Here is a 57,671-nt window from a genome sequence, read left to right on the forward strand (position 1 = left end):
CATGCTCCATCAGCGGCTCACCGTTGTGGGTCCACGCGTTGATTCTGCCGGTCTGCCGGCAGAACGCCAGATGCGTTATTTCCCCGGAAATAATCCACTCGGCCGGGGTTTCTGTCACTGTCAGTGAAGAGCCGCTGCTGCTTTCGTCCGCCGCGTCTCCCGGAAGCACCGCCTCCTGCAGCACATGCTCACTCCAGGCCACTTCGTGTCCGGCCGGTGCCCACGGCGTGTCTTCTCTCAGCGAGCATTCCACCGAGAGAACCACTTCTTCGTTCGCTTCCGTCTCCACGGTTTCATACGGAATGCTGAGCGGCTGCGACGAACGTGCGGGCACCTCGATACCGCGAAGCTCGCCTGCCTGAACGGTGGTACCGTCAATTTTCACCTGCCAGTGGACCGCCAGATGCTCCGTGCCGAGAAAATCATACTCGTTCACGATCCGGTACTCCCCGTCATTATCCGCTTCCACCCAGATCGGCTGGATGATTTTTTTGTATTCCCGAAGCGCCGGGGACGGTGTCCGGTCCGGCATCAGCAGGCCGTCGATAACGAAGTTGCCGTCGTGTGGATATTCCCCGAAGTCGCCGCCGTACGCAAAGTACTTCCTGCCATCATCGGTGGTGCTTAAAATGCCCTGGTCGATCCATTCCCATACAAACCCGCCCTGCAGGCGGTCGTGGCGGCGGATCGTTTCCCAGTATTCCTTTAGTCCGCCCGGGCCGTTGCCCATCGCGTGCGCGTATTCGCACAGAATATGCGGTTTTTCGTACTCGGTGTGTGCCCCTAGCCGGTCCATCACCTCGACGCTTGTGTACATGGTCGTAAACATGTCGGAGGCAGTCGGATCATGGTCGGGCTGGTTCCGGACCTTCGCTTCGTTCATCAGCTGGCGTGTTTCGCCTTCGTAATGCACGAGCCGCCCCGGGTCGCGCTCCTTCGCCCAGTCGGCCATCGCCTGGTGGTTCGGGCCAAAGCCGGACTCGTTGCCGAGCGACCATATAATGATCGACGGGTGGTTTTTGTCGCGTTCGACCATCCTTATCATCCGGTCCAGATACGCCTCTTTCCACTCCGGATCCCGGCTCAGCTGGCTCCAGTCGTTCACCTTGTCAAAGCCGTGGCACTCAAGGTCGGCTTCATCGATCACATACAAGCCGTAGCGGTTGCACAGGTCGTAAAAGGCCGGCGCGTTCGGATAATGCGCGGTACGCACCGCGTTAATGTTGTTCTGCTTCATTAACAGCACGTCTTCTTCCATGCGCGCCCGGCTGACCGCCCGTCCGGTTTCCGGATCGTGGTCGTGGCGGTTCACGCCCTTCAGCGTAATCGGCACGCCGTTCACGAGAAAGACGCCACCCTTCAGTTCCACGGACCGGAAGCCCACGTCGTGGACAACCCGGTCCACCTCTTCCCCGCTGTCGTCCCGCACCACGAGCACAAGCTGATACAGATACGGTGATTCCGCCGACCACTTGTGGGGATTCGCTACACGCATATCCACGCTCGTTCCCGAGCTGTCCGCCGGTAGCTGCGTCGTGCCGATTTCTTCTGCTCCGTCATACAGATAGGCGTCCACCGCATAGGCTTCCTCCGACTGGTTCGTCTGTACGTCCACCCGGCAGACCGCGTCCCGGTACTCGTCATCGAGCTGTGTCTGCACGAAAAAGTCATTCACATAGACGGGCGGCTTCACCTGCACGGACACATCGCGAAAAATACCGCTCATCCACCACATGTCCTGGTCTTCAATGTAGCTGCCGTCTGACCACTGGTACACCCGCACGGCGATATGATTGGTGCCGGCATGCACCAGCTCCGTCACATCAAATTCACCTGGCACCCGGCTGCCCTGGCTGTAGCCGGCTAACTGGCCGTTCACCCAGACGTGAAAGGCGCTGTCGACGCCTTCAAAGGCGAGCAGCACCGTGTGATCCTCCGGTACGTCCGCCAGCTCAAAGGTCCGCCGGTAGCTTCCCGTCGGGTTTTCGGACGGAATGTTTGGCGGATCCACCGGAAACGGATAAATCACGTTCGTGTAATGCGGACGCCCGTAGCCGTTCAGCTGCCAGTGCGACGGCACGGCAAGCGTATCCCACGAGGCATCGGAAAAGTCCGGTTCATAAAAATCCTCCGGAGCCTCCTCCGGTGACGGCGCGTAATGAAATTTCCAGTCGCCGTTTAACAGCGTGACACCGCGTGCGCCTCCCGTTTCGCTCTGTGATACGAATGAGGCCCGGGCCGCCCGGCGGTTCCGCTGCAGCGTCGTTAAGTCTTCCCAATCTTTTTGCATAGCAATGCCTCCTACTTGGACTGTTTAATAATGGTGATACCGCGCGGCGGGAGCGTGAGCGTTTCATGAACTGCTTTCCCACTCACCAGGTTCGTTCCGCTCAGTTTCTTCGACGTCATGCTCTGCTCCCGCTCGCTGAAATTGGAGACGAACAGGTATTGATGGTTGTTGTTTTCGCGTTTTTGCACGGTCATCCCGCGCGGAAGCGGGGCATCTACCAATCGCTCTACCCCGCTTTCCCGCAGGACGGAGGCGTAAAAGTCATCGTAAAACGATTCGTCGGCGCGGGCCGCCAGATAATATGCCTGCCCGCTGCCGTAACGGTTGCGGGTAAGTGCCGGACGGCCGGCATAGAAATCATCCCGGTACTCAGCCAGCACCTCCGCCCCTTCTGTGTGAATCAGGTCGCACAGCTCGGTAAGCGTATATTCGCCCCCGAGCTCCGGCACGTCCGCCCGTTTGATCATGGTATTTTCTTCTCCGTCGCCGAGGCTGTCGATTTCTTCGGACCAGATACCGAGCACGTCGCGGAGCGGTCCCGGAAATCCGTCCAGAAAACACAGGTCATGTTCATCCACAATGCCCGACCAGTACGTGGTAATCAGCGTACCGCCGTTTTTCACAAATTCGGTAATTTTCTCACCGACGCCCTCGCGCACCATGTACAGCATCGGGGCGACAAGCACCTTGTACGGTGACAGGTCCTTGTCCATATCAATCACATCCACCGGCACGCCCTGCTTCCAGAACGCTTTGTAGTGGTCTTTCACAGTGGCTTCATAGTGAATGCCGCTGTTTCGCGGCCCCTGAGCATCCTTGACCGCCCAGCGGTTTTCGGTGTCAAAAATGACCGCCACTTCCGGCTGCACCGTCGTGCCTGCGAGCTCGCCAGCCGCTTCCAGCGTTTTGCCAAGTTCGGCTACTTCCTGGAAAACCCTCGTGTTTTCATGCCCGGCATGATCCACCACCGCGCCGTGAAACTTTTCGCTCGACCCGCGGCTTTTCCGCCACTGAAAATACTGCACCGAGTCCGAGCCGTGCGCCACCGCCTGAAGCGACGACAGCATATGCACCCCCGGCTTTTTCAGCTTGCTGAGCGGCTGCCAGTTGGTCGTACTCGGGGTGCTTTCCATCAGGAAGAACGGCTGGCCGTTTTTCATGGCCCGGAACCAGTCATGGTTCATGCCGACCCAGGCAGCCAGGTCTGTGTCATCAGCCGCGTAATGCCACGTCGGGTACGAATCCCAGGAAATAAAGTCGACGACCTTGGCGAACTTGGCATAATCCAGTTCATCAAAAGCTTCCATGAAATTGGCGGTCGCCGGCAGGTTCGGGTTGGCTTCGCGGAACGGCCGGAGCTCGTGCTCGTAAAAATCAATCGTCTGGTCGGTCACAAATCGTTTCCAGTCCAGGTTCAGCCCGTGCACCATCGTTTCGCCGTGCGGCGCCGGGGATTCAATCTGCTCCCAGGACGAATACGTGTGGCTCCAGAACGTCGTCCACCAGTCATGGTTCAGCTGCTTGAGCGTGCCGTATTTGTTTTTCAGCCACTGGCGGAATGCTGCCTGGCAGAGCGGGCAGTGGCATTCGCCGCCGTATTCGTTTGAAATATGTAGCCCGATCACTGCCGGGTGATGGGCGTAGCGTTCGGCGAGGCGGGTGTTCATCTGTTCCGTCTTCTCCCGGTAAACCGGCGACGTATAGCAGTGGTTGTGGCGCAGCCCCTGCAGGTTGCGCTGCCGGTGCTCGTTTACCCGCAGCACCTCCGGATACTTTTCCGACATCCACGCCGGCCGGGCACCGCTCGGTGACGCCAGAAAAGCGTAGATGCCGTTCGCCTCGAACTGATCGAGAATTTGGTCCAGCCAGCCGAATGTAAACGTTCCCTCCTCCGGCTCGAGGCTTGCCCAGGAAAAGATGCCGACCGACATAACGTTGCAGTTGGCTTTTTTCATAAGCCGGATATCGTCTTCAAGCTTGTCGGGGTAATCGAGCCACTGCTCGGGGTTGTAGTCCGCCCCGTGCAGAAGCGTCCCCGGCGTCGGGAACATGGATTGATAGTCGCGTTCCAAAGTGTATCATCCTTTCACCGCTAGCGTGTATTTTGTGTTTTCCCGGAAAAGCTATCCTTTCACTGAACCACCCAGAATCCCGGCAATAAACTGCTTCTGCAGGATTAGGAAGAATACCATAATCGGTACAACGGAAATGGCAGCCCCGAGCGTGATTTGTCCGTAGTCAATATCCGACAGCCCGATAAGGCTCGACAGCGCAACCGGCAGCGTGTACATTTCCCCGGAGTTTAAAACGACGAGCGGCCAGATGAAGTTGTTCCACTGGAACATAAACAGGAAGATGGCCACTGCCGCAAGCGCCGGACGCATGGTCGGAAGCACAATTTTGAAAAAGATCCGGAACTCCCCGGCGCCGTCCACCCTTGCTGCTTCGAGCAGCGTCGACGGAATCGCCTGCATGTTCTGGCGCATGAGGAAAATCGCGAATGGATACGCGAGCTGCGGCAGAATAACCGCCTGGTACGTGTTCAGCCAGTTGAGCTCTACAAAGATCCGGAATAATGGAATCAACGTTACGTGATACGGAATCATCATCGACAGCAGCAGCACGAAGAAGATAACGTCACGGCCTTTAAATGTAAACTTCGCAAACGCATAGCCCGCCGCGCTGCATATGAGCAGGCTGAGCACGGTAAACGACAGGGCAATAAACAGCGAGTTGAACACGACGCGCAAAATACCGATCGACTCATTTAAGTTGATAAAGTTTTCTACCAGGTACGTGCCGGGAATCAGCGAAGGGGGAATGCTGAAAATCTCCCCCGACGGATTCGTCGCCCCGATGATCATCCAGTAGAACGGAAAAATGGAGATAATGACGCCGACGGCAAGCAGGCTGTACAGCCCGATTTTTTTCGGCAGGTGTTTTTTCTGCGGATTAGCTGTTGAAGTACTCAATCCCGATCACTCCCAAGTCTCAGCTGTATCCAGGACAATACAGCGATAATAATTACAAGCACGTACGCAATCGCCGAGGCGTAGCCGAAGTCAAAGTAGCGGAAGCCCTGGTCGTACAGGTACATAATAACTGTAAGGGTGCTGTTGTTCGGTCCGCCGTTCGTCAAAATGTACGGCTCGTCAAACAGCTGAAGCGTGCCGATCGTGGAAAGCACGACCGTAAACAGAATGACCGGCTTCAGCTGCGGAAGCGTAATGTGGAAAAACTGGCGCAGTTTGCCGGCACCGTCGATGCTTGCGGACTCGTACAGCTCCTGGGAAACGTTCTGCAGGCCGGCAAGCAGAATGACCATGTTGTAGCCGGTCCAGCGCCAGGTAACCACAAGCATAATCGAGACTTTCGCCCAGAATGGGTCGTTCAGCCACGAAACCTTTTCAAGGCCGATGCTCGAAAGCACGTAGTTGACAATGCCATAGTTACTGTCCAACAGAATGATAAAAATGATGGAAGCCGTAACAAGGGCTGTAACGGATGGGAGAAAAAATGCTATCCGGAAAAAGCCGTTAAAGCGAACAAGCGCGGAATTGAGGGTGACCGCAAGCAGGATCGCAAGCGTGATCATTACCGGCACCTGGATGATCAAAAGTGTAAATGTATTAATAAGCGACTGGTAAAACAGGCCGTCATTAAAGAGCCGTATGTAGTTCTGGAAGCCGATAAAGCTCATTTCTCCCCCTTCACTGGCCTGAAAGCTTAATATAAAGGAAGAAATAACCGGATAAACCGTAAAGACGGCAAACAGAAACACGGCCGGAAAAACGAGAATGTACGGAAAGGTTTTCGGGGTGATCCATTTCTTTTTGGTTTTCGTCTTTTCTTCTGCATGCTCCGAATTGACGTTTTCCATGTTCGACATATTGTACCTCCTTATAAAAATGGGAGAGCAGGCGCTCTCCCCTTCATTCGTTATTGTGATGTTTCCCGGCCGGTTTCACTGGCCAGCCGTTCCACGGCGTTGTTCATGACGTTGTTTGGATCATTGCCCTCGAGAATGACCGAGGACTGCGCGTCCATGATCACGTCTTCTGCCCGCGGGATGTCACTGTTAAATATTGGAGATTCAATATTGTCGGTTGTATCGGCAAGCAGACCGTAGGCCGGCTCGTCGTTAAAGTATTCCACCGGCTCTTCGAAGATTGGATCTTCGTACGTGCTCGTCAGGGACGGGAACAATCCGTGCTCTTCGAAGGACTGGATCTGCACGTCTTCACTGGTCGTAAAGTATTCGGCGAATGCGTAAGCTGCGTCCTGATTCTCGGAGGATTCGAGCACTGCCAGGTCCGAACCACCCGAGTTGGCTGCCTGCGGCGTGCCTTCTTCAAACGTCGGCAGCTCCATGACGCCCCACTGCCCGCTCATGTCGGGAGCCTGATCCATAATGGTGCCGCTGTACCAGGCGCCTGTCGGCACCGAAGCTACATCGCCGTTGACGGTCGCCCCAACCATCGCGTCCCAGGTGTTGGCGTTATAGATTAATTCCTTCTCGCTCATTTCCGCCATCAGATCCATCGCCGCCTGTGCTTCTTCTGTGTCGAGCTGGATTTCGCCGTCCTCGTTAAAGTAGTTGACGCCCTGCTGGTTCAAAAACACGCGGTACGGAGAGTCATCGGAGGTCACCTGCACCGGCAGCATGAACGCATCCGTTTCTTCCACGACCTTTTCACCGGCGGCCACGTAATCATCCCACGTTTCAATATCGTCCGCATTCACGCCAGCCTCTTCAAACAGGTCCACCCGGTAGAAAACCCCGGCCGGGCCGATGTCCCACGGCATTGAAATAAAGTCGCCGTTTTCATCCTGCGCGGCATCCACTTTAAATTCGGTGAATTTGTCCGCATGCTCGTCAAAGCCGTTTTCCGACAGGTTCATGAATCCATCCGGAAATTGGGATTTGTAGTTTTCCAGCTGGGAGGACTCCAGGGATACAACGTCCGGCAGGCCGGAGCCGCCGGAGCCAAGGCCAACCGTCAGCCGCTCGTATACGTCATCGGTCGAGCTGTCCTGAACCGTGATCTCCACGTCCGGGTGCTCTTCCATAAACTGCTCGGCTGCCTGCTCCAGTGACGCTGCCGCCACATTCCACGACCATACTTCCACTTCGCCGCTCAGTTCACCGTCGCCACTTCCACCGCCGTCGCCTCCACTGTCACCGCTTCCGCCTCCGCTGTTGCCGCTGCATGCCGTTAACAGGCCTACCGACGCTGCTCCCGCTACTGCCAATTTCCAATATGATGTTTTCATGAACCCATCCCCCTCAAGTGTATTACCAGCTTTTGAAATTCGTGTATGTAGAATATATTAAAGCGTTTTCAAAAGTTAGTAAAATAAATTAATTAACTTAGTATTTATTAAACAGTATTTTGTAAGCGGTGTCAATTTATATTTTAGATTATTTTGATAATTAGTTTTTATTTAAGCAAGATTCAAACCTAAAGCTAACCGTAAACTACAAGGACAAGGTATCTTTATTCCTTGTCCCACACTACGTTTCCAGGTCTTCGATATAGCCCGCTATCGAACCACTGGTATATTTGTACTATGATATGATTGACCCTGAGATGACTCGATAGCGTTACACTCATTCTGGGCACCTAGCTATCTTGGCTATAGCTAACTCACTGTCCGTTCATCTAGACATGAAACGAGCTACCGGCATTTTCAAAAGCCAACAACACCGTCTCGTCCGCCGGAAGCAAGCTTCCAATTAGATTTTCGAACTGAATTTGCGAAGGGGCAACATAAATGGATAGAGCACGTTTTTTTAAGGCGAACGACTGCAGCTATGCAACTCCCAGTGCAATGAAGCGGCTAGATTGATCTAGGTGGTATCTAAATGCTGGCAACTCACATTTTTGAAACCCCTTACTAGCCGGTTTAATAAGTTTCACTCATTAAAAAATTATGCTCATTTCACTATTTTATCTACTCTCTGTAAAATGTTTAAAACTTTATTGTTAAGAATGTTAATTTTTTTAAAAGCTTAATAATCTATGCTCGCCCCAACAAGGTGAAGATTTTGACTCGTATCTACGATAGGATTACAGTCGCAAAAGATGAGGCACTTTCTAGCTTACGTTTTCTTCTGAGTTATTACATAAACGAGCAAAAAAATTTTTAACTACTACACTAACTACAAATGAATTAATGTTTTAAAACTCTAAAAGTCAACTCTGTTTCTTGAGGTAATATGGACTTAACCAATTAAAATTTTTTCTATGCCCGCTTAGTCAGTCTTGAACTAGTTTTAGAATTTTTTGATTTTATTGCACCATCATTCTCTTCTTTAGACATAAATGGGACAACGCCTAATATTGGCAAAGCTAATTCTTTTTCTACATCTTGTTCATTTTTTATTGATTTATCCATATATTCAAGTATAAAAGCTAAACCAATACCCGCCATTAAGCCTATGAAAATTGATATAATTAGGTTTAAGATTGGCTGAGGCGAAGTTGGGCTATCGCTATTTTCTATTTGAGCTTGTGATAAAATACTGACATTATCTACTTCCATAATACCAGGAATTTCTTCTTCAAAAGTTTCCGTAAGTGCATTAACTAAAGCTACAGCTTGTTCTGGATCTGAATCTTCTACAGTTATATTAGCCACTTGAGAATCTTGTTCAGCAGAAACATTAATTTTATTTCGAAGTTCCCCTACTGAAATAGGCTCTTCCATTTCTTCAATTACTAATTCCAAAATAGCAGGGCTCGTTATAATTACTCCATATGTATTAATAAATTCTCGGTTAGATTCTAATTCCTGAGAAGTTATAGCATCTTCATTGTTTTGCGCTTGATTTACTAGCACCTGTGTTGAAGCTTCATATTGAGGGGTTATTAAAAAAAAGGTTGCTAAAGCACTCAAACTAAGCGCTACTAAAATAGTTCCTATAATAATACCCAACCTTTTTTTTATTGTGCGAAAAATTTGATGAACATTAATTGTTTCTTCCATAATTATCCTCCAAGGTAAAATTGTTTTCATTTAGGCTATGTTCTTTTATTTTTGTTCAAATAAAATTTATTAGATTTAATTCACTGTAAGATTTATTTTCATAATTTATTGTTGTAGTATTTTACATTAAAATTCATCTTTTCTAGGCCATGAATAATTTGCGAATTTTCATCTAATCATTACTTAATTATACACTATAAATACTCATACTTGTCATTAGTTCTTACATTTATAAAATTCCCTAATACATTTCCAATTGAAACACATGCCAAGAACTATTAGCTATTTACTGACAAGCATACTGTTAGCATATTTATTTCTTAATTACCATACATAATGAATGTAAATTATGAAAGAATCAGGGTTTAATTTAAAGGACTTTTAATTTTTAATGGTTACTGACTTTACTAGCTCTATAAATTAGCAACATACGAACTAGTTCAGCTCCTAGAGTAGAAATGATCGCTCCATAAATTCCTATTACCGGAATTAATGCGAAGTTAATTCCAATATTCACAGCCGCTGCAATAGTACTACTAGTAGCAATAGATTTTGTTCTTTTACTATAAAACAATTTAGCTACTGGAATAAAATAAAGCCCTTTAACTATTTGACCTAATATTAATACGGGAATTAACCAAATCGCTGAATTATAAGCGTTTGAAGATAATAGTGCAGCTCCTACCATTGCAATTGGAATGGATAGTAGACCGCATGCAATAACTATCCAAAAGAAAATATTTAATAAACGGTCAGCTTCAATTATTTTTTCTTCTTTCCTTAGTTTAGTGTACCTTGGAGATAATGCGTTATTAATCCCTTGATAAAATAAAGAGAGCACCATAGAAACTTGTACAGCCAAAGCATAAATACCTATCTCTTCTAAGCTTACAAATTTTTCTAATATTACCCTGTCTGAAGATTTAATAATCCATCCACTAGCCACATGAGGTAGTAAGGGGATACTAAAAATTAAACTATATTTTATATAAGTAAAGTTAAACGAAAGTTTCAGAAATTGACTTTGTTTTATTAATAGAATTGCTACAACAATTGCCGATATAATGAATTGAGATAATAAAGCACTTTCAGGTCCAAGTCCACGAAAAACTATAAAATAAATGCTTAATAACATTATCAGACTAGCTTTTAATAGATTGACAATAACAAATGAACTTGCCTTTTCTTGAGCTCGTAAAAGTGACATTGGTAAAGCAAATAAAGCATTTAACCATGCAATTCCTATCATCATATAATAAAATGGAGTTATAGCTATAGCACTAAACAAAATAGTGCCTAATGGTTGTGCAAAAAATACAAGTAAAACAGCACTTACTGTTGAGAATAGAAAAACAAATATAAATATTGATCCTAAATATTCTTTTTGTTTGTTTAAATCATTCAAATAATCATAATAAAATCTTGTTACCGCCCCCTGGAGAGAAAGCACTAAAAAGACTTGAAACATTCCTATAAGCGTTTGTACTGTAGTTAACGTGCCGTATTCTGCAGGTGAAAGGTAATTAGTATACACTGGCAGCATAATAAACCCTATTAGCGGAGTCATCATAGAGCCTACAGTATACATAACAGAGTTCTTAAAAAATTTACTTTTCATAAGTTTTGAGAGCATAATTAGCTTGCTCCTTAATAGATTTCTAAAAGGTTCAAAAATGTTATTAAACCCTCATAAATATTATTCAGAAGATTTTTCAATTCTATTTCTTGATATCTCATTCACTAGATTTTTATAGAAAGCACTACCAACAAAGCAGTTCTTTTTGTTCACTTTTTCATAAACTTTCTTAACATCAAGTGGATCGTTTAAGGTTTGTGCTAATTTATCAATTAGTTTAGATTGGAAATTTTTTTCGTTAACCTTGACCACTCTATCAGTAATACCTAACTCCTCATATAAGTCATCAATTTTTTTGTAACTTGAGAGAGCTATAGTAGGTATATTTTGAGAAATTGCACAGACATTACTATGGAACCGCATGCCTAAAATAATTGTGCATTTTTGGTACAAACTAAATATATAATCTTCAGCGCCCTCACCAGTAAGTAATGGCGCAGTTTTAATTCTAAACCTTAAGTGCTTATCATCAATATAAGTCATTAAATCATATATTGCTTTTAAATCACTATATATATGTGGAAATAGTAAAATATTGTATTCCTTATTATTTGATAAGAAATCGTTCAGTACTTTTCCCAGCCCCGACATATATTCTTCGTAAGAAATCGTATTTTCTAGAGAAGTATTAAAACGCACTTCACTCATATCTGAAACTACATTAATTCCTATTAGTTTTTGGCCCCAAAGATTTTCTGTATTAATTTCTGTATTAAACTCCGCAAAGAAGGCCCCGTCTGGAACTATATTAATTTTCTCAGCATATTCTTTTCCATATAACTTATCGATAGTCTTATAGGACCCATCATTTCTCAAAGAAATGTAAATTCTTGAAGAACTAAGAGAATAGTCTAAAAAACGCTTGAATTTGTCTATAGCTTCCTGAGAAGCGCCTTTAGCAATATCGCATCCTAAACTATTAAATAAAATAGGAGTTTCAATTTTTTCAAGCGCACTATTGCTTATATTTATAGTAGTCCCTGTAACAGAGTAATCCCACTTAAGTTCAAAAAAGTTACCCCCACCAACAACTACTAAATCATATTCATTACAAGTATTGATAAATTCATCACTTTCAAAAGATCTTAGATTCCAGGAACGATAAAAATCTCTCATTTCTATTTCTTCAAACTGAACTTCACCAGGATAATAGTATTCAAACATTTTTCTGAAACCTTTGTGGTTGGCATTATCGCCGATATTACCATGGAAACTAGCTATATGTAATACATGGAATGGTTTCTCCAACATTATTCAGCCTTTCCTTCCCTAATTAGATTATTAAGTTTCAATGTAAAAATTTCCAAATCAACTGGTTCGTCTATATCTACATTATACTTTCTGTCCATTATGTAATAGTGCTCAATATCATTTAAACTTAAATTTCCTAAAACCTCTTCTGTATTTGCAATATAAATAGAGCCATTCACTAAAAAAGTATCCGGGAAGTCCTGCCTTCTTAATGTACTTGAAGTATTCAAAAACCTTTTTAAGTTCCCGTCTTTTCCTATTGTTCTCATTAAAATAGGATGCTCTTCCACAGGAGAAACACTTAAAATATTATTTAAACCCTCTATTAACATTTTTTCGATAGCTTCATCAATATGAAAAGCTTGTCTTAATGGCTGGGTCGGCTGTAACAAAACTATATAGTCAAAATGTTCATCTATCTCTTTCAATTTTTCAATAGTATAGATTACCGCATCAATAGTAGGGCTCGTATCTTCTGATAGAGAAGAAGGCCTTAAAAACGGAGAAATTGCTCCAGAAGTTATCGCATGTGATTGAATTTCTTCAGAATCAGTACTTACTATAACTTGATCTATATATTTGGAAGATTTTGCTGCATCGATAGAATACTGGATCAAACTTTTACCTTTCACTTCAACCAAATTTTTCCTTGGTATCCCTTTACTTCCACCTCGAGCAGGTATAATAGCTAAAAATCTTAAATCGTTTTGCATCCATTTTCACCTCATTACTTCAGCGCTCGTTACAGGGAAAAGTTAATATCTTGAAAACTTTTTTGAGAAGGCTTAGACCATATATTTTCTTTTTCTAGCACTTCAATAAATAGTTCTGCACTATTTCCCTCTCCATAAAATACATTTGTTTCTACTTGCATGTTTTCAACATATTTAATAGCTTCAAGAATATTTTTTGCTTCTGCCTCAACATTAATAATATGATTACTATTTAATTGTTGATATCTGCCCTTTTGCCTTGAACCGATATCAATGGCAGGGACTTGATAAACACCACTTTCTCTGACGCCAGCACTGGAATTCCCAATAATAAATTTAGCATTCTTTAAAAAAGTTAAAAAATACTCAAAACGAATTGAAGGGAACACTTTAAATTTCTCATTATTTTCCAGGTTTTTTATTTCATCAAGAATAACTGAGGTTCCTTCATCGTTATTGGGATAGACAATAATGTAATTTTTCTCAGACTCTAAAAGACTTTGTATCACACTTTTAATATCTTCCCGTAATTTCTCCAATTCAGTAGTAACCGGATGATACATGAATATAGCATATTCAGAAAAAGGAATATCATATCTATCCATAGCTTTGTTGATTGAAGGCAAAGTGCTTGAAAACATTACGTCTACATCTGGGGAACCAATAATATAAATAGAATCTTTTGGCTCTCCTAGTTGCAGCACTCGTTGTTCAGCTTCTTTATTAGAAACGAGATGAAGATGAGAAAGCTTAGTTACTGCATGCCTTATTGACTCATCAATAGTACCCGATACTTCGCCCCCTTCTATATGAAGTACTTTAATATTATTAAATGCCCCGACTATAGCACCGGCAAGAGCTTCTAAACGATCTCCATGAATAATTATTATATCCGGCTTAGTTTCAGAAACATAGTTGCTAAAACCCAAAATAGTATTACTTAAAGTAATATCCATGCCCGCACCCAATTGTTGATTTATATATTTATAGATATTCTCAAAGCCATCTCGCTCTACTTCATGGTATGTTGAGCCATAAGTTGATAGCATATGCATCCCTGTCACAAAAATATGAGCTTCAAAATCGTTATTATCCTCCACTTGTTGAACCAAAGTTTTCATTTTTCCATAATCCGCTCTCGTGCCTGTAAGAAATACAACTTTTTTCATTAGTTACACCTCAATTTTCTATATCTTCCCATGAAACATGCTGATCACTTTCTATATTCTTATTCGCACTTTTCCCAAGCAATTCATTGTAATATTCAGCTTTAATTTCGCCGGTGCCTGGCCGTTTCACCCATATATTTTCTTTTGTAAACGGTTGACCAACTTTTATATCTTTTATAGTCACAACTGTAGCGAAAGCAAAGTCACTAGTTACTTCTTCTTCCGGAGCAGCTTCTTTTTTTCCGCCTCTCATTAAATAAACTTCATTAGAACTAGTAATCAACTCATTTAAACTTTGAGGTGTCATGGAGCATTCAATATCCGGACCTTCACGTTCCATGCTGTCAGTAAAATGACGTTCTAAAATAGAAGCACCTAAGCTAACAGCTGCTATACAAGCGTTATTGTTTATAGTGTGATCAGATAGGCCGATTACTTTATCTGGAAAAGCATGTGCTAATTCTTCCATAGCTCCAAGGCGGACTAGGTGAGGCGGAGTCGGATATAAATTAGTAGTATGAAGCAAAGCGAAATCAACTTTATGTTTTTCGAGAATTTTTACAGCTTTCTTAACGCTCTCTATATCATTCATACCAGTAGAAACAATCATTGGTTTACCAAACGAAGCAATGTGCTCTAATAATGGATAATTATTCATTTCTCCTGAACCTATTTTATATGCAGTTACTCCCATTCTTTCTAATCGATCAGCCGCCGCTCGCGAAAAAGGAGTACTAATAAATATCATGTCTTTACTTTCTACATACTCTTTAAACTCGATTTCTTCTTCTTCAGATAAAGCACTACTTTCCATAACGTCATAAATTGACTTATCTGTGTTTCCTGGTATGACTTTTTTAGCTTCTTTACTCATTTCGTCTTCTACGACATGAGTTTGATGCTTAATAACTTCTGCTCCAGCTAAATATGCGGCGTCCACCATTTCAAATGCCGTTTCTAATGAACCACCATGATTAATTCCAACCTCTGCGATGACAAGAGGAGGATAGTTTAAACCAATTTTTCTATTATTAATATTAATTGTATTACTCATTGCCCTTCCACCTTTCTGTAAATGACTATCTCCTTTTCAAAAATCCACGATTATTTTTCAATTTTGACTTGAAATGATATCCTCAATTTCTGAAAAATTTTCCAATATTTTTATATTAAATAACTCAATCATTTGGTAACTTAAACTCTGGTTAGGGGATTTGGCAAAAAATTGTTTATATAAAGAAAAGCATTCGATGCCATACCATTTATTTATATAGTAACATGCAGAAGAATACCCAGTTAAAACAAAATCTACATTCACTTTTGCTGGAATTAATTCAGCTGGTATATGATATTCTTCTATTATAGTAACAGAAGGATTTTCAATATATCTTTTATATTTTTCCAATCTTTCACTTGGGTGAGGTTTTATTATTAATTTAATGCTTCCATAATTAAAAAGTTGATTAAAAAAATTTTCTAAAGCTAATTTTTCTTCTTGAAATGAAAGACTTTTAAACTCTGAAAATGGCTGCCCAATATAGAGTATGGTAGTACAGCTTTTAAAATTCTTTTTGCTCAAGTTTATGGTGTTAATATTAAAATAATCGTATAAGCTTTCAATATTAATAGCACTTACTTCATGCATACCCATAGGACTTATCAGTTTTTTTTCTCTTTTTTCTTTAGGTAAATGATCAGGGAAACTAGCCATTATCTCATCTACTTTTGAATTCATTCCTTGGTATTGATAAATATATTTAGGATAAGAAAGCAGACCTCTTTTCAATATATTTTGTTTGATATAATTATTTTCATTATTATTAATTTTATATAAGCCCATACCTTCTTCTAACATTATAATTTTCACTTTATTTTTATAAGCAGAATTTATTAATGCTTGATTAATAATGTCATTGTCTTTAAACACAATTAAATTAGTGGTTTTAGAATTTTGTAAGTATTTTTTTGCTATTTGAATGTTTTTTTTATTTTTCAATGCTATTTGAACTCTATTCGTTGCTTTTTCATTTCGATTAATGATCAAGCTTTTATCGAAAGTTTGATCATCTTTAATTATTTTAGGAAGAGCGGAATTTATTGAATAACAAATAATTTCAGCATTTTTTATATCATGTTTTTTTATATAAAGCTTACTAATCATTAAATGAAAAACTGTACTAATTGAAAAGACTGTTTTCATACCCACACAAACCACGCTCTTTCTAATAACAAAAATATGATAATTAAGTAACCTTAATTACTAGCTTCCTTACTTAAATTATTTTTCACTTTACTAACGTCATCAATAAATACAAATGTGTACAATAGGATTGCTATAAATATAAAATCAAATCTTCCAGTGAAAATAACCGTGTCTGTCATTCCTCTCAATAAAAATATCATTAATAATATAAATGGAAAAAATTGTTTTCTGACAAAAAGTTTCACACAACTTATTAATAATAAAGCATATATAATCAACATGAATATCCCTAAATGAAAGTGACCATCTAAAAAGCTATTATGCAAGTTTTCAAAACCAAAAAACAAATGTTGATCATTAGCGTTAAAACCTATGAGGAAGGATTGTATATTTAATTCATCAAAAAAATCTTTCCAAATTTCTATACGAACATTATCGAAAAAACTTTCCCTCGTTCCTCCTCTTGTAGCAATACTTATACTTATCTCTTCTAAATTTTTTAAAAGTCTTTCAGTAAAAATTAACAAAGCAAAACCTAAACCCATGATCATTAAATATTTTTGCTTTAAATTAAATTTATACAAAGCAACTAATAATAGTACTATTATAGCTGTAATGATTCCTGCTCTTCCTGAACTCCAAAAACTAACTATCAATGTTATTATGGCGGGATGTATTATTATATTTTTTTTCCTGAAATATCTTGCTAAATAAATTGAAATAACAAGTGAAAGCACAACAAAGTTAACTACATTTTCACTCCAAGTAATCACTTCACTCGCTTCTACTCCCCTTAAAAATTGAAAAAACAAGTATGCATTAGCAATGTAAAAAATAATTAAGAGCAAATTATCTCCTAGTTTTCCTTTCAATAAATACAATGCAAAACCTAGCTGTGAAAGGATTAATAATGTATTTCTCAAAAGCTCATAAGATATTTCACTGAAGTAAAGTGTTTTTATTGACGAAAATAAAATTAAAATAAAACAAAAAAACAATACATATATATTTCTTTCGTATTTTATGATTGAGTATCTTATTAATATAATAAGCCCTATTAATATAGAACCTAGGATTAAAACTTCTTGTTCCACTATATAGTAAATCAACAAAAGCAAGATCGATATAAAAAACAAAGGTATATTTATTAAATCGTAAATTTTAAACAGTATTTTCATCTTAATTCACTACTTTTATTAGTTATTGTAAAATTTTAGATGCTTTTTAAGTCTATTGACTGCTACTTCCCAGTTATTGTTTTCTAAAAAATCAATTGCGTTCTTTTTATCCCAGTTTTTCAATTTAGTTAATTGCTCATCAATAGTATTGTTTTCGTTTAGTACAATTCCTATTTTATATTTGCTCGTCATTTCTCCTAAAAAACCGATTTCTTTAGTCAAGATTGGTTTTTTTATGGTTGCAGCGTTATATGCAGTAAATGGAACAGATTGATCATCATATACTCGCCAATAGAAATCAATATAATCACTCAACTCTTTTTCGTTAATATGAATTTTTTCATTTATAATAAGTACTTTCGAATGTTCTTTTAAGATCTCATATGCTTTTTTATTTCTTTCTTTCATTTCTTCACTTATTTCACCTACAAAAATTAAAAATATTTCATAAAAACTAGATTTATCTAACAAATTAATTGCTTCCTCATAAGAAATATTTTTTTTATTGGCTGAAGAAATACATAAACCAATTAAATATTTTTCTTGAGTATTCTTTTTGGCACAATTTATAAAATCTTTTATCTTTTCTGTTGCTTCTTGATCTCTTTTTGTATTAGAAGGAAGATACGAGCCAAAAGTAATGTAATCTATCTTACTAGGTTTGATATTTAAATGTTTCTGTGCTTCTTTTATCAATAATTTATCAGTAACCAACACTTTTTTTGAAAATCGAACAATTAATTTTCTTCTTAAATTGGTTAAAAATGGATGGTACTCTTTTGACTCTTTATCAACATTATGGCAAATCCAAATTAAATCCACTTTTAAAACTGCACATATTAAAATCGAAAAAATTTCTGCTAATATTCTTAGTATAGTTTTAAACAAAGATGGATAGTCATTTAAATATCTGTATATTAGCGTTTCAGGTCTTCCTTTAGTCATTATATTTTTTGTTAACACTAAAGGAGTAAGTATAGGGGAAGCACTCATTGTTTTCAGAGAATACTTTGAGTCCTTCATTCCTTCAGATAATTTTTTTGCTTTAATATCATCAAACTGAATTAAACTATACTTCATTTTAATCAACTTCTTTCAAAATTTCTTTGCCATAATTAGGTGGAGCGTTTTAAAGTATTTTATATGTAATTAAAATTTCATCAAACTTCTAATCTTTAAAATCTTTTTATACTCAAATAATGTTAAGAGTATGTATATTATACTTTTAACATTAAATTTATGTCTTATAGCTCTTCTACAGTAGCTTCTAGCTAGTTTACTATTATTATTTCTTATAGCTAAAGTTGCAATTTGCAAACAGAAATTACTCCTTCTTATTTTTGTTTCTTTTTCCGATAATTTGCTAAATAAATTTATATACTTCTTCTCTATGTAGTCCATTGCACGAATATATTTATCAGTTTGTTGTGATATTTGATTGTTGCCAATGTCGTTATAGTAATTTACACATGCATCAGTCACTATTCCTATTTTTGTTTTTTGACAAATTCTTATCCATAGATCATAGTCCTGTTTGGCTTCCAATTCGGTATCAAATGAACCACAATCATTTAATAAACTCTTTTTTATAACTACAGAAGATGTTGTGCCAATATAATTTTTAAAAAGTATCTTTTTTGATAAATCTCCTTTTTCTTTAGGAAGGGAAAAATAGGATAAATTTTCTTTTTGATAAATTAACTTACTTCCAGTATAAACCAACCCGATCTCTTTATCATTTTTTATTATTTCCATTTGTTTTTTTAATTTATCTGGCGACCATTCATCGTCATCATCTAAAAAAGCAATATACTCAGATTCTGAAAATTCTATTCCCAAATTTCTAGCGTAATTTCCTCCTTTAGGAACTTCGTAAGAAAAAAAATTCACTTTATTTTCTTCTTCCTCAATTTTTTTCATTACTAGTTCTGTATCATCACTCGAACCATCAGAAACAACGATTATACTAAAATCTTTATAAGTTTGTTTTAAAACGCTATTTACTGCTTTAACAACAGTATTTGCTCTGTTGTGAGTTGGAATCACCACACTAACTTCCATTAAAAAACCTTCTTTCATTTAATATGTGCTTATTAATTCTAAGTTGAAAATATTAGGTGTCATGCAAAATAATAATTATATTTTTATAGATTTCTTTCTTAGAAATGAATTAGAAATCCATTTCAGCAACCATATAGGAGAGATAAACATAATTAATTGACCTATAGTGACAATTACTAAATCTTTTATAGAACAATGTCCTCGTTTCCATATTATATATTCGACTTTTATATAACTTTTGCAATTATCCCAACTTTTTCTCCTTTGGAAACTGTCAGAATTTGATCGAAACAGTAAAAGAGACTCGTTAATATTTTCAGCTTCGCATCCCCAGTTTATCATCCTGGAGAATAAATCAAGATCTTGCTTTCTTCTCAATTCTCCATAACCCCCGCACCTCAGCACTTCTGACTTTTTAAACATTACCGTCGGATGGTTAAATGGACTTCGTCTTCTAATAAATTTTTTAATTCCTTTGTGGCTAGATGGTACTATTCTCGATGAGACCGTATTAGCTGGATCATTGTAGAATTCATCGATATTGGTTCCTACTATACAAAGATCAGGTTTTTCTTTAAATTTATTAATTTGTTTTTCACAACGCTCCGGTAAAGAAATATCATCTGAATCCATTCTAGCTACTAACTCATTGTTACATTTTTCTAAACCAATATCTAATGCTTTCCCTAAACCAATATTAGTTTCTAATTCAATTATATTAAATAGGTCCGGGTGTCTTTTTACATACTGATCTATTGTTACGTTTAAATCTTCAGTAAGTTTCCCATCTTTTACAATTACAATTTCACTTGGTTGCAATGTTTGATCCAACATGCTGTTAATGCTAGCTTTTAGAAACTCTACTTTCTCTTTATAATAAACTGACATCAGCACACTGTAAGTATATTTATTCATTAGTATTATTCTCCGATTTTATTATCGATTCTTTTAGAGTTTTAATTCTGTAATTCACTTTATATTCGCTCATACTTTTGGAATATACTAAATCACCAAAAAGTTTATAAAATATATTCACTTTTTTGCTTAGTAAATTGATAAAGGGATTAAAGATTTTTGTTAACATTACATTTTTACCGTTCACTTCAGCAATTAATCTAACTAATTCACTAGTACTAATATATTCTTTATTTTGAGGAAAGAAAACACCGCTTGCCTGATCTTCTATTGTTAGCCTTATAAACTCGCAAAGATTATCAATATAGATCGCACTACGTTTGTTTTCAACCTTAGGAAAAATTGGCGTTTTCTTGGCTAAGCTCGCTAATCTAGGGTAGTTACCTTTAGAATTTTCCCCATAAACCATGGGTGGGCGAACAATAGCAACCTTAAAACCTTCACTATCTAAGGAAGCGATACCCTGCTCAGCTTGTAACTTACTATCTCCATAAAAGTCTTTAGGATATGGAATAGTACTGCTAGTAATTACACCGTTATTTAAAGAATTGTCTCCATAAACAATAATACTACTCATAAAAATAAACTGCTTGACCCCGTCCTTCTTGGCTTTTTCAGCAGCTTCAATAGTTAGATCACGATTCACTTTATAATACAGTTCTTTTTGTTTTGAATCTGAAGATACATGAGCAATGCCGGCTAGATGCAAAATTACATCATAATTGGAGAAATTTGCATTTTTCCAGGACTCATCCCGTAAGCTAATTGTTTCTACTATGTAATCATTCGAATAATGTTTTAACCATTTTTTTAAGCTACTTCCTATATAACCATTACCACCCGTAATTAAGAGCCTTTTCATTCACACAAACTCCTTTTATGAATCAGCTTTTCCTTCTTGAACTCCATCACTTTTGAGAACCCCTAAGAATGTTTTAACTAGTATTTTTAAATCAAAAGTTAAACTTCTTTTACTTACATATTCGCCATCCAGTTGCGATTTAATGTCTATTGGCAGCTCATCTCTTCCATTCACTTGAGCCCAGCCTGTGAGGCCAGGTTCTATATAATTCGCTTCATATTTATCCCGTTCTTCAATTAAATCATATTGATTCCAGAGCGCTGGCCTTGGACCTACCAGGCTCATGTCGCCTTTTAGAATATTAAACAGCTGAGGGAGTTCATCCAGGCTGGTTTTTCTTAAAAACGAGCCCATATTAGTGATATAGCTTTCCGGATTTTCCAGCAAATGCGTTGGTGTGTCTTTCGGAGTATCAATTTTCATCGTTCTGAACTTGAAAATATAAAAAGGAACTTTGTCTTTGCCAATACGCTTTTGCTTAAATAAAATCGGTCCTTTAGAATCTAATTTAATCAGAAGAGAAAGCATCACAATTAAGGGCATCAATGCCATTGTGGCTATTAAGGTTAGATCAAAGTCTATTATCCTTTTTAGTCTTGAATATTTTTTCATGATAACACCCTTTACTATTATTCGTGGAGCATGTTCAATTATTTAGTGATTCGCGTTAGCTTTCTTATTAACTGCTGAAAGATGTATTCGCTCTTCACTTTCTCCTCTTGCAATTTCAAGTGCGCGTTTCGTTATATCATTTTTCTCAAGCGTTTCACATTTTTTAGTAAAATTAATCACTTCATTGATATTTATTTCACTGGATTTACCTACATAAATTTTGGGATACACCTGTTCTTCATGCACTTCATCTTTACCTAGAAGCTCTTCATACATTTTTTCGCCCGGTCGAATGCCACTGAATTTAATACCGATTTCATCTACCGTATAACCAGAAAGTTTAATCAAATTTTTTGCAAGATCGACAATTTTTACTGGCTCGCCCATATCGAGCACGAAAATTTCTCCGCCTTTTGCAAGTGCACCGGCTTGAATAACCAGTCTTGAAGCTTCTGGAATCGTCATGAAATAACGGATCATTTCGGGATCCGTGACTGTTACTGGCCCACCATTTTGAATTTGCTTTTTAAACAACGGAATCACACTGCCGCGGCTTCCGAGCACGTTACCAAAACGCACTGCTACAAACTTGGTTTTGCTGACTGTGTCCATGTGCTGCACAATCATTTCAGCTAAACGCTTGGTTGCTCCCATTACACTTGTTGGGTTTACCGCTTTGTCAGAAGAAACCATTACGAATGTATTTACTCCGGCATTATCAGATGCTTCTGCTGTATTCTTTGTACCCAGGGCGTTATTTTTCACGGCTTCCTCGGGATTACGCTCCATCAGTGGCACATGCTTATGTGCTGCAGCGTGGAATACCACGTGCGGTTTTCTACTTTCGAAAATTTGCATCAACTTGCTTTTATCCTGTATATCAGCTATCTCTGTAGAGATATTTAACTCAGGGAGACTGTTTCTGAGCTCCATCTCAATGGAATAAATACTATTTTCCCCATGACCGAGAAGCACGATTTCTTCCGGAGAAAAGCGCGCAATTTGTCGGCATATTTCTGAACCAATGGAGCCGCCTGCTCCTGTTACCAACACTCGTTTGTTAGTAATGGAATCAGCAATACCTTCTACATCCAACTTCACCGGCTCACGTCCGAGTAAATCTTCTACATCCACGTCTTTAAACTGGGTAACCTCAACTTTGCCGAGCATAATATCTTCCATGCGCGGCAGTGTTTGAGTTTTTACTTTAGTCTCAGCACATACGTTCACGATTTGGTTCAACTCTTCACTATCCAGTGAAGGAACTGCAATAATGATATGTTCGATTGAAAATTTTTCTACCGCTTTCTTTACATCTTTTATTGATCCATAAACAGGGAGATCCATAATCTCAAGCCCCTGTTTGGAAGGATTGTCGTCTAGGAAAGCGACAGGCAGCAGACCTGAACTTATTTCCTGAGTTAACTGTCTGGCCACCATTGTACCTGCTGAGCCTGCACCTACAATTAACGTCTTTTTCCCCTCTTTATTATTTGAAATGTAAGCATCCCTATATAACCTCCACGTCATTCTCGAACCACCAATTAGAATCACGTGTGCCATCCAGGTCATTACTAACGTACGTAAATAAAATTCCTGAAATACAGCTATCTGCATTAACCCTGTAAAAGCTATGGAAATGGTAACAGCATACACAATTGATTTAATTTCCTTTGCACTCGCATATTCCCATGCTTTTTTATAAAGCTTAAAATAATAAGCACAAATGTGATGTACAATTAAAAGTACTGCTGAACTGGTAACCAGGACGTTATCAACCGGACGTATATCTGCTGCCAGTATAAAATTACAAATAAATATGGAAAAAATAACAATAGCTGAGTCTAAACAAACTAAAGCCAGCAGTCTTTGCTTCAACCCCATGGTTTTTTCTACCCCTTCGTATAAGTAATAATTAAATCTTAAACCGACTACTTCCTTTATTAGAATAATCAGTGCGAATTTGTTATGTATTAAATGAATGGTATTCATTTACAGACTTGATCTTGTCGGGTTAATACAATAGAGTATTATACATTAATTCTTTCATTATGTAATTCAATTGCATATTTAAAAACCTGAGTTGTGCTTAACACTTAATACAAACTTATTTTCCTCTTAATTAGCAATAATTTCAACAGTCAAACTAGATTCTTTAGGAAAAAACTACCAAACTATAAGTTCGTAGTGCTTCTTTTATCTCGTGCTAACTTCATGATAACTAACATAATTTTCCTTTGTCTATTTCACAAACGAATTCATTTGTTATATGATAGGTTTGTTTTCCAAACTCGGGCTACAATTAACATAATAATATTAAATAATAACGGAGGTACGCAATATGATTTTAGTGACAGGAAGTAATGGCTTTGTAGGCATGCATACAGCGGAACGTTTGCTCGAAGAAGGCTATGAAGTCGTCGGGGTTGATAACAATAACGATTACTATGACGTGAACTTAAAGTATAGCAGACAGGAGCGGCTGAAAAAACACGACGAATTTCACTTTCATGAACTGGACTTGGCTGATGCTGCTGCTCTTCAGGATATTTTTCATACATATACGATCACAGCCGTTATCAATCTGGCCGCGCAGGCAGGAGTCCGGTACAGCCTGGAGCGTCCGGATAAGTACATCCAATCCAACATTGTCGGTTTCTCGAACATTCTGGAAATGTGCCGTCATCATCAGGTAGAACATCTGATTTACGCGTCTTCAAGTTCCGTGTACGGAGCCAACAAAAAGATGCCTTTTTCCCCGGAGGACGGGGTGAATCATCCCGTCAGCCTGTATGCGGCAACGAAAAAATCCAACGAACTGCTTGCGCACACGTACAGCCATCTGTATGACCTGCCAACGACCGGCCTGCGGTTCTTCACCGTGTACGGTACGCTCGGGCGGCCCGACATGGCCTATTTCAAGTTTGCGAACAAAATCGTCAACGGGGAGCCGATCCAGGTGTACAACAACGGTGATATGATGCGGGACTTCACGTATATTGACGATATTGTGGAGGGCATTGCGCGCCTGATTCCGGCTGTGCCTACAGGCGACAGCGATTGGGATGCCGAAAATCCGGATCCGTCAACAAGCTATGCGCCTTACCAGGTCTTTAACATTGGCAACAACCAGCCGGTCGCTCTAATGGAATTCATCGAAGCCCTCGAAAAGTACCTGGGCATGGAAGCCCGGAAGGAATACCTGCCGATGCAGCCGGGAGACGTACAGGCGACGTATGCGAACATTGACAGCCTGCAGAAGGCGGTCGGCTTTAAGCCGGTTACCTCGCTCGATGAAGGGATCAGCAAATTCGTGGAATGGTATAAAGAGTATTATCCGGAATACTTTTCTGTGCAGTCGGCTTCTAAAGACAAGTCCAATCATTAATCACAAAAACCAGCCTGCCGACAAATGTCAGCAGGCTGGTTTTTATATTCTATGTAGTTCTATGATGGTAACGGTCTGGCACCCTGTTTTTCCAGAGCCAGGCTGTGGACCATAATCAGCGTCTGCCCCATCTGGCATATCGTGTCCGCAGTAACAAAAGTGACTTTCATGCTTTCCCCAAGCAATATCTGCTTGCCCACGTCCAAGGAGCTCTCTCCTACTTCGACAATGTATTCCAGCCCGTGCGGCGGCTGCTCCTCTGAAGCCATGTAGACATACTGCCACTCGGTTTCTTCCAGCAGCTCCACCATTTGATCCCACTGCACGTAATTGCGGATGAGCCGGTTCATGTCCTCATACATATAATGGTTTTTATTTACCTGGTAGTATCGGCGGTTCTGAACCGGACGGCCGGTGATCAGCTCCATCTCGCTCAGCCGCTTTAATTCCACGCGTATGGCGTTGGCTGAATCGTTGAACTCGCGGACAATTCTTCTTAAATACGTTTCTTCTTCGCATAAAAAAAATTTCACGATCAAGCGTAATCTTGTTTTCGACGTGACTAATTGATGCAGCAATGATTTTCCTCCTCTGACGGCAATGGTTTTTACAGGTATCTTCAAGTGAGCCGGAAAACACTTGCGTTTGTTTTTGTTTCTCTTCTATTTCATCGGTTATTCGCCTATCATTCTAAAGGTAATCTGAAAAGCAATTTCAAGAAAATTCTTCTCAGGCTGTACCTTTTACTCATTTTCACGCAAAACAGCCGCTTCGCATCATGAATGCGCAGCGGCTATTCGTATTGAAAGAAGTTTTTTTAAGACGTTTTCTGTTTGGAGACTGCGGGCCGTGTAGCATCCTCCAATCCCACCACCTCTTCCGGACGGCCCTGCGTCTGGTCGGTGATGAACGTAATCGTACCGAGGACGGGGAGCCCCAGGTTGTTTTCAACATCCTCTTCCTCTTTAATCGTCCGGTCAAAGTATTCACGTACAAATGCAAAACCGATGCCGGTCATTGCGCCAATCAAAAGAGCAAGCGCGATATTAAACAGTGGCTGAGGGGATACCGGCTCTTCCGTCTCTGACGCCTTCGCCGGCGCGAGCACGCTCACATTGTCCACACTCATAATATTTGGCACTTCGCGCTCAAACACTCTGGCTGTTGTATTTGCGATCGCAACCGCCGTTTTCGCATCCGTGTCCTCCACCGTAATCGAGGCTACCTGTGACTCATTTTCTCCGGCTACCGTAATCTGGGACTGCAGCTCTTCCACCGTTTCGTTCAAGTTTGCCTCCTCGATGACCTGTTCAAGAATCGGCGCACTCATAATAATGACGTTGTACGTGTTAATATACGCCAGGTTCGCCTCCAGCTCTGTGCCGGGAGCTGCGTCCTCTTCCGGCTCCTGGTTCACGAGGATCTGCGCCCGGGCTTCGTACACCGGCGTCATGAACAGGTACGTGTACACCGCTCCGACCGCGCCTCCAATGATAGCGAAGGCCGCAATTGCCAGAGCGTATTTTTTCAGGACAGTCAGCACCTTTGCTGCGCTCATGGTTTTTTCCATACGGCCCTCCTTGGCGTTTGACTTGGCGTCAGGTACGTTTTCTGTACGTAGTCGAGCAGCTCCGTGAATGATGCCCGTGAACCCTCAAAGCTCCACTGCTCCGTCAGCCGCCATGCTTCTCCGGCAGCTTCTTTGCGGTCCAGATCCGTAAATACTTTCTCTATCACACTCGCTATCTGCCCGCTGTCGTTTGGATCGACGGTGTAGCCATTCACGCCCTCTTTGACTAAATCCAGAGAGCAGCCGCAGCGCTCTGACACTATGACCGGAAGACCGGACGCCAGCGCTTCGTTCACGACCAGCCCCCACGGCTCTATAAGGGATGGAAGAATAAACGCGTCGCCGAGCATATAATGCTCGAACACATCCTCCTGCCGGGACAGAAATCCGGTGATGATGAGCTTCACGCCGGCCATTCGAGCCTGATGCTGCAGCTCCTCCTCCTGCTCCCCGCCCCCGATGACAAACACGGTCACCGGGTTTGTCATCGTGCCGACAGCTTCAATCACCGTTGCCATATTTTTAATGGCGATCAGCCGGCCGGAATACACGAGCACCTGCTCCTCCGGCTTGAGGCCATAGTTGTTTCGCAGCTTTTCCCGATGGTAACCGCGGTGCCGCGCGATTTCCTGAATCGTACGGCCGTCCACCGACAGGTACTGGTTGTAGATTCGCGCCTCCGGATAACCGAACACTTCGGCAAAGTAGCGCCGGCTCACTTCCCCGTTACCAAACACGGCGGCGGCGTGGTCAATCACCAGTGATTTTAGTTTATGCTTATAGCCCTCATGCTCGTTCTGCAGCCGGGACGTACTGATTCCGTCATACAAAAGAATATATGGCTTACGGTACAGCCGGCACAGGAGACTGAGCGCAATATATGCCGGCTTTTCATACCCGCCGATCACTATCAGATCATGGGTGCTCACGATATGGTGCAGGCCGGCGTTCATCCGGCCCGCTTTGCCGAGCTGGGTGCCGGGAAGATCGATTTCGTCATATCCCTCGGCCGCCGTCATCTTCCAGGCCCGGTTTTCGCCGGGCCGGTCGGTGTAATAAACCGTCACCTGGACATTCGGGATACGTGCGAATTCGTTCCACTGCAGCGTCCGGTACGGCGCCCGCAAATTTGTGACAAAGGCAATTTTCATCCGGGTGCTCCTTTCTGTCTGTCTCCTGCTTCAGCTTGCGTTTCTCTTTAATACCATATTCAGACAGGTCCAGACGATAATTTTCATATCAAGCAGTGTGCTGCGTGTTTGAATGTACAGAAGATCGAGCTGTACCATTTCCTCAAAGCCAACGCTGTTGCGGGCGGTTGCCTGCCAGAGACCGCTGCATCCCGGCTTCACATTCAGCCGCTGCATATGATAATCACTGTAGTATTTCACCTCACGCGGGAGCGGCGGACGCGGGCCGACGAGACTCATGTCGCCTTTGATCACGTTCCACAGCTGGGGCAGCTCATCGATGCTCGTTTTGCGTATCCACCGGCCCACCCTGGTCACGCGCGGGTCCTCGGCCATCTTAAACATCAGTCCGCTTACTTCGTTTTGATCCTGCAGCGCCTCCCACCGCGCTTCGGCATCTGTCGCCATGGAACGGAACTTATACATCGTAAACGGCGTACCGCCCTTTCCGCAGCGGGTCTGTTTAAAAAATACCGGGCCCTTCGGGTCTTCAAGCTTAATTAGCAGCGCGGTCAGCACAAACAGCCAGCCAAGCAGAATAATACCTAAGGAGGCGAAAACAAGGTCGGCCAGACGCTTCGTTGCCCCGTAATACGGCTTCGTCTTTACGGGCTCCAGCAACTGGCGGGCTTCCTTCACAATGCCATCAGCCTGTCGTTTTGTTTCCATCCGCATGTTCTCCTTCCGATTGGATTTTTATGAAGGCTTTGCCTTTGCCCCCGGTGCCACAGCTTCGTGCTTCTCACGGGTCAGATCCCCAAACAGCGTGCGGTACTTTTCGATCGATGCCTCCTTCGTTAAGTGCTGGTCCAGGTATGCCCGCCCGGCACGTCCCATTGCCTGTCGGTCTTCGGCGTCCATGTGATACATGGCTGCGATCGCTTCCTCCACTGCGGCGTAATCCTTCGGCTCTGCCACAAGACCTGAGCGGCTCACCCGCAGCAGCTTTTCCGCTTCACTGCCTGCTTCAAGCACGCCGATCGCAGGTTTGCCGGCAGCCATGACGCCGTAGATTTTGCTTGGCACCGACACGCCCTTGATCCCTTTCTGGTTCACCACCAGATGAACGTCCGCAGCGTTTAACGAATACTTGATGAACTCCAGCGGCTGGTAGGGCAGAAACAGTACGTTCGTGAGTTGGTGATTGGCTACGAACTCCTGCATCTCTGCCTTTTTCGCCCCTTCGCCGATAAACACGAAACTCACATCCGGATAGCTCTGGAACTTTTTGGTGAGCCGGATCAGGTTTTCCAGATCATAATACAGGCCGAGATTGCCGGAATACATGACGATGAATTTGTTCTCCAGGCCGTGAGCTTTCAGAAATTTTTGGACCACCGGATGAGTTTTGTCGAGCGGCACGAGCTCTTTTTCGTTCGTCCAGTTGTTGATGACGCTGTGCATCGGCGCCTTTCGCTTGCCGAACCGGCGGCGGAGCGTGGTGCGCATATCCTCGCCGACGACGACCACATGATCGGCCAGGGCGCAGTTAACGGTATCGACGGTCTTTGCCAGCCGGAGTACCGTCTGGTTTTTTACATAGCCGGCTGCTTCGGCCTGCTCCGGGTTAAAGTCCTGAATATTGTACACATGCTTTGCCCGCTTGAGGACCTTGCCGATCGTGCCGAGCAGGCCGCCGAGCACTGGCGGCTGCGAGATCGTGTACACAAGATCCACGTCCCTTTCCCGCTGCAGGGCGCGCAGCGCCCGCATAAAATACAGCGCCACGTATTTGGCCCGGCTCGCCTTCGAGTTTTTATTGACCAGCGGAAGCGGCACGCGCACCACCCTAATGGAGCCGTGATAATCCGGCACGAGCGGACGCGTTGTTTCGGCACCTGTGCCTGCATAGCCGGGCTGGGCGGCGATGACGGTAATCGTAAAGTCATCCGCCAGCTCTTCGCACAGCTCGGTCATCAGCTGACCGGTGGAAGCAAGGTCCGGGTAAAAGTAGTTGATCACAAACACCAGTTTTTTCATCCAAGCTTCTCCTTTGCTGAGGATTCGGCTGCTTCCGGCGAGGCTTCTGCCGGGAGCGCCCGCTGAAATATCCGGTGGATCCGTTCGGTATAGTCTGTTTCTTTAAATGAACGCAGGGCGTACGTCCGGTTAACCCGCGCCGTTTTCTGCAGGTCCCGGACGCTGATGTCCTGAAGCAGCCGGGCAATGGCGTGCGGTGCCTGCTTGGGAACGAAATACCCGTTCTCCTCTTTGACGATATCCGGGATACCGGCGTGCTTTGTCGTCACGACCGAGAGGCCGTTGGCCATCGCTTCGATGACCGAAATTGGCTGGCCTTCGTTCGGGTAGTAGGTCGGAAGAATAAACACGTTGCACGTGCGCAGCAGGTCTTTTTTGGCTTCGCCGCCAACCACGCCGTGAAGCACAACGTTGGTTAACTCATGCTCCTTCACCATCGCCTGGAACCGCTTTTCTTCTTTCGGGTCAAAAAAAGCACCCGCAAAATGAAAGGTCATTTCCGGATGATTCTTCGACAGGCTTGCCGCCTTCAGCACGTCCAGGTAGCCCTTGGAAGCGATAAAGTTACTCAAAAACAGCACGTGCTTGCCGTTCATTGTCTGTATTTTCGTCTCCAGCTCCTCCTCGGTGAGCAGCGCTTCCTTTTCCACGAAGTTTTCGCAGATGACGAGCTTGTCATCCGGGATAATCGGCTGAAACAATGCCTTCAAGCTCTCGCTCAGCACGACCACGCAGGCTGCTTTCGGAAGCAGCCGTTCGTTCAGCTTCCGCTGCAACGGATTCATTTTGCTGAGCAGCTGTTTAAAGTAGCCGCCGTGATAATGAATAATAACCGGGCGCCTTTTCCCGAGCATGATTGCAAGCAGCAGCAGGTCCCGGGCGTTTCCGCCCTTCGAGTGGGCAATCGTAAAATAAAAGAAATCGCAGTTGGATGTGATAAGCCTTCGGACCGTCGAAAAAATGCGTTTGTTATTGGTCAGGTTGATCATCTGCATCTCGTAGTCAGCCTGAAGCTCTTTTGCGTCGGCTATCTTGAAGAGAGCCTTTGAAAGGCCGTGCACCGGCGGGGGGAACTGGCCGACGAGCGCTGCTTTGGGGCGCATATGCCCTCACCTCCTTAGGTTTTACCAGAAACGGCCGCTTTCGGAGCGGCTTTTCAGCCATCAGCTCATGGACCACCGCGTACAGCACAGCAGTAATGAGCATGTAAAACGACATTTTAAACATCGTGATCGGATCATACGCGAGCCAGCGGGGAAAGGTGGTGAGAACGATGATGCCGGCGAACATAAACAGCGGGTCGCGGGCATTTGCCAGACTGTTCAAGAGCAGGGCGATTACAATAGCAATGACCGCCACTCCGGCAAAGCCGAAAAAGTAGAAAAAGTAGCTGGCGATAAATCCGCCTCCCCCGGCTGGCGATATCTCCGAGAGGTAGTTGCTGAGCTCGGCCTGTTCAAACGGAATGCGGCCTGTTGGAAGAAAAATCCGCAGGACAAACGCCGCAGCTGCGGCTAGCCGGTCGCCGGTGCCGAGCAGGCCGTCCTGCAGGAGCCCCGAAAACAAGGTGGAATTATACAGTACTTCGCCGGCGTTGCTTGGCATATAGCTGCCCTCGGAGTAGCTGGTGAGGCCGAAGTTAATATTTTCCGGGTTCTGCAGGTAAAACGAAATGTCCGCCCGGATGCGGCCAAACACCATAAACACGTAATAAATGATGCCGCCCCCAGCAAGCATCATCACAGGTGACAGCCGCTTTTCCCAGAACAGGATAAACAGCAGCATCCCGACCTGAAGCGCCTCAATCCGGCCGCCAAACAGCATCATTTTGGCGATATACAAAAACGACAGCCCAAGCAGCAGCACACTCGCATACGGAATGCTTCTGGAATAGTAGTAGCCGAGTATAATAAACAGCACCACGTATTCCGATATCGCCAGGCTGCCGAACGTGGCGGTGGAATTCATCCCGTAGCCGCCCGACTCCAGAATGTTTTCCCCCGATTTCCCGAGCACGATAATGACCGTAATCGCGGCCAGGCTCACGAGATAGAGTGCCCAGTTGGATTTCCGCTCCAGCCGGTCGGCGATATAGACCGGCACCCCCGGCTTTTGGGTAAACAGATAAAGCACGAGCAGAAACAGCGACATAATCAGAAGCGTTTTGTCATAATACATCGGATAAAAGTAGTCGTCGTAGTACGTCGTTTTATAGCCGCCGTAATACACGTAGGCGAAGTTCATGTAGTACGTGCTCATGAACACCACCAGGAGCATGACGGCCTTAAACCTCCGCAGATGATAAATAAAATGAACGATGATCAACAGATTGGACGCCACCGCGATCGCCGGATTGCCGTTTATTAAAAGCAGCAGCGCAATGATCTGCACACATACGAGAACATATTTCGTAAACATCGGCGTACCTCACTTATCTGCCATGGGTTTTCTGGTACTCCAAATACTTGATCCCGAGCAGTCCGGCCAGGTTGCCGGCGCCCATATACACGTACTGCAGGGCTTTGACCCGCTCGTGCTCCCAGCGGAACAGCGCCGGCACGTACAGGAGAACCCCCTGTATGATACGGCCGCTCCCGACGATGGCCCGGCCCGCCTTCGCCCTTCGTGCATTCGCCTTCGCGCCGGTGCAGATCGCGAGCGTATTGCCCGAGCGGTAGGCCCGCTGCAGCACCCACTGCCGGGTTGTGCGCGTGGTGGGAATCAGGTCGTAGACAACCGCTTCCTCGGAGCAGATCATCGTATACGCCTCGCGCTCCAGCTCGGTAAATAAAAACGTGTCGGAGCCGCCGGTCAGCGCGAGCGCTTCGTTAAACCGGTAGCGGTTGAAAATGCTTTTGCGCATCAGCAGATTGTTGGTCGCTGCCCGTCGGACCGGGTCCCCGGTGCGCCGCTGCAGGCTGTCAAAAAAACCGCCGCGGATGACCCACTCGGGAGCCTCCTGCTCAAACACGCTTATGACCTTGCCCTCAACGACGTCTGCATCGTACAAGTGACGGGCAGCAAGCAGCTGCTCGAGCCAGTCGGGCGCCGGCGTTTCGTCGTCATCAACGAATACAACAAAATCTGCATCCCCGGCCAGACGGACCGACGTGTTACGTGCCGCCGGTATGCCCCTTTGGGGTTCCACCTCGTAGATGAGCGGGTACGGATAGTTTATCGGGAGCACCTTGGCCGCGCTTCCCCCGGGGTCGTTATCGACGACCACCACGGTTAATTCGGGCTGATGCCGCTCCCATTGCTGGGCGGCAATACCCTCTAAAAGCGCCTGTAATCCTTCCGGACGCTGATACGTAATAATGCATACCGCAAGCTTCATTTATTCCTCCCTCTTTTCCACGACGGGAATACCGGCTTTCATTTTCAGGAGCAGAATAATACTGAACAGCAGCTCACTCAGCATGAGCCCGACGAGCGCCCCTGCTTCACCGAACGTCTGGACCGTCACGGCGGTCATGCCTACCGTGATGACAGCAACGACCATGCCCGATTTGGCGAGCATTTTAAAAAACAGCGCGGACTGAAAATAATTGGAATAGTTCACGCGGATGAGCTGAAACAAAAACACGAGCATCCATAAAAGCACGTACTCCTGAATGCCCTGGTACGCTTCCGGAAACGCTCCGGAAGGCACAATGGCAATCCCGGCCATCAACACGAGCGTATACACGAGCAGAATGGCGACAGAGGCAGCCATCCCCTGGTACATTAACGTCTCCGCCCGGCCAGGACGCTCGCGCACCATCGCTTTACTGAGGAGCGGGCGCATTACATTGCTCCAGCTGGTAATAATAAGCACGATAGGCGTCATTAACAGCTTCGCAGCCGCAATATAGGCGACCTCGGTGACCCCGAGCATCAGAAAAAGCAGCAGCAAATAGGCGTTTCCCTGCAGCCAGCTGCTTGTAGCCCCGAACAAGCTCCACTGCGACAGCTTCCACGTCTCGCGGAATTTCTCCCGGATCACCTGCTTCGGCGGCAGATGCACCGTAAACTGATACATCTTCCTGGCTGAAACGAGCAGCGACGCAGCCCCGGTGATCAAAAACATTAGTGAAACGTACACAATATCGGTATACACGGCTGCTCCAATTGCCACTAGCGCCGCCACGGCGTAGACGCTGTCCCGTTTGAGTGCATTCTGGGGAAGCAGCTGGGCGTATTCTTCCGTGCGGAAGTATTCACGCACCAGAAGCAGGCAGACCGCAAGCGGCAGCACCCAAAGGGCCGTGCCGTCGGCGCCGGTGATCCCACTGAAAAAGGTGATCACCATCATTGAAAGAAATACCACCACCAGAAACAGCAGAAGCATCGCGAACAGGCTGCGCCGGAGCAGGACGGCCTCCCCGTCTTCAAGCTTCGGGGAAAGCACAATCATCGGTGTGTTAATCAGCGCGTTCTGCACGCTTAAAAACAGAAAGAACACGCCCATGAACATCGTATAAAATCCGTAATTTTCCGGAGAGCTGAAATATACAAATGCGAGGCCGATCGTAAAATTCACGCCGCTCAGCGCCGACTGGTCCAGAACGGTGTAGAAGGCTTTGCCGGAAATGCTGCCGGCAAGCACCTTCTTAAGAGGTTTCACGGTAGATGGTCCGTACCTTCTGATGGCTGCCATAATGGTTCAAATCGCTCTCCACCATCATTTCCACCAGCTCCCGGAACCCGACTTCAAGCTCCCATCCGAGCTTTTCCTTCGCCTTCGAGCAGTCGCCGAGCAGAAGGTCCACTTCGGCCGGCCGGACAAATTTCGGATCGGTTACGACGTAGTCGCGCCAGTCGAGGCCGACGTATTGAAAGGCAATGTCCACCAGCTCTTCGACCGTATGCGTCTCGCCGGTGGAGATCACGTAGTCATCCGGCTCGTCGCTCTGCAGCATGAGCCACATGGCTTTTACATAGTCACCGGCGTAGCCCCAGTCGCGCTTGGCATCAAGATTGCCCATCCGCAGCTCGCTCTGCAGTCCGAGCTTGATGCGGGCAGCGGCGTCGGTCACCTTCCGGGTCACGAATTCCATTCCGCGCCGCGGCGACTCGTGGTTGAATAAAATACCGGCGCAGGCAAACATATCAAAGCTTTCACGGTAGTTGACGGTAATCCAGTGGCCGTACGTTTTCGCCACTCCGTACGGGCTGCGCGGCCAGAACGGCGTCGTTTCCGTCTGCGGCGTCTCGAGCACCTTGCCGAACATTTCGGAGCTTGAGGCCTGATAAAAGCGGGCGTCCGGCTTGGCGATGCGGACCGCTTCCAGCATGTTGACCACGCCTACAGCGGTAATCTGGCTGGTGGCGATCGGCTGCGGCCACGAGGTGGCAACAAATGACTGGGCGGCCAGGTTGTACACCTCGTCCGGCTGCGACTGCTGGACGGCGCTGATGAGAGAGGACAAATCGGTCAGGTCACCATCGATCCACTCAATCTGGTCTCTCACGTGTTCGATGTTTTCAAAGTTCGGGGTGCTTGTCCGGCGCCGGAGGCCGTAGACGGTGTAGCCTTTTTCGAGTAGAAATTCCGCCAGGTAAGAGCCGTCCTGGCCAGTCACGCCGGTAATAAGTGCTGATTTTGTCATAGGGAAGCAGCTCCTTTGTTTGGTTGTGCCGCGTGGCCGCTGTACCAGTCGTACGTTTTTTCCAGTCCTTCAGAAAGCGGCGTCCGTGCCTGCCAGCCGAGGCTGTGAAGCTTCGACACGTCCGTGCGTTTACGGAATGTGCCGTCGGGCTTACTGGTATTAAACACAAACTCGCCGTCGAAGCCGGTAACATCTTTAAGCGTTTCAGCGAGCTCCCGGATGGAAAGATCCCGCCCGGTCCCAACGTTTACCATGTCCGTGCCGCCGTACTCGTTCATCAAAAAGACGCAAGCATCAGCCAGGTCGTCCGCATACATAAACTCCCGGCGCGGCTCGCCCGTGCCCCATATTTCGACTGTGGGGTCGCCGTTCACTTTCGCTTCGTGACACTTTCGCATCAGCGCCGGCAGCACGTGCGACGTTTCCAGGTCAAAATTATCGTTTTTCCCGTACAGGTTCGTCGGCATCGCGGCGATAAAATGCGTGCCGTACTGGCGATTATAGGACTCGCACATCTTCAGACCGGCAATTTTTGCGATAGCGTACGGTTCGTTCGTCGCCTCAAGAGGCCCGGTTAAAAGCGCCTCCTCCTTGATCGGCTGCGGGGCATGCTTTGGATAAATGCACGTACTGCCTAAAAACAACAGCTTTTTCACGTTGTATCTGTAGGCTGCATCGATCACATTTGTCTGAATATATAAGTTATCGCGGATAAAATCCGCCGGATAATCATTGTTTGCGGTAATGCCGCCAACCTTCGCGGCTGCTAAAAACACGTAATCTATCGAAGAGGATTGAAAAAAAGCGTCTACGTCGGTTCGGTTTCGTAAGTCGAGCTCGCTGCTCGTCCGGTACACCAGGTTCGTATAGCCATCGCTCTGCAGCTTCCGCATAATCGCAGATCCTGCCAGCCCCCGGTGCCCGGCTACATATATACACGCATGTTTTTCCACTCAGGGTCCTCTTTTCCTGTAAGATTTTGGTGTTGTGCAAGTACCTGCATCTATTCAAAACATCAAAACAGATGGCTGAAGTCTGTATTCCAATAGTCTGTCCTTTCATCTGCGGCAGCGTCGTATGCGCAGCTGCCGCAGGTAAACCGGAGGCATTGAACCTCTCCTCACGCAGCGCTGTTGACGATCAACGTCTAAGGCTTTTCCAGAAGCCCTTAGCACTGCCGAGTGCCTCCGCGTGATACCGGTGCAGGAGACATGACCGAAAATTATTCAAAACAGCTATTTAATGAACTTGGCGGCGGAGCCGTTGTGGGCGCGGAGCACATCGTCCCAGGTGTCATGAATGCGGACGGTGTCTTCGTCGCTGATGTCCACGCCGGTCTGCACCTCCACAATTTCAAGATCAATGGTGGCCCGGAGCGCGTGCTTTGTTCCGGCCGGCAGGTGAACAACGTCGCCCGCCTTGATGCGGTACATACGGTTATCGACCGCAATTTCGCCCTCCCCGCGCACGACCGTCCACACCTCATCGCGGTTATGGTGGTAATGAAGCGTCGAATTTTTCCCTCTTTCCAGCAGGATGCGCTTGGTGATCATCATTTGGCCGTCCGGATATTTGGCGTAGTCGAGCACCCGTGACCACCCCCACAGCCGCTCCTCGTACATCTGCGGGTAGCGGAAGTCCTTGATCAGCTCTTTAATCTGCGAGCTCGCCTCCTTACTTGCGACGATGATGCCGTCGGGACTCGACACAATCACCATATTGCTGGCGTCAATGACCGCCACCGGGATGTCGAGCTCGTTCACGAGATGTGTGTTGACCGAGCTTTCGGAAATAATACCTTTTCCGGTCTGGTTCGCGGCCATCTCCTCGGTGAGCGTGTTCCACGTGCCAAGGTCCTTCCAGTCGCCTTCGTATTTTAAAACGGTGACTTTTTCCGCCTTCTCCACGACCCGGTAGTCAAAGCTGATCTCAGGGATGGTATGGTACTGGCTTTTAAGCAGCTCGTACTCAAACGGCATCCGCTCCTCCTTGAGAATCCGAAGCAGGTAATCCATCGTAAAGCCGAACACGCCGCAGTTCCAGAGCGCCTGTTTATCGATGAGCCGCTTTGCGGTTGCTTCGTCCGGCTTTTCCGTAAAGGCTCTGACGGTAAAAGCTCCGGTCTGCTCATTCCGGCCGCCCGGGACAATGTAGCCATATTTCGTGGACGGATAGATAGGCCGCACTCCCATCAGCGCCATATCGCTCGTGCCCTCCTGGATCAGCCGCTCCAAAAGTTCAAAATTTTCAAAAAAAGTAGTGTCTACGAAGGCGTCTACCGGCAGCATTACAATCACTTCCTCCGGGGACGCTTGTTCGACAGAAAACAGGTAGCTCGCTGCAAGGGCCACAGCCGCAAACGTATCACGGCGCGACGGCTCCATAACGAGTGGAACGACTTCCCCGAGCTGGCGCCTGATTAGATCCTTCTGTGATTCCGAGGTGGCAATCACCGCCGATGAGGCCAGGCCGCACGCTTCAAGCTGTCTCCACACCCGCTGGACCATCGACTCCTTCTGGCCGTCCGGCCCGTCGAGCACCTTGAGAAACTGTTTGGATCTCGTATCATTGGACAATGGCCACAATCGCTTTCCCGACCCTCCGGATAACAGGACTAATCGCATCTGCCTTCCTCCTTGTTTCCTGAAATTTTGGACAGAAGTTCCTTACATTCGTTTAAAAAAAGCACGTTTTTGGTGCAGGGGCTCGGGCGGGTCCACAAACGCCGGTGAGCCGACCAGCAGGCGCTTCGTATTTTCCTGCAGCTCCCGGGCTTTTTTCAGGCCGAGAGCTGCAGCGGTCTGTTCATAGGAAGGCTTTAAGCGAAAGGGCACGCTGTCTGCCTGCGAAGCGATAAAATGAGCCAGATTTTTCCGCAGAAGCTTCAGGGCAAACCGCTGCTTTTTGCGGCCGCGTTTTCCTGCGACCGTTTCCGCGCTTACCTGCGCAAGCGCTCCATGGGAAACGAAATAATACAGCGGGTCGTCTATCTCGGTGGATCCATGCAGCCGCTCGGGATGCGTCATGATTGGAATATAGCCTTCAAGCTGCATGGAGTAAAACAGCCTTTTAATACGTGCGAAGGTGTCGCCGGTCTGCATCTCCACAAGTACATAATTGGTGTCTTCAAGCGGCAGCAGCTGCCCGGATAAAAGGTCATCTGTCATCCCCTGATGCAGTGTAATTTCATGGCCGCTTTTTACATGCAGCAGAATGCCTTCGGCCCGGAGCTTCGTATTAAAATCGAGCACGGCTTCCTTCACGGTCAGACCGTCATTTTCATAGATGCCGGGCCGGTAATGCGGTGTGGCAAAAACCGTCTGAATATTGTTTGCGACGGCTTCCTTTGCAATGGCAATGCTTTCGTTTACTGCCTCCGGCCCGTGGTCGAGCCCTGGCAGAATGTGTGTGTGTATATCGATCATCCGGCGTTCCCCCAGGTATCTGTTTCGATTCATTCCTTGCAGGGAGCGCCTTTACGCCCGGCCGGCGCGGTCCCTCTCTATTTCCCATTGATTCAGGGCCTGCAGCCCTTTGGCAAGTGATACTTCCGGGTACCAGCCGTACCGGTTGATTTTTGACGTGTCGAGCGTCTTTCTCCTCATCCCGCCGGATCCCGAGCCTGTAAAAAATACGGCGCCTCTGTAGCCGGTAATCCGCTTGATCAGCATGACGAGCTCCTTTGCGCTCACCTCCCGCTCGGTACCGATATTGACCGGCCCCTTTTCATTGTAGTGATTCATTACAAACACGCAGCCGGAGGCCATATCGTCGCCGTAGATAAGCTCCTGGAAGGCGGGTTCTTTTTCCGGAATTTCCACCTTCGACTGCCACTGGTCCCGGGCCCGGAGGCACCGCTGCATCGCATCGGCCACCATGCCGTCCTGCCTGTTCATGTCTGCTGCGGTATACATCCGCGGAGCGACCGCAATATGGAAATTTGTATTGGAGGCCCGGTTGGAGGCCCGGCAGAGAGCAATGCCCTCCCGGGTCACCTGCGTCTGTTCCGCGTATACCTCATCAATGATCCCCCGCTGCAGAAATGTCTCCTTCAGCGGCTGCGGGGTGTACTTCGGATATACGTGAATGTCGCCGACATACAGCAGCTTTTTCACGTTATACCGGGCAGAGGCCTCGAGCACGTTCGCCTGGTGCCAGCGCCTCGCCTGCAGCTCTGCCTTCGCATTTGATTCTGCATATTCATAGCCGTCTGTCATAAGCACATACTCGATATTTTCCTCTGCGAAAAATGTATTCATGGCCTGAATGCTTTCCCTTCCCGCTTCCATGCCGGTACGCACAACCACGTTTTCGTATCCCTGCTTTAACAGGTAGTGATAAATGGCGCTGCCTGCCCTCTCCTGATGATTGGTTACGTAAATTTTCGCCTGTTTATCCAACCCGGCGGCCTCCTTTTATGAAACCTTTTCTTTTTGCCTGCCTACGCTTATCAGCACCTGCTCAATATGGTTCAGCATGGAAGTCGTTGCGAACGTCACTGTCGTCCCCTCTCCGAGATAAAACTGTTTCCCCCAGTGCGGAGAGTTTTCCTCCACTTCAATCACGTATTCCACCGGCGAGCTCCGTTTCGGATCAGGCGTAATGTAGATGGTCTTCCAGTCAATTCCCTTCAGCTTCTCATGCAGCTCGTCCCAGTATAAGTACTGTTTAATGAGCGACTCCATCTGCAGGTGCAGGTAGTAATCTTTATTGATTTTATAGTAGCGTCGGTTTTTGACCCAGCGGTCGGTAATTAAATTCATATCATACAGCCGCCGAAGCTCGAGGCGGATCGCATTTGTTGACTCCTTGCATTCGCGCACGAGCTCACGCAGATACGTTTCTTCCTCTGTCAGATAAAACTTCATTACGAGCCGCAGTCTTGTTTTGGATGTTACTAGCTGGTGCAAAACCATCTCCCCCTTCAGTCCCCTCGTCAATACGGATTATGTTCTTTGCCGGCGCTATTACAGCGTCAGTGCCGGCGGTGTGACCCTTCCCCCTTCCAGCAGCAGATGCGTATTTTTCTGCATCCGCTCCCATTCATCGAGCCGGTTCATCCGGACAAACTGCCGATGCATCTGATCCAGGCAGAATGGCTCGTCATATGCACTGCAGGCGTTCGATGCCACAAAATGCACGAGCCGCTTTTTCAGAAAATATTTCGCCCAGCGCCGGTCGGTTCTTCCGTCACGGCCGAGCAGTGCTCCCGCACTGAGCTGCACGGCTGCTCCTTCATTCACAAGCGTCTCAAGCCCCCCGCGCTTCTTCTGAAACATCTGCAGCCGCTCCGGCGATGAAAGAATGGGAATGAACCCGTGATTGTAAAGTTTTTTGAGCATCTGCCGGACGTATAAAAAGCTGTGGGTTTCATTCATATGAACGAGTACATAATTGGTATGCTCCAGCGGCAGAATCCTTTTTCTTTCCAAATCGATTTCCATTCCACCGTAAAGGGTGATTTCCTGACCCGAGCGGACGCGGACCGGAATCCGTGCTTTCAGGAGCTGAAAATTCAGAAATTTTACCGCCTCTGTTACGAAAACGGCCCCGAAATCATACGACGGATACCGGTATCCAGGCGTTGCGTAAATAATGCTGACGCCGGCGGCCGCTGCCTGCCTGGCCATTTCCAGGCTTTCCTTCATCGTATTTGGTCCGTGGTCAAAGCCGGGAAGAATATGGGCATGCATCTCAATCATGTACTCACCTCTTTCATCCCGAGTAAGGAAAATGTCCTACTTTATATTTTTTAGAATATTTTGCCTGTTGCCGTTTCTTTTATATTAATAGTCCAGTATAATTATTAATAGTAATTACCTAGTCATTAATAATCACACAAATGTTAATAGTCATATGACCTTTTCTAGGAAGATGGGACCCCGCGCGGGATTACCCCGGCGAAAGGGAGTGGATCTGAATGAACCGCCGCCAGCGAATCTTCATGTATACGATCCAATTCATAGCCATCATCGCAGCCGGACTGTTCGTATACATGGAGTCGCCGGACGAGCGGTGGCTTGCCGCAGGCCTTTGCTGGGTATTTGGTATTATTCAGATGATCCGGCTCATGCTTTTATCCATACCACTTGCCCGCTTTTCCTCGGTGATGGTTATCTGCCTCCAGTTCCTCATTGCCTGGGTGGTTCAGGCCATTGCCGGCGGGTTTGTGCCCCAGACACTATTTTTCGTTCTGATTGCCGAGCTCGGGTACCGGGCGCCTCGGCGCTTCAGCTTTCCGTTCATGCTTCTCTGCTTTGCGGGATTTGCGAGCGCTTCGGCGGTTCACGAAGGGGCTATAACTGCTTCGGCACTCCTCTTTGTGCTTCCGCGTTCCATTGAATATGTACTGTTCTGGGGGTTCAGCTATCTGGCCAAGCGCTCCAACGAACAGCGCAATGAGCTGCAGCGGGCCTACGACCGGCTCCGGCTGTATCACCGGGAGATGGAGGATAGATCCATTATGCAGGAGCGGCTGAAGCTCTCCCGGGACATTCATGACAGCGCCGGTCATTATTTAACCACCTCCATGATGGCGCTTGAAACAGCCAAACGGCTGCTCGAAAAAGGCGAGGTTGAAAAAGCCCGCACCCAGCTGCAGACGTCCAAGCATCAGGTGCAGGAGACCATGAAGGAAATCCGGAAAACGGCGCATTCCATGGCGCACACCGTTGGCTTCATCGATCTTCCGGCTGCGCTGGAGGGTCTTCTCGTCTCCACCCGCGACACCTCGGACGTAAGGATCGAGTGGGAATTTGATGAGCCGCTGCCCCTTTTGCGTTCGGAGCAGGAGATGCTTTTGTACCGGATGCTCCAGGAGGGGCTCACTAACGGCCTCCGCCACGGCGGATGCACGTATTTTTCCTATACATTGTCCGCGAAGGTGCCCGGCCAGCTGATTGCCCGGCTCGAAGACAACGGGCGCACAGCCGCGAAAAAAGTCAGCTACGGCTTCGGTCTTCGCGGGCTGTCCGCCCGGGCCGAAGAGCTCGGCGGCCTGCTTCGTTTCGAAGCAATTGCCGGCGACAGAAACGGCATGGCGCTTGAACTGCGCCTGCCGGTGAAGGACCAGAGCCCTTACACCCCGTCATAATACGAAACTGACTATTTATACGCGAAAATCTCAGGGTACGTATAAGAAGGAGGATCTGCAGATGGAAACCGTTCGGATAGGGATTGTCGATGATCATGCCATTGTCCGGGACGGACTGGCGATGATCATGGAGCTTGAAGAGGATCTGGAAGTGGTAGGCATTGCGCGAAACGGGGCGGAAGCAGAAATGATGCTTACGAATGAGCTTCCGGACGTGGTGATGCTTGATGTGTACTTAGAGGGCAATAACGGTATTGAATGGCTGCCGGACTTTCAGCTGACATCGCCGCAGACGAAGTTTATTATGCTCAGCTCCTACGTGGACGCGGAAAATGTCATTCAGGCGCTTGCCAACGGCGCGAAGGGGTTTCTTCTGAAGGACTGGGAAAGCGATGAGCTCGTCCGCTGCGTGCGCCAGGTGGCCCGCGGCCAGATGGTGCTTCCGACATCTGTCTCGGAGACGCTGAGCGACCAGCTCGCCGCCCGCAACCGCAAGGACGGCGCCCCGGATTTTCAGGAAACCGAGGACACCACCGGTCTTTCCCTGCAGGACCGGCGGATTATGGATCTGCTGCTCGCAGGCTACTCCAACCAGGAGATTGCGGATACGCTGTTTTTAACACTCGGCACCGTTAAAAATTACCTGACCGCCATCTACCGAAAAATTGGCGTCCACAACCGCCGCGAAGCGATTGCCTATTTCCAGCGGCGGCACAAAGAAACCGGCTCCTAGAATTTAGGGGCCGGTTTGAACTGGGAGGAGCATAATGAAAAGGAAATTTTGGATTATCAATATACTTATAGTTTTCCTCTTTTTACTCACAAACACTATTTTGTATTTATTTTTCGATTTATATCGTTCAGCTTCGATTATTGTCGTCTTAACTATAGCTGCCATCATTTTAAGCATTCTCAGCCAATGGAACTACCGGAAGCACTATAAACATACAACACGGCAATGATTCTTTTAAAATCGAGTTCGGGCGTCAGCCCGCCGGCTGGATAAACTGACAATGGTTTGATTTTTTAGTTGATCTTTAAATAAATGCGGCTCAGCATTTAAATTTTTCTTTCTTAAATTCCTCCTATGTAATCTTTTGTTTATTAGAACTATGAGTTGAAAATAATCTATAGTACATAATCAGATCACTATTTTTTCATAGGGATACTCCTACATTAAAAATATACTAAGAATGACACACACTGCAAAGCCTACTACAGAAACAATAGTTGCTGATGCAGTCCAGGACTTCAATGTATCCCCTACACTCATACCGAAATAACGGTTGACCATCCAAAAACCTGAATCATTAACGTGCGAGGCAACAACAGCGCCAGAAGCGATAATAATAACAAATACAGCCATCATCGGTTCACTAATATTCATTGGGCTTATTACTGGCCCCACTATACTTGAAGTAGTAACCATCGCCACTGTTACAGAGCCCACAGCAACCCTTAGTAAAACTGCAGTTAGATACGCAAATAAAATGACCGGAAGATTTATTTGTTCCATCGTGTCTCCGAGCACATCACCTACACCTGAGGCGACAAGCATTTCACCAAATATTCCTCCCGCACCTGTAATTAAAATAATAATACCCGCAGGTTCAAGCGATTTCGTTGTAATCTGCTGAATATCTTCTTTCGAATAACCTCGTTTTGTACCAAAAATGTAAAACGTTAATAAAGTAGTTATCGTAAGTGCGGCATAAGGATGTCCAATGAATACTAACACATTTCTTACAATAGCTCCTTCTTCAAATAAGAACGGGGCCAGAGTGTTTAGCAGCATAAGAATTAAAGGCAGCATGATAATAGAAAAGACACTGATAAAGCTTGGCAGTTCTTTTTGATTTTCCTTTTCACTATCTCGTTTTTCTAATTCACTAAGTACATCTGGACGTTCATTCATTGCTTCTGGTACTGGTACGTGAATTCTTTTAGAGATGAAATTCCCAAATATTGGCCCGGCTAAAATCATTGATGGAATTCCGGCAATAAAGCCAAATAAAATTACCCACCCAAGATCGACTTCGAGAATCGATGCTACAGCAATAGGTCCAGGTGTAGGCGGGATCATGCCATGCGCCACAAGGAGTCCGGCTAATAAAGGAATACCGAAGTATAACAATGACTTTTTTGTTTTATTTGCTAATGTATACAATATAGGCATAAGTATAACTAACGCGACATCCAGAAATATTGGTATGGAAATAATGATACCCGCTATGCCGAGCGCCCACGAGGATCTCTTCTCTCCAAACTTATTTATCATCGTTATAGCCAGACGCTCAGCACCGCCCGAGACTCTCAACACTTCCCCAAACATCGCCCCGAGACCAATGACTATAGCTATAAAAGCTACGGTGTCGCCCATTCCTGTCTCAAAAGTTTCTATAATTTCATTGGGACTCATTCCAACAGCTAAACCAACAAGAAAACTTACTAGAATAAGCGCCAAAAATGCTTGCAGTTTCGATTTCATGACGAAGAAAAGTAATAAAAATACTCCTAAAATCGCCACAATAATTAACCATGCTGCCTCTCCCATACGTTAGCCTCCCTAACCATTTATATTATATAGAACCGTTTCCATATAATATAAATTGACCTTCTTTTAAATTGGTTTACTCTTTATTGTTTTTTTCCTCAATATCTTTCTTCAGCCAGTAAATTAATTCACTTTCACGTTCACTCTCTTTTTGTGTTACTGATTCAGGAGTCCATTCATAAAACCCTTTGCCAGTTTTCGGCCCGTAATGTCCGTTATCAACTAATTTTTTCATAGTCGGGAAAATATCTTTCCGGTCACTTAAATCCTCAAAAAGATAGGAGGTAATAGAGGCATTCGTATCCAGTCCTCCCATATCCATTGTCATAAACGGCCCTGTAACACCAAATCGCCGGCCGATACTGTATCGAATGGCATCATCAATATCTTCCATAGAGGCGATTTCTTGTTCAAGAATATATTGGGCTTCTCTGAAAACCGCATATTGTAAACGATTCCCAACGGACCCCAGTACATCTTTTTTTACAAGAATCGGTTTTTTATTCATCGATTCCAGCAATGCCATCGCACGTTCTACCGTTTCGTCTGAGGTATGATCGCCACGTACCACTTCTACTAATGGCATCAAATGAGCAGGATTCCAGAAGTGGGTTATAACTGTACGTTTTGTATTTGTTGTTAATTCAGCAATTTCAGTAGCACTAAGACCTGATGTATTACTGGCTAAAATAGTGTTTTCAGGGCACAATTCGTCTAACTGTTTAAAATAGTTTTGTTTTAGTTCAAGAACTTCAGGTATTGCTTCGATCACAAATGTAGCTTCCGATACACATTCTTCTATGGAATCAGTAAACGTAATAGCTTTAACAATTCGTTGCTTTTCATCACTATTAATTAGTCCGTAATTTTCTAACCCATTTAGTTTCTCATCAAGACTGATTCTGGCGCGTTCAATGTCTGCTTCATCCATGCCCCATATCTTCACATCGAATCCAGACCACGCAGCCGTTGAAGCTATAGAAGGACCCATGATCCCACAACCGATAATAGATAGGTTTTCTTTATTCATCATATAATTCACACCTCATATTATTATTTTTTCTTTCTGAAGATAACGCTTACATAAACTTCTAATCTTTATTGATGCTCTTTAGTATTTTCATTCCTTTTTGAGATACCATTTCTTCAGTTGATTTCATTCTTCTTTCTGCGGCTTCTTTAGCTTGCCCGAGCTGTTTTTTCTATCAAAAGGTTGTCGTCATTTAAAACCTCCTTAATGGAAAATAGGACGTCCATCATTGTTTTATCTCCAGGGGCCGTCATGCTAATTAACGGATATTGAAGCTGCTTCACTCCCTTTCGTTAAATAGGAATGCGCTTTCAAATAATCGTTTATCAATTTATCAACAACTTCATCCCGGTCGTTGATAAGCTTTTTCATATATGTACCTCCTGCTTATTACGGTATCTCGATATTCTTTTTTTAGATCTTATGTTTAAAATCTTTTCTGGTACGTGTGCCTAAGTACATTCAGACATTTTTTAGGCTGTTAATTAATTATTTCTATCCTCAGATTTATACTTAAAAATCGAATAAATGAAATATTTTTAATTTTTGTTTCAAGTTATAAACAATAAAATAGCTTTTGTAGCTAATATCATTTTCTTTTCTTATTTTTCGATTACCTACATTTTTGCACCTTTTTTTTCGTGTGTCAATTTAAAATTTTTGTTTTCTTTAAAAATAAAAGAATATGAAAACAAATGAAATAAATATGCTGAATTTACGCTTAAATATTTAATGATTTATTGCAGGAACATTTAAGCGGCCTGATCCCGATAGAGTACCGGAATCAAGCCGCTTAAACATTTCAATTAATCTCATTGTCTTCCTTATGGGATCAGTTCGCTAATCAGCTATTATAATCCTTACATTTAATCGATTTAATTGATCTTCTATATAAGAAGGCACTGCTTTGTTTGTGATGAAATCATCTATGTTGTCTAGCGTAGAGAACGAAGCAATGGAGCTCTCTCCAATTTTTGTATTGTCGACCAATGCCACCAGCTTGCTTGCTTTTTTTACCATCTGCAGCTTCAATTCCACTTCATACATACTAAAATCAGTTAAACCAGTCTCTAAAGTAAATCCGTTTGCTGAGGCAAACATAACATCTACATGAATATTAGTTAATATATCTAAACCCAAAGTTCCCTCTAAAGCACTGGAATCTTTTTTTACAAATCCACCTAAAAGCATAACTGTCAATTCGGGATTCTCTCTTAATTCTAAAGCAGTAAAGATTCCATTTGTTATCACAGTCAGCCTTATTTTCGTTTCCTTCAATAATTTTGCTAATTCCAGAGCAGTAGAACTTGCGTCTAACAATATACATTGGCCTTCTTTTATTAAACTATGTGCTTTTAAAGCAATCGAAGATTTTTCTTCAGTATTTCTGCTTTGACGTTCTGAAAAAGGAATTATTCCTTTATCCTGTTTTAAGACTGCGCCGCCGTGTGTTCGACTTATTAATTGGTTTTTTTCCATACTTTTCAAGTCATTTCTCAAAGTTACTTCAGAGACTCCCAGTTCATTTGCCAGCGTTTTTACTGTTATTCTGCCTTGTACGTTTAACTCTTCCAAAATTTTATTTTGCCTTTCATATGCAAATAGTTTTGTCACGTATATCACCTTCATTACTACTGATTTTAAATCCAGGTTTTAAATTTTTAGTTATTAAACAATTCTTAAACGTTTATGTAATAATATCCTTCAACAATTTAATTATAGGAGTTTATGCTAACACAAATTAATGCTTAAACCAGCTTTATTTCAATGAGCTATGACAGCTTTAAACTGCTCTATTGCCCGTATCAATTTCACTAAAATTAACTAATCGCTGAAGCTCTAAGCCCCAACGACACTTTAAAAATAAACATATGGTTTAGTATTTTCACTAAAGATATGAAAGCATAAGCGCGTACAATACTACTTAAAAAGCTAAATAAGACCTTTCTAAATTGAAAGATCCTATTTAGCTTCTAATACATTGGTTCAAAATCTTAAATTTCATCATTTTTCTTTTCCAGCCACTCCCGCATTCCCTTAAACATTAACCAGACACTGGTAGCCTAATGCTCTTTTGCCAAGGGTCTTTGCTCTTCCGAAATTCGCCACGTATCCTTTACTTCTTCTACTGTCAGTGTGTTATATGATTTTACATAAGCATTCTCCATATTATGAACGCTCTTTTTTGTAATAGTAAGGCGAACTAGCTCGTTGATTGTAAAGATCCTTTAACTCATCATCCAATTTTAAAACGCTAATTGAAGCACCAGCCATTTCTTGAGTCGTACAATAGCTATTTACATCAGAGTCATATATTTTTATATTTTTTTCTTCAAAAGCTTTATGAATATGTTTATTTATTATCATTAATTCTAATAACGTGGTGGACCCTAAACCATTTACCAGCACACATACTTCTTCATTTTCCTCAAGATCTGCTTCTGAAAAAAGCTTTTCCAGCATTTTATTAGTTAAGTCTTCAGCGTTTTTCATTTTCGTCCGTTCTACACCTGGTTCCCCGTGAATACCCATACCAAATTCAATTTCATCCTCTGGGAGTTCAAACGTTTTTTGATTGGCACCTGGAATAGTTCCCGGAGAAAGAGCCACTCCTATAGAAAAGACATTTTCATTAGCTTTTTCTGCTAATTCTGCAACTTTATTTAATTCATAGCCTTTTTCTGAAGCTGCCCCAGCTATTTTGATAACGAAAATGTCTCCGGCAATACCACGCCTGTCATGCTTATTAGAACGAGGTGCAGAAGCAACATCGTCACACACTGCTACTGTTCTATTTTGAATATCATCCAAATCAGCGAGCTCTGCACCCATATCAAAGTTTAAAAAATCACCGGAATAGTTTCCATAAACATATAAAACTCCTTTGCCGGTATCTAATTCTTTAGAGGCCTCGAGAATTGCTTGTGGGGGCGGTGCTGTAAAAACATTCCCAATCACGGCTCCATCAGCTAAACCCTGACCGACGAACCCTAAAAATAATGGCTCGTGTCCACTTCCACCACCAATAATAATTTGAACTTTATCCTCTTGACTCTTTTTATAAATGACATTTTCTGTCTCATCTTTATAAAAATCGCTCCCAAATGCATATAAAAAACCTTCCAGCATGTCATCGATAATATTCTCTGGCTGGTTAATAATCTTCTTCATTTAAATACCTCCTTTTTGAAAACGTTTACTTTTTCATATTATAATTTTTATTTTCGTTTGTCAATTTTATTTTATTATATTTTGACAATCGAAAATAAATGAAATATAATAAAAGAAATTGAAAAAGGGAGGGCTTTTATGAAACTAGCATTAGGAAGCGATCATAATGCTTTTACTTTAAAAGAAGAAGTCAAAAAATATATTCAGGAATTAGGACACGAGGTTAAAGATTTTGGATGTCATAGTTGCGAGGAAACCGATTATCCGGATATTGCATTCGAAGTAGCAGAATCAATAAAAGAGGAGCAGGTTGAACGCGGAATTTTAATCTGTGGTACTGGTATTGGTGTTGCCATTTCGGCTAATAAAGTCCCGGGGATTCGGGCTGCTCAATGTCATGACACCTACTCTGCTGAACGGGCTCAATTAAGTAACAACGCTCAAATCATTACTATGGGATCTCAAGTTATAGGCGTAGAAGCTGCGAAAAAAATTGTTGAAAGTTATTTGAATGTCTCCTGGGAAGGCGGATCGGCAAGGAAGGTTCAAAAGATTATAGATAAAGAACAGCAGTACCTTTCCTAAAGTAAATAAAAGAACTTAAATAGCCTAAAGGGTCAGAGCAGACAAACCTTTTAGGCTATTTTATAAATTGTTTACAAGAAAGCAGGAGATAATATGAATCAATTAGCTATTCCATTAGTAAATGTCACTCAACAGGCTGCTCTGGCAGTGTACCCTTATATCGGAAAAGAAGACAAGAATAAGGCAGATTTTTACGCGACTGAGGCCATGCGACGAACATTAAATAACATGAAAGGCCAGGGGACTGTAGTGATTGGAGAAGGAGAAATGGACGAAGCCCCTATGCTTTTTATTGGAGAAAAAGTTGGAAAAGAAAAATCACCCGAGCTGGACATCGCAGTGGACCCAATAGATGGAACTAAATTAGTCGCCAGTGGAAAAGAGGATGCAATAGCAGTGCTTGCACTTGCTGAAAAAGGCACACTTCTTCACGCACCCGATATGTACATGGAAAAGATTGCTGTAGGACCAAAGGCTAAAGGAGTTATTGATTTAAAACTTTCTCCGCAGGAGAATGTAAGAAATGTTGCTAAGGCTATGAAGAAGCCATTATCTGAAACGGAGGTTGTTATTCAAGACCGGCCCCGGCATCAAAAAATCATCGAACAGATTAGAGCGACAGGGGCAAAAGTATCCTTATTTCAGGAAGTTGATATAAATGCTGCGGTTTCTACGGCCTTATCCAGCCATTCGGCAGATATGTTTATAGGAAAAGGAGGGGCTCCTGAAGGAGTGATAGCAGCAGTAGCTTTACGCAGTATGGGGGGAGATTTCCAGGGGAAGCTTTGTGTAAGTGACCAGAATCAATATAAAAGATGTAGAGCAATGGGTATCACTGATCCCGAAGCACACCTTAAATTAGAGGATATTGTATCCTCGGATAACTGCCTATTTGCGGCTACAGGGATTACTGATGGAAGATTACTGAATGGAGTCAGAGAAGAAAACAATTTTTTGGTAACGCATTCATTTTTAGCTTTAGAAAAACAATTGTACGTAATTAACTCTCAGCATGAAATGGATAGCTCCCTTCAACTATAATATTGCGGAAGGAATGATAAAATGCTGGTTTCCATGAGAGAAATGCTTGATAACGCGCGGGAACAAAATTATGCTGTCGGTCAGTTCAATATTAACAACTTAGAATTTGCTCAGGGTATATTGCTAGCCGCTGAAGAAGAACAGTCCCCAGTAATATGTGGTCTTTCTAAAGGTGCCGCTAAATACATTGGAGGATTTTCCACCGCGGTAAATATGGTCGAAGGCTTGATCAAAGACTTCGGTATTACAGTGCCGGTTGCATTGCATCTAGATCACGGATCAAGCGTAGAACTATGTAAAGAAGCTGTTGAAGCCGGTGTTTCTTCTGTGATGATTGATGCCTCGGATCTTCCTATTGAAGATAATATTCATACGACGAATAAAGTGATGGAGCTCGCTCGAGCGAAGGGCGTTTCCGTGGAAGCAGAAGTTGGGCATGTAGGCGCTCAGGATAGTGGGGTTATTACTAATCCGGAAGAAGCTTACGCGAAAGTAGAGGATTGTTTAAAGCTTATTCAAGAGACAGACGTGGATTGCTTTGCCCCGGCTTTAGGTTCAGTTCACGGGTTTTATCAAGGAAAGCCTGACTTAGCGTTTGACCGCATGGAGGAAATTTATAAAAAAACTAAAAAACCTTTAGTTTTGCATGGGGGCTCAGGCCTTCCAAAAGAAGATATTCAAAAAGCTATCGGCTTTGGTGCAGCCAAGGTTAATGTGAACACCGAAAACCAAACAGCAGCAACACAAACGGTGAGAAGTATGTTGAATGAAAAACCTGAATTATATGATCCGCGCAAATATTTAGGTGCAGCCCGCGATTCTATTCAGCAAACAGTAAAAACTAAAATAAGAGAATTTGGTTCTGCAAATAAAGCTTAACATTAAAAGATAGTTAAAAACTTATTTGAAGATTCGTTATTTTTCAAAGATTATATGCAAGAGTTATGAAAAGAAAATTTATAAATATTACATTATGAGGAGTGAAAATGTGGCAATTAGCACAGAACAATTAGCAATTAACACGATCCGGACGTTGTCCATCGAAAGCATTGAAAAAGCCCAGTCGGGCCACCCGGGGCTTCCGATGGGCGCCGCGCCGATGGCGTACGCGCTCTGGACGAAGGCGATGACCCACAACCCGGGCAATCCGTCCTGGTTTAACCGCGACCGCTTCGTGCTGTCCGCCGGCCACGGATCGATGCTTCTCTACAGCATGCTGCACCTGAGCGGCTACGACCTCTCGCTCGAGGAGCTGAAAAACTTCCGCCAGTGGGGAAGCCAGACGCCGGGCCACCCGGAATACGGCCACACCGCCGGCGTGGAAGCCACCACCGGCCCGCTCGGGCAGGGCCTGGCCATGGGGACCGGCATGGCGATGGCCGAACGCCATCTGGCGGCCAAATACAACACCGACGATCACGCGGTCGTGGATCATTTCACGTACGTGCTCTGCGGCGACGGCGACCTGATGGAAGGCGTGGCGTCGGAATCGGCTTCCCTTGCCGGCCACCTGAAGCTCGGCAACCTCGTCGTGCTGTATGACTCCAACGACGTGTCGCTCGACGGCGCGCTCCACCAGTCGTTTTCCGAAAACGTGCTGCAGCGCTATGAAGCGTACGGCTGGCACACGGTCTTTATCGAGGACGGCAACGACGTCGATGCCCTGGAGGCAGCGATCGAAGAAGCGAAGCAGTCCCCGAAGCCATCCATGATCGAAGTGAAAACCGTGATCGGCTACGGCGCACCGAACAAAGGCGGCACCAATGCCGCCCACGGCGCGCCGATCGGCGACGACGAGTACAACCTGGTGAAGGAAGCCTATCAGTGGGAATACGACGCGTTTCACATTCCGCCGGAGGTGACCGAGCTGTTTGACGAAGTGAAACAGGCCGGCGCGAAGGCCGAACAGGAATGGAACGAGCGGTTTGATGCCTACAAGCAGGCGAATCCGGAACTCGCCGACGAGCTCGAGCAGGCGATGGCCGGCAAGCTGCCGGAAGGCTGGGATGCGAAGCTTCCGGTCTTTACGGATGAAAACGTGGCGACCCGTGCCGCCTCCGGTGATGTGCTGCAGGAAGTAGCGGCCGCCGTGCCGTCCCTGTTCGGCGGATCGGCAGACCTGGCCGGCTCCAACAAGACGCTCATCAAAGCGGAACAAGATTTCAGCCGCAACGACTACACCGGCCGCAACATCTGGTTCGGGGTCCGGGAATTTGCGATGGCCGCAGCCGTGAACGGTTTGCAGCTGCACGGCGGCCTGAAGCCGTTCGGCTCGACCTTCCTGGTCTTTTCCGATTACCTGCGTCCGGCGCTGCGCCTGAGTGCGTTGATGGGGCTGCCGCTCACCCAGGTGTTCACCCACGACAGCATCGCGGTCGGCGAAGACGGCCCGACCCACGAGCCGGTGGAACAGCTGGCCGCCCTCCGCGCGATTCCGAACCTGAACGTGATCCGTCCCGCGGACGGCAACGAAACGATTGCGGCGTGGCGCGTGGCGATGGAAAGTGAATCGACGCCAACAGCGCTCGTGCTGACCCGTCAGGGCGTGCCGACGCTGGAAGACACGAAGGAAAAAGCGGTCGAAGGCGTCCGCCAAGGGGCCTACGTGATCGGCGAACAGGCCGAACACCCGGATCTCCTTCTCGTCGCTGCCGGCTCCGAAGTGTCCCTCGCGGTGGATGCGAAAGCCCTGCTGCAGAACGACGGCTGGACGGTCAACGTCGTCAGCATGCCAAACTTCCATGCGTTCGATCATCAGTCCGAGGACTACCGCCGCTCGGTGCTTCCGGACGGTGTACCGGCCATGGCCGTGGAAATGGGATCGTCCTTCGGCTGGTACAAGTACGTCGGCTCTCACGGCGCCGTGTACGGCATTAATCGCTTCGGTGCTTCCGCACCGGGCGGGGAAGTCGTCGAAAAGTACGGCTTCACGCCGGACAGGGTCGCCGAAGCTGCCAGACAGCTGATCAACTAACCATGTGTTGGAAAAAGCAGTTTCCAGGCTGCGCCGTACTGTCGACAATGGCTCTGATTTTAGAGCGTGTCGGCAGTTTTTTTATGCTGTGAAACCGAAGAGGTACCACTGTGTGCCAAATAAAATAACCCCGGCACAATACCGGGGTCATCTGTCAGCAGCATAGATTTTTTATAAACTATCCATATTATGAGGGGAGATGGTTTATCGTGATAAGGAGTTCTTTTTTTACAGTCGATCGTTCATACAAACTACTTTATGCTCTCAACTCACTCAATAAGCTTATATATTTAGTTGCCTACTTTTAGTTTTTTAACAGAGTTTAATATCTGTTGATAGTTGTTCGCATCATGTCCAAATCTTCCAACGAAAACCCCGTCTACATCAGAGTGATCTACAATTTCAGAAACATTATTTTCACTGACTGAACCTCCGTAAATAATACGAATATTGTCTGCTTCCTCATTCCCGTAGAATTCAGAAATGATTTCCCGAAGCATACTATGTATCATATGGACGTAGCTGGAGTCAGCTGCTTTTTGTTTACCAATTGCCCACTCTGGTTCATAGGCTAGAATAATATTAGAAAGATATTCGTTGTTGATACCATTTAAAATCGCATCAATTTGCGCCTGAAAAAACTTTTTCCCTTTATCAAAATCTTCAATACGCTCATTTTCTCCTATACAAATGACCGGAATAAGATTTTGTTCCAAAGTAAGCTTCACTTTTAAATTAAGCATATCCAAGGTTTCATAAAAAGTATTTTTTCTTTCTGCGTGCCCAATTTCTACATATTTACCCCCAATGTCTTTCACTGACACTATTGATAACTCCCCTGTATATGCTCCCTCTAAATACGGAGAAATATTTTGGGCACCAAAATTAATTTCTGAATTTTCAATTGCTTTTGCTACAGGATAAATAAGACCGATGGAGGGAAATATAAACTTTTCAACTGATTTTTCGTTCCCAGCAGCCTCCACTAATTCGTCAGCCTTTTTTGTTGCTGTATCGATGGTATTAATATACGTTTTATAGCTCATACCTACTATGGGTCTTCTCATTTAATAAACACCTCAATCAAAATTACAAAAAGGTCCGCAAGAGCCTAAGAAACATGATGCTCTGTTATTATACATTTGTTTACCAATTGTAAATTTAATTTACAGTTATCCCCCTTTGGGAGTCTGAAAGTTCCCCATTCTTTCAAAGAAATTAATAATGTAGGAATGGTCTCTTTTCCCGTTTCCGTTAGCAATTTCGGAGTGGAAAATTTCTTTCACCAGGTTGGTAACGGGAAGCGGTACCCCGATCGCATTCGCTGAGGACTGGATGTTCTTTAAATCTTTATAGTTCGTTTCAATGCGGCCGCCCGGCTCGAAATTCCGTTCGATAATCTGCGGCATTTTGGCTTCCATGACAGCACTGCCTGCCAGTCCGCCGTGAATGGCTTCAAACAGTTTGTTTAAGTCGATGCCTGCCTGGCTCGCGTACACACAGGCCTCCGATAATGCGGCGAGGTTTCCGCTGACGATGATTTGGTTTGCCAGCTTTGCTGCCGAACCGGTGCCAGTCGCTCCGCAATGAACGATGTTCTCTCCCATGGCTTCAAATACGGGCAGCACTTTATTAAAGTGGTCTTCGTTCCCACCTGCCATAATGGATAGTCTGCCTTCCACAGCCATCGGTTCACCGCCACTGACTGGAGCGTCGATAAAGTGAAGATTCAGTGCTTCCAGTTTATTGGCAAACAGTCTTGATTCTTCCGTCGATACCGAGCTCATATCCACAATAATGGTTCCCGGTTTACTGGCTGCAGCCAGTCCTGGCTCTTCAAATAACACCTGGGATACATGTTTTCCTTCCGGCAGCATCGTGATGATGACCTCACTGCTTTCTGCTGCCTCCTGGCCTGTTTTACAAGCATGGCCGCCTATAGCTGCCAGTTCGTTGACCGCCTCTGTGTTTAAATCAAAAAGGTACGTCTCAAACCCCTGCTTGATAAGATGTCCGGCCATCGGCTTCCCCATGATCCCTAAGCCAATAAATCCAACCTTCATACGACACGCCTCCATACAACAGTATTTAATAAGATTCTGGTAACGCTAAATGCTCTCAGCTTTCCTGAACGACGGGCGCGAGGTGTTTACTGACATAATCGCCAAGCTCTTTAATGACTTTTCCGGTATCCGGCTCTGCTGCTCCGGTTTCTTCTTCGAGCATCACCCAGCCGTCGTAGCCGCCGTCTTTTAAGACCTGCATGCACCCTACAAAGTCAATGTCGCCCTCGCCCATTTTCTTCCATTCATGCTGCTTCGTGGCCTCTTTAAAGTGCACGTGTTTAATTAACGGCAACGCTTCCCGGAAAATGTCCACCGGATCCATGTCCCCGAACATGATATGACCGGCATCCGGGGTATAGCCCATGTATCTTTCATCAAGGCCATCGAAAAGGACTTCATAGTCCTCCCTTGATTTCCAGTAGGAGGTTTTGTAGGAAATCGGGTGCAGCGAGGTCACAATGCCGTGCTCCTCCCGGGCCCGTTTGCCCAGTTCATTGGCTCCCTTAATAATCTCCTGCTGCCGCTGCCGTACATTGTCCCTGCTGGCCCCGACTCTCGAAGGCACGTTCATTACCGCTCCCGGAAAGTGCTTCAGGTAGTCGAAATAGTAATTTTCCAGCTCCCTTTCCTGCTCGGAGGGCTTTCCGCCTTCAAAAGCATGCGGGATCGTCAGGGCCGCTAATTGAAGACCTCTTTGATCCAGCTCTTCCTTGAAGCGCTCCGGCTGGTCCCTATACTTTCCAAGCAGGGATATCTGCATATCCAGGCCGGTCAGCCCACCGTTTTTTACGTCATCCATGACCTGGTCCATCATGTCTGCCTCTACATCGTAATCCAACACCCAGGTGGAGCCCTGGCATCCGAATTTCATGACCATTTTTAATACTCCTCTTTAACAGTTTTTAAATTTAATGCTTCCATGACAAAGGTGGAAAACAGAAGCTGCATCGATGTTGCCCCCGGGTCCTGATGGCCTATGGAGCGCTCGCCCAGCCGGCTGGATCTTCCTTTTTGGGAGCTCATCTCTTTGGTGGCCTCCATGCCATCTTTTGCCGCCTGTGATGCCTGTTCAAATTTTTCCTCCACCGTTCCCTCTTCACTTCGCAGAGCTGCCTGGACAGGATATAAAACATCCATCATCGTTTTATCTCCCGGCTCCGCCTGGCTTCTTTCCTGCACGCCATTGGTAAATTCAATCCAGAACTGCCTCATATCCTCCATGGAGAGCTCTGTTTTATTTTTAACGGCCTTTGCCCCGGCCATAAAGCCAGAAGCATAGAGCGGTCCTACTGATGAACCCACAGCGCTTAAAAAGGAACGCCCCGCTGTCATCGCAATTTTTCCGCAATCTGTTTCCTCCGCCAGCTTTGAATCAAGGGCTTCCTGCACGGCCTTCCAGCCGATACTCATTGTTATGCCGTGATCGCCGTCTCCGAGCGCCCGGTCCAATTCGCATAAATAGGTTTTGTTTTCTTCAAGTACACTGTGAACGCTCTCAAAATAATTTTTCCAATCCTCTGCCTGCATGTAGTAATTCCCCTCCTGCTTAACTCTGTGT

General features: G+C 45.0%; 51 protein-coding genes (2 of these 51 cut by a window edge). 7 read left to right on the plus strand and 44 right to left on the minus strand.

Annotated features, from left to right (window positions below; all coding sequences use genetic code 11):
• From SIC45_RS13555 to SIC45_RS13645, 19 genes are all read right to left on the minus strand, one after another.
• Nucleotides 1–2,290 carry the 5' portion of a glycoside hydrolase family 2 TIM barrel-domain containing protein gene (locus SIC45_RS13555; protein WP_319632555.1) on the minus strand. Its footprint begins 755 nt before the window's first position, so the window shows 2,290 of its 3,045 coding nt (coding positions 1–2,290); its start codon is at nucleotides 2,288–2,290; its stop codon lies beyond the left edge, outside the window.
• Nucleotides 2,291–2,301: 11 nt separating this feature from the next.
• Nucleotides 2,302–4,341: a beta-galactosidase gene (locus SIC45_RS13560; RefSeq protein WP_319632970.1), complete on the minus strand. Its 2,040-nt coding sequence runs from the start codon at nucleotides 4,339–4,341 to the stop codon at nucleotides 2,302–2,304.
• Between the two features lie 72 nt (nucleotides 4,342–4,413).
• Entirely contained in the window at nucleotides 4,414–5,262 is an 849-nt protein-coding gene (locus SIC45_RS13565; RefSeq protein ID WP_319632556.1) for a carbohydrate ABC transporter permease, read from the minus strand.
• Complete coding sequence (locus SIC45_RS13570) at nucleotides 5,259–6,170, minus strand: carbohydrate ABC transporter permease (protein WP_027847127.1); 912 nt, start codon at nucleotides 6,168–6,170, stop codon at nucleotides 5,259–5,261. Before SIC45_RS13570 ends, SIC45_RS13565 begins: the two co-directional genes overlap by 4 nt.
• A 59-nt stretch (nucleotides 6,171–6,229) precedes the next feature.
• Nucleotides 6,230–7,564, minus strand: a complete 1,335-nt coding sequence (locus tag SIC45_RS13575) for an ABC transporter substrate-binding protein (protein WP_319632557.1) — start codon at nucleotides 7,562–7,564, stop codon at nucleotides 6,230–6,232.
• A gap of 972 nt (nucleotides 7,565–8,536) precedes the next feature.
• Nucleotides 8,537–9,280 carry a YveK family protein gene (locus SIC45_RS13580; RefSeq protein ID WP_319632558.1) on the minus strand — a complete coding sequence of 248 codons (744 nt, stop codon included), beginning with the start codon at nucleotides 9,278–9,280 and terminating at the stop codon, nucleotides 8,537–8,539.
• A gap of 388 nt (nucleotides 9,281–9,668) precedes the next feature.
• On the minus strand, nucleotides 9,669–10,913 hold the full coding sequence (locus SIC45_RS13585) for an oligosaccharide flippase family protein (RefSeq protein WP_319632559.1): 1,245 nt from the start codon (nucleotides 10,911–10,913) through the stop codon (nucleotides 9,669–9,671).
• 63 nt (nucleotides 10,914–10,976) lie between these two features.
• Entirely contained in the window at nucleotides 10,977–12,167 is a 1,191-nt protein-coding gene (locus tag SIC45_RS13590) for a polysaccharide pyruvyl transferase family protein (RefSeq protein WP_319632560.1), read from the minus strand.
• Nucleotides 12,167–12,880, minus strand: coding sequence for an acylneuraminate cytidylyltransferase family protein (locus SIC45_RS13595; RefSeq protein WP_319632561.1), 714 nt, complete (start codon nucleotides 12,878–12,880; stop codon nucleotides 12,167–12,169). The genes SIC45_RS13590 and SIC45_RS13595 overlap by 1 nt, the downstream gene beginning before the upstream one ends.
• A 29-nt stretch (nucleotides 12,881–12,909) precedes the next feature.
• The gene (gene neuC, locus SIC45_RS13600) at nucleotides 12,910–14,049 is read right to left on the minus strand and encodes a UDP-N-acetylglucosamine 2-epimerase (RefSeq protein ID WP_319632562.1); all 1,140 of its coding nucleotides are present in this window, start codon (nucleotides 14,047–14,049) and stop codon (nucleotides 12,910–12,912) included.
• Nucleotides 14,050–14,059: 10 nt separating this feature from the next.
• Nucleotides 14,060–15,103, minus strand: coding sequence for an N-acetylneuraminate synthase family protein (locus tag SIC45_RS13605; RefSeq protein WP_319632563.1), 1,044 nt, complete (start codon nucleotides 15,101–15,103; stop codon nucleotides 14,060–14,062).
• A 57-nt stretch (nucleotides 15,104–15,160) separates the two neighbouring features.
• Nucleotides 15,161–16,249: a polysialyltransferase family glycosyltransferase gene (locus SIC45_RS13610; protein WP_319632971.1), complete on the minus strand. Its 1,089-nt coding sequence runs from the start codon at nucleotides 16,247–16,249 to the stop codon at nucleotides 15,161–15,163.
• A gap of 53 nt (nucleotides 16,250–16,302) precedes the next feature.
• Nucleotides 16,303–17,430, minus strand: a complete 1,128-nt coding sequence (locus SIC45_RS13615) for a hypothetical protein (RefSeq protein ID WP_319632564.1) — start codon at nucleotides 17,428–17,430, stop codon at nucleotides 16,303–16,305.
• Nucleotides 17,431–17,448: 18 nt separating this feature from the next.
• Nucleotides 17,449–18,510 carry a hypothetical protein gene (locus SIC45_RS13620; protein WP_319632565.1) on the minus strand — a complete coding sequence of 354 codons (1,062 nt, stop codon included), beginning with the start codon at nucleotides 18,508–18,510 and terminating at the stop codon, nucleotides 17,449–17,451.
• A 69-nt stretch (nucleotides 18,511–18,579) separates the two neighbouring features.
• A complete protein-coding gene (locus SIC45_RS13625) occupies nucleotides 18,580–19,491 on the minus strand; it encodes a glycosyltransferase family A protein (protein ID WP_319632566.1) in 912 nt (303 codons plus the stop codon).
• 75 nt (nucleotides 19,492–19,566) lie between these two features.
• The gene (locus tag SIC45_RS13630) at nucleotides 19,567–20,406 is read right to left on the minus strand and encodes a glycosyltransferase (RefSeq protein WP_319632567.1); all 840 of its coding nucleotides are present in this window, start codon (nucleotides 20,404–20,406) and stop codon (nucleotides 19,567–19,569) included.
• Nucleotides 20,399–21,268 carry an NAD-dependent epimerase/dehydratase family protein gene (locus SIC45_RS13635; RefSeq protein WP_319632568.1) on the minus strand — a complete coding sequence of 290 codons (870 nt, stop codon included), beginning with the start codon at nucleotides 21,266–21,268 and terminating at the stop codon, nucleotides 20,399–20,401. The genes SIC45_RS13630 and SIC45_RS13635 overlap by 8 nt, the downstream gene beginning before the upstream one ends.
• Before the next feature lie 15 nt (nucleotides 21,269–21,283).
• Complete coding sequence (locus SIC45_RS13640; RefSeq protein ID WP_319632569.1) at nucleotides 21,284–21,880, minus strand: sugar transferase; 597 nt, start codon at nucleotides 21,878–21,880, stop codon at nucleotides 21,284–21,286.
• Nucleotides 21,881–21,922: 42 nt separating this feature from the next.
• Nucleotides 21,923–23,764, minus strand: coding sequence for a nucleoside-diphosphate sugar epimerase/dehydratase (locus tag SIC45_RS13645; protein WP_319632972.1), 1,842 nt, complete (start codon nucleotides 23,762–23,764; stop codon nucleotides 21,923–21,925).
• 457 nt (nucleotides 23,765–24,221) lie between these two features.
• Here SIC45_RS13645 and SIC45_RS13650 point away from each other — a divergent pair, with 457 nt between their 5' ends.
• A complete protein-coding gene (locus SIC45_RS13650; protein ID WP_319632570.1) occupies nucleotides 24,222–25,268 on the plus strand; it encodes an NAD-dependent epimerase in 1,047 nt (348 codons plus the stop codon).
• Nucleotides 25,269–25,327: 59 nt separating this feature from the next.
• Here SIC45_RS13650 and SIC45_RS13655 read toward each other — a convergent pair whose 3' ends face one another.
• From SIC45_RS13655 to SIC45_RS13730, 16 genes are all read right to left on the minus strand, one after another.
• Entirely contained in the window at nucleotides 25,328–25,846 is a 519-nt protein-coding gene (locus SIC45_RS13655) for a winged helix-turn-helix domain-containing protein (RefSeq protein ID WP_319632571.1), read from the minus strand.
• A gap of 239 nt (nucleotides 25,847–26,085) precedes the next feature.
• On the minus strand, nucleotides 26,086–26,838 hold the full coding sequence (locus tag SIC45_RS13660) for a YveK family protein (RefSeq protein WP_319632572.1): 753 nt from the start codon (nucleotides 26,836–26,838) through the stop codon (nucleotides 26,086–26,088).
• Entirely contained in the window at nucleotides 26,823–27,989 is a 1,167-nt protein-coding gene (locus SIC45_RS13665) for a glycosyltransferase family 4 protein (RefSeq protein WP_319632573.1), read from the minus strand. Before SIC45_RS13665 ends, SIC45_RS13660 begins: the two co-directional genes overlap by 16 nt.
• Nucleotides 27,990–28,019: 30 nt before the next feature.
• Nucleotides 28,020–28,697, minus strand: coding sequence for a sugar transferase (locus SIC45_RS13670; protein ID WP_319632574.1), 678 nt, complete (start codon nucleotides 28,695–28,697; stop codon nucleotides 28,020–28,022).
• A gap of 27 nt (nucleotides 28,698–28,724) precedes the next feature.
• Complete coding sequence (locus tag SIC45_RS13675) at nucleotides 28,725–30,008, minus strand: glycosyltransferase family 4 protein (protein WP_319632575.1); 1,284 nt, start codon at nucleotides 30,006–30,008, stop codon at nucleotides 28,725–28,727.
• A complete protein-coding gene (locus SIC45_RS13680; RefSeq protein ID WP_319632576.1) occupies nucleotides 30,005–31,111 on the minus strand; it encodes a glycosyltransferase family 4 protein in 1,107 nt (368 codons plus the stop codon). The genes SIC45_RS13675 and SIC45_RS13680 overlap by 4 nt, the downstream gene beginning before the upstream one ends.
• Nucleotides 31,011–32,426: a hypothetical protein gene (locus SIC45_RS13685; protein WP_319632577.1), complete on the minus strand. Its 1,416-nt coding sequence runs from the start codon at nucleotides 32,424–32,426 to the stop codon at nucleotides 31,011–31,013. The genes SIC45_RS13680 and SIC45_RS13685 overlap by 101 nt, the downstream gene beginning before the upstream one ends.
• Nucleotides 32,427–32,439: 13 nt before the next feature.
• Complete coding sequence (locus tag SIC45_RS13690; protein WP_319632578.1) at nucleotides 32,440–33,345, minus strand: glycosyltransferase family 2 protein; 906 nt, start codon at nucleotides 33,343–33,345, stop codon at nucleotides 32,440–32,442.
• On the minus strand, nucleotides 33,346–34,614 hold the full coding sequence (locus SIC45_RS13695) for a hypothetical protein (RefSeq protein ID WP_319632579.1): 1,269 nt from the start codon (nucleotides 34,612–34,614) through the stop codon (nucleotides 33,346–33,348).
• Nucleotides 34,601–35,599, minus strand: coding sequence for a GDP-mannose 4,6-dehydratase (gmd, locus tag SIC45_RS13700; protein ID WP_319632580.1), 999 nt, complete (start codon nucleotides 35,597–35,599; stop codon nucleotides 34,601–34,603). The genes SIC45_RS13695 and gmd overlap by 14 nt, the downstream gene beginning before the upstream one ends.
• Complete coding sequence (locus SIC45_RS13705; RefSeq protein ID WP_319632581.1) at nucleotides 35,596–36,552, minus strand: GDP-L-fucose synthase; 957 nt, start codon at nucleotides 36,550–36,552, stop codon at nucleotides 35,596–35,598. The genes gmd and SIC45_RS13705 overlap by 4 nt, the downstream gene beginning before the upstream one ends.
• Nucleotides 36,553–36,834: 282 nt before the next feature.
• Nucleotides 36,835–38,223, minus strand: a complete 1,389-nt coding sequence (locus tag SIC45_RS13710) for a sugar phosphate nucleotidyltransferase (RefSeq protein ID WP_319632582.1) — start codon at nucleotides 38,221–38,223, stop codon at nucleotides 36,835–36,837.
• 42 nt (nucleotides 38,224–38,265) lie between these two features.
• Nucleotides 38,266–39,024 carry a tyrosine-protein phosphatase gene (locus tag SIC45_RS13715; RefSeq protein ID WP_319632583.1) on the minus strand — a complete coding sequence of 253 codons (759 nt, stop codon included), beginning with the start codon at nucleotides 39,022–39,024 and terminating at the stop codon, nucleotides 38,266–38,268.
• A gap of 51 nt (nucleotides 39,025–39,075) precedes the next feature.
• Nucleotides 39,076–39,999, minus strand: a complete 924-nt coding sequence (locus SIC45_RS13720) for an NAD-dependent epimerase/dehydratase family protein (protein WP_319632584.1) — start codon at nucleotides 39,997–39,999, stop codon at nucleotides 39,076–39,078.
• Nucleotides 40,000–40,014: 15 nt separating this feature from the next.
• On the minus strand, nucleotides 40,015–40,509 hold the full coding sequence (locus tag SIC45_RS13725; protein WP_298787545.1) for a winged helix-turn-helix domain-containing protein: 495 nt from the start codon (nucleotides 40,507–40,509) through the stop codon (nucleotides 40,015–40,017).
• A gap of 57 nt (nucleotides 40,510–40,566) precedes the next feature.
• Nucleotides 40,567–41,301 carry a tyrosine-protein phosphatase gene (locus tag SIC45_RS13730; protein WP_319632585.1) on the minus strand — a complete coding sequence of 245 codons (735 nt, stop codon included), beginning with the start codon at nucleotides 41,299–41,301 and terminating at the stop codon, nucleotides 40,567–40,569.
• A 218-nt stretch (nucleotides 41,302–41,519) separates the two neighbouring features.
• Between SIC45_RS13730 and SIC45_RS13735 the strand changes: the two genes are divergently transcribed.
• Nucleotides 41,520–42,692 (plus strand): sensor histidine kinase, encoded by a 1,173-nt coding sequence (locus SIC45_RS13735; RefSeq protein WP_319632586.1) that lies wholly within the window; start codon nucleotides 41,520–41,522, stop codon nucleotides 42,690–42,692.
• A 61-nt stretch (nucleotides 42,693–42,753) separates the two neighbouring features.
• Complete coding sequence (locus SIC45_RS13740) at nucleotides 42,754–43,425, plus strand: response regulator transcription factor (protein ID WP_319632587.1); 672 nt, start codon at nucleotides 42,754–42,756, stop codon at nucleotides 43,423–43,425.
• 438 nt (nucleotides 43,426–43,863) lie between these two features.
• Here the strand turns inward: SIC45_RS13740 and SIC45_RS13745 are convergent, their stop codons facing one another.
• The 4 genes from SIC45_RS13745 to SIC45_RS13760 all read right to left on the minus strand — a co-directional run bounded on the left by SIC45_RS13745 (nucleotide 43,864) and on the right by SIC45_RS13760 (nucleotide 49,447).
• On the minus strand, nucleotides 43,864–45,246 hold the full coding sequence (locus SIC45_RS13745; RefSeq protein WP_319632588.1) for a gluconate:H+ symporter: 1,383 nt from the start codon (nucleotides 45,244–45,246) through the stop codon (nucleotides 43,864–43,866).
• 76 nt (nucleotides 45,247–45,322) lie between these two features.
• Nucleotides 45,323–46,279: a 3-hydroxyacyl-CoA dehydrogenase family protein gene (locus tag SIC45_RS13750; RefSeq protein WP_319632589.1), complete on the minus strand. Its 957-nt coding sequence runs from the start codon at nucleotides 46,277–46,279 to the stop codon at nucleotides 45,323–45,325.
• Between the two features lie 837 nt (nucleotides 46,280–47,116).
• On the minus strand, nucleotides 47,117–47,890 hold the full coding sequence (locus tag SIC45_RS13755; protein ID WP_319632590.1) for a DeoR/GlpR family DNA-binding transcription regulator: 774 nt from the start codon (nucleotides 47,888–47,890) through the stop codon (nucleotides 47,117–47,119).
• Between the two features lie 555 nt (nucleotides 47,891–48,445).
• Nucleotides 48,446–49,447 carry a dihydroxyacetone kinase subunit DhaK gene (locus SIC45_RS13760; RefSeq protein WP_319632591.1) on the minus strand — a complete coding sequence of 334 codons (1,002 nt, stop codon included), beginning with the start codon at nucleotides 49,445–49,447 and terminating at the stop codon, nucleotides 48,446–48,448.
• Nucleotides 49,448–49,585: 138 nt separating this feature from the next.
• On the opposite strand from SIC45_RS13760, the gene rpiB reads away from it, so the two are divergent.
• The 4 genes from rpiB to tkt all read left to right on the plus strand — a co-directional run bounded on the left by rpiB (nucleotide 49,586) and on the right by tkt (nucleotide 54,047).
• Complete coding sequence (gene rpiB, locus SIC45_RS13765) at nucleotides 49,586–50,032, plus strand: ribose 5-phosphate isomerase B (protein WP_319632592.1); 447 nt, start codon at nucleotides 49,586–49,588, stop codon at nucleotides 50,030–50,032.
• Nucleotides 50,033–50,125: 93 nt separating this feature from the next.
• Nucleotides 50,126–51,073: a class II fructose-bisphosphatase gene (gene glpX, locus SIC45_RS13770; RefSeq protein WP_319632593.1), complete on the plus strand. Its 948-nt coding sequence runs from the start codon at nucleotides 50,126–50,128 to the stop codon at nucleotides 51,071–51,073.
• A gap of 21 nt (nucleotides 51,074–51,094) precedes the next feature.
• Nucleotides 51,095–51,952, plus strand: a complete 858-nt coding sequence (fba, locus tag SIC45_RS13775) for a class II fructose-1,6-bisphosphate aldolase (protein WP_319632594.1) — start codon at nucleotides 51,095–51,097, stop codon at nucleotides 51,950–51,952.
• 94 nt (nucleotides 51,953–52,046) lie between these two features.
• A complete protein-coding gene (gene tkt / locus SIC45_RS13780) occupies nucleotides 52,047–54,047 on the plus strand; it encodes a transketolase (RefSeq protein WP_319632973.1) in 2,001 nt (666 codons plus the stop codon).
• A gap of 290 nt (nucleotides 54,048–54,337) precedes the next feature.
• Here tkt and SIC45_RS13785 read toward each other — a convergent pair whose 3' ends face one another.
• The 5 genes from SIC45_RS13785 to SIC45_RS13805 form a co-directional block, all read right to left on the minus strand.
• Nucleotides 54,338–55,114, minus strand: coding sequence for a triose-phosphate isomerase family protein (locus SIC45_RS13785; RefSeq protein WP_319632595.1), 777 nt, complete (start codon nucleotides 55,112–55,114; stop codon nucleotides 54,338–54,340).
• 105 nt (nucleotides 55,115–55,219) lie between these two features.
• Nucleotides 55,220–56,110, minus strand: a complete 891-nt coding sequence (locus tag SIC45_RS13790; protein ID WP_319632596.1) for an NAD(P)-binding domain-containing protein — start codon at nucleotides 56,108–56,110, stop codon at nucleotides 55,220–55,222.
• A gap of 55 nt (nucleotides 56,111–56,165) precedes the next feature.
• On the minus strand, nucleotides 56,166–56,990 hold the full coding sequence (locus tag SIC45_RS13795) for a sugar phosphate isomerase/epimerase (RefSeq protein WP_319632597.1): 825 nt from the start codon (nucleotides 56,988–56,990) through the stop codon (nucleotides 56,166–56,168).
• A 2-nt stretch (nucleotides 56,991–56,992) separates the two neighbouring features.
• Nucleotides 56,993–57,640, minus strand: a complete 648-nt coding sequence (gene dhaL / locus SIC45_RS13800) for a dihydroxyacetone kinase subunit DhaL (protein ID WP_319632598.1) — start codon at nucleotides 57,638–57,640, stop codon at nucleotides 56,993–56,995.
• A gap of 19 nt (nucleotides 57,641–57,659) precedes the next feature.
• Nucleotides 57,660–57,671 carry the end of a dihydroxyacetone kinase subunit DhaK gene (locus tag SIC45_RS13805; protein WP_319632599.1) on the minus strand. Its footprint extends 993 nt past the window's final position, so only the last 12 of its 1,005 coding nucleotides appear in the window; the start codon falls outside the window, past its right edge; its stop codon occupies nucleotides 57,660–57,662.

It is taken from the genome of Marinococcus sp. PL1-022 (assembly GCF_033845285.1).
GTDB lineage: Bacteria > Bacillota > Bacilli > Bacillales > Marinococcaceae > Marinococcus.

What these genes read in the sequence shown, in the direction of transcription:
- SIC45_RS13570 (WP_027847127.1), bottom strand. Translation starts at nt 6,170, where the DNA reads ATGGAAAACGTCAATTCGGAGCATGCAGAAGAAAAGACGAAAACCAAA.
- SIC45_RS13610 (WP_319632971.1), bottom strand. Translation starts at nt 16,249, where the DNA reads ATGAAAACAGTCTTTTCAATTAGTACAGTTTTTCATTTAATGATTAGT.
- SIC45_RS13745 (WP_319632588.1), bottom strand. Translation starts at nt 45,246, where the DNA reads ATGGGAGAGGCAGCATGGTTAATTATTGTGGCGATTTTAGGAGTATTT.
- dhaL (WP_319632598.1), bottom strand. Translation starts at nt 57,640, where the DNA reads ATGCAGGCAGAGGATTGGAAAAATTATTTTGAGAGCGTTCACAGTGTA.
- SIC45_RS13735 (WP_319632586.1), top strand. Translation starts at nt 41,520, where the DNA reads ATGAACCGCCGCCAGCGAATCTTCATGTATACGATCCAATTCATAGCC.
- SIC45_RS13750 (WP_319632589.1), bottom strand. Translation starts at nt 46,279, where the DNA reads ATGATGAATAAAGAAAACCTATCTATTATCGGTTGTGGGATCATGGGT.
- neuC (WP_319632562.1), bottom strand. Translation starts at nt 14,049, where the DNA reads ATGAAAAAAGTTGTATTTCTTACAGGCACGAGAGCGGATTATGGAAAA.
- gmd (WP_319632580.1), bottom strand. Translation starts at nt 35,599, where the DNA reads ATGACAAAATCAGCACTTATTACCGGCGTGACTGGCCAGGACGGCTCT.
- SIC45_RS13645 (WP_319632972.1), bottom strand. Translation starts at nt 23,764, where the DNA reads ATGGGGTTGAAGCAAAGACTGCTGGCTTTAGTTTGTTTAGACTCAGCT.
- SIC45_RS13660 (WP_319632572.1), bottom strand. Translation starts at nt 26,838, where the DNA reads ATGGAAAAAACCATGAGCGCAGCAAAGGTGCTGACTGTCCTGAAAAAA.
- SIC45_RS13650 (WP_319632570.1), top strand. Translation starts at nt 24,222, where the DNA reads ATGATTTTAGTGACAGGAAGTAATGGCTTTGTAGGCATGCATACAGCG.
- SIC45_RS13710 (WP_319632582.1), bottom strand. Translation starts at nt 38,223, where the DNA reads ATGCGATTAGTCCTGTTATCCGGAGGGTCGGGAAAGCGATTGTGGCCA.
- SIC45_RS13790 (WP_319632596.1), bottom strand. Translation starts at nt 56,110, where the DNA reads ATGAAGGTTGGATTTATTGGCTTAGGGATCATGGGGAAGCCGATGGCC.
- SIC45_RS13605 (WP_319632563.1), bottom strand. Translation starts at nt 15,103, where the DNA reads ATGAGTAATACAATTAATATTAATAATAGAAAAATTGGTTTAAACTAT.
- SIC45_RS13675 (WP_319632575.1), bottom strand. Translation starts at nt 30,008, where the DNA reads ATGAAAAAACTGGTGTTTGTGATCAACTACTTTTACCCGGACCTTGCT.
- SIC45_RS13590 (WP_319632560.1), bottom strand. Translation starts at nt 12,167, where the DNA reads ATGTTGGAGAAACCATTCCATGTATTACATATAGCTAGTTTCCATGGT.
- SIC45_RS13690 (WP_319632578.1), bottom strand. Translation starts at nt 33,345, where the DNA reads ATGAAGCTTGCGGTATGCATTATTACGTATCAGCGTCCGGAAGGATTA.
- SIC45_RS13670 (WP_319632574.1), bottom strand. Translation starts at nt 28,697, where the DNA reads ATGGAAACAAAACGACAGGCTGATGGCATTGTGAAGGAAGCCCGCCAG.
- SIC45_RS13635 (WP_319632568.1), bottom strand. Translation starts at nt 21,268, where the DNA reads ATGAAAAGGCTCTTAATTACGGGTGGTAATGGTTATATAGGAAGTAGC.
- fba (WP_319632594.1), top strand. Translation starts at nt 51,095, where the DNA reads ATGCTGGTTTCCATGAGAGAAATGCTTGATAACGCGCGGGAACAAAAT.
- tkt (WP_319632973.1), top strand. Translation starts at nt 52,047, where the DNA reads ATGAGGAGTGAAAATGTGGCAATTAGCACAGAACAATTAGCAATTAAC.
- SIC45_RS13630 (WP_319632567.1), bottom strand. Translation starts at nt 20,406, where the DNA reads ATGAATAAATATACTTACAGTGTGCTGATGTCAGTTTATTATAAAGAG.
- SIC45_RS13785 (WP_319632595.1), bottom strand. Translation starts at nt 55,114, where the DNA reads ATGAGAAGACCCATAGTAGGTATGAGCTATAAAACGTATATTAATACC.
- rpiB (WP_319632592.1), top strand. Translation starts at nt 49,586, where the DNA reads ATGAAACTAGCATTAGGAAGCGATCATAATGCTTTTACTTTAAAAGAA.
- SIC45_RS13560 (WP_319632970.1), bottom strand. Translation starts at nt 4,341, where the DNA reads ATGTTCCCGACGCCGGGGACGCTTCTGCACGGGGCGGACTACAACCCC.
- SIC45_RS13580 (WP_319632558.1), bottom strand. Translation starts at nt 9,280, where the DNA reads ATGGAAGAAACAATTAATGTTCATCAAATTTTTCGCACAATAAAAAAA.
- SIC45_RS13615 (WP_319632564.1), bottom strand. Translation starts at nt 17,430, where the DNA reads ATGAAAATACTGTTTAAAATTTACGATTTAATAAATATACCTTTGTTT.
- SIC45_RS13760 (WP_319632591.1), bottom strand. Translation starts at nt 49,447, where the DNA reads ATGAAGAAGATTATTAACCAGCCAGAGAATATTATCGATGACATGCTG.
- SIC45_RS13575 (WP_319632557.1), bottom strand. Translation starts at nt 7,564, where the DNA reads ATGAAAACATCATATTGGAAATTGGCAGTAGCGGGAGCAGCGTCGGTA.
- SIC45_RS13585 (WP_319632559.1), bottom strand. Translation starts at nt 10,913, where the DNA reads ATGCTCTCAAAACTTATGAAAAGTAAATTTTTTAAGAACTCTGTTATG.
- SIC45_RS13595 (WP_319632561.1), bottom strand. Translation starts at nt 12,880, where the DNA reads ATGCAAAACGATTTAAGATTTTTAGCTATTATACCTGCTCGAGGTGGA.
- SIC45_RS13715 (WP_319632583.1), bottom strand. Translation starts at nt 39,024, where the DNA reads ATGATCGATATACACACACACATTCTGCCAGGGCTCGACCACGGGCCG.
- glpX (WP_319632593.1), top strand. Translation starts at nt 50,126, where the DNA reads ATGAATCAATTAGCTATTCCATTAGTAAATGTCACTCAACAGGCTGCT.
- SIC45_RS13730 (WP_319632585.1), bottom strand. Translation starts at nt 41,301, where the DNA reads ATGATTGAGATGCATGCCCATATTCTTCCCGGCTTTGACCACGGACCA.
- SIC45_RS13685 (WP_319632577.1), bottom strand. Translation starts at nt 32,426, where the DNA reads ATGTTTACGAAATATGTTCTCGTATGTGTGCAGATCATTGCGCTGCTG.
- SIC45_RS13795 (WP_319632597.1), bottom strand. Translation starts at nt 56,990, where the DNA reads ATGGTCATGAAATTCGGATGCCAGGGCTCCACCTGGGTGTTGGATTAC.
- SIC45_RS13740 (WP_319632587.1), top strand. Translation starts at nt 42,754, where the DNA reads ATGGAAACCGTTCGGATAGGGATTGTCGATGATCATGCCATTGTCCGG.
- SIC45_RS13625 (WP_319632566.1), bottom strand. Translation starts at nt 19,491, where the DNA reads ATGGAAGTTAGTGTGGTGATTCCAACTCACAACAGAGCAAATACTGTT.
- SIC45_RS13665 (WP_319632573.1), bottom strand. Translation starts at nt 27,989, where the DNA reads ATGAAAATTGCCTTTGTCACAAATTTGCGGGCGCCGTACCGGACGCTG.
- SIC45_RS13620 (WP_319632565.1), bottom strand. Translation starts at nt 18,510, where the DNA reads ATGAAGTATAGTTTAATTCAGTTTGATGATATTAAAGCAAAAAAATTA.
- SIC45_RS13640 (WP_319632569.1), bottom strand. Translation starts at nt 21,880, where the DNA reads ATGAAAAAATATTCAAGACTAAAAAGGATAATAGACTTTGATCTAACC.
- SIC45_RS13680 (WP_319632576.1), bottom strand. Translation starts at nt 31,111, where the DNA reads ATGCGCCCCAAAGCAGCGCTCGTCGGCCAGTTCCCCCCGCCGGTGCAC.